Here is a 57,671-nt window from a genome sequence, read left to right on the forward strand (position 1 = left end):
ACTGTAAAAGTTGTCGTTTGGTCACTCAGTTCATCGAATAAATCTTTTTGTCTATTCTCAACGAGTGCCCACACAGATTGCATAGGTCAAATTGTTAAAGAGCGTGTTGACTGAGTGGTTGGCATTTCGTGACTTGCGTCTCGTTGCCCCGTCAACAGGAAGCGCAGTATAGAGATCTCAGTTTTTCCCGCAACCCCTAAACATAAAAAAAATGCGCCTTGCTACTCGTTTGTTCACAAAACAAACAAAAGTAGACAAAAGGCGCTTTTTTAGTCAGCAAGAACGGAAAGTGGCTGGTCTTCACCCGTTCTTATTTTCAATCACTCTTAGTGCGAATGCTGTTTTTCTTCCGCGCGTTCTTTAGCTCGGCAGTAACGTACAGAGCCCCACGCCATCAGCAGGAGTACAAAAGGTATCGCACCGGCTGTCCATTGTGCCCACGTATAATAGGCAAGTGTCTCTATGATGATGACATGGCCAAGGATCAATAAAGCCGCGCAGATTATCGCGACGACCATCATACTCAATTCTGATTTCATCCTTTTCCCCCTCAATGTTGTGTACGTGTTGAGTTTATCGAGGGAGACGCACGGTAGATTAGTACAGATAGTTCAGTATTCGGCTGTGACAGTTGAGTGCACAGATAAAGCTGAGATCGAGCTCGCAATCTGTGTGAGCCCCTCCAAGCTCTGACTATCATTGACCCCTTCGGCATTTTGCCTTCCCACAATCGAGACGTTCAGTCGAAAGCAGTGATTAAAGCGTCCGTCACTGGCAAATAGTGCACCCGGTGCGATTGTCACGCCATAAGGCCTGAGTGCTTGAAAGAGGTCGCGCGTATCGATGCCCTTATCGAGCATGATCCACAAAAAATAGCCGCCTGTAGGCTGACTCATCACCGTAGAGGGAGGTAAAAGTGCTTTTAGCCTTGTACGTATCACCTCATGGCGGGAAGACAATGTTTCGCGTAATCGCCGTAGGTGCGAGTCATACCCACCTTGCTTTAAATAATCGGCAATCGCCAATTGGTTAGGTGCGCCGACTGCCAAACTCGATACAGACTGGCGCTTCTCTATTTGCATCGCATAACAGCCTGCCGCTATCCAGCCAACCCGAAAACCCGGTGCGAGTTGTTTCGAAAACGAGCCACAGTGCAGCACACTACCCTGCGTATCGTAGGCTTTAAGCGGCATCGGCCTTGCCTCTGAGAAAAACAGCTCGCCATAGACATCATCCTCTATCAATGGCACTTGATACGCAGCGAGTATGCTGACCACATCTGGCCTGCGATGCGCTGGTATCGACGCGCCCGTGGGGTTATGGAAGTTGCTCATCAACCAACACGCACTGATCGAGTGGGACGCTAAGGCATGCTCCAGTGCATGGATATCGACCCCTGTTTCAGGATCAACCGCGACGGGAACGGCTTTAAGCTGTAAACGTTCGAGTGTCTGCAGCACCCCGTAGAACGCGGGGGCTTCAATAATCACCTTATCTCCTGGCTTCGTCACTGCCGCTAAAGACAGACTCAATGCCTCTATTGCCCCATTAGTAATAATGATTTCATCAATACTGACTTTAATTCCTTGGCGGAGATAACGCTGTGCAATCTGTCGACGTAGGCCGATATCGCCCGGCGGTAAAATCGTGAAGTGATCGGGATGAGAGGATTGACGCAGCACTCGCGCCATCGCGCGGCCAAGCGCTTGCATGGGAAATAACTGAGGATCAGGAAAAGCTGAACCAAATGGGTAGTACGCGCCTTTATGGCTAGCACTGATCACATCAAGCACATCCTGGTGGGTGTCGAGCCACTGAGATTGCGCTTGTGGTCGTGCCAATGCATCCACCGCGAGCTTGTTATAATGAGGCCGCACAAAAAAGCCAGAGCGCGGACGCGCCTCAACCCAACCATCGGCTTCTAATTGCTCATAAGCTCTCATTACCGTCATTGGGCTAACGTGTTGAAGCCGACTCATCTCCCTCACCGAAGGGATCCGATCACCGACTTGCCAAACACGCTGCTGAATTTGTGTTTCGATCCAGCTGGCAATGTCTCGATAACGCATTTGCACACTGCTACTCCCTGTTATTGCCCAGACGGTGATCATACCTTGGCAAGTAACAATTGGCGGGATGGAATGTAGCGGAGTGTGACCTGATCAGCGCTAATCCTTACCCACAACGAAAAAAGCCCCAGTCTTTTGACTGGGGCTTTTTTGGGATTTGGTGCCGAGAGAGGGACTTGAACCCTCACACCCGTTAAGGCGGCGGATTTTGAATCCGCTGCGTCTACCAATTCCGCCATCTCGGCAAGTGGGGGCAATTATACGTACCGACCTTTGGAGTGCAAGTAATAAAAATAAAAATCCGTTCGTTCGCACTATTTTTAACCAATTCAAGCCATTCAGCCACATTGGTGCTGAATTTGTCACCAAAAGACATCGCAAAACCGAGGTATAAGCTTACTCACTGTCTGCCGGTCTATGCTAGGCTAGCACCGAATTGAGTACTGGGGTGTGAACAATCAAATGCAAACTTCTTCTATCGCTTGCCCAACCGCAGGCTTTTTCCGGCGTTTAGCCGCTTGGCTTTATGATCTCCTCGTCGTGGCGGCTTTGCTCATGCTCGCCGGAGGGGGAATGATGGCAATACTCGCCCTAGCACAAGTGCTAGGCATGTCGATTGCCCCTTACCAAGACATCAGTGATTTCTTAACCCATCACCCGATAGTCAATCCACTTTATACTGCGTATCTGGCCTGTGTCATCGGTGGTTTTTATGGCTACTTTTGGTGTAAAGCCGGACAAACGCTGGGCATGCGCGCGTGGCGGCTTAGGTTACAAAATACCGATGGCAGCAACATTCGTCCCACTCAAGCCATTATTCGTTTGGCCACTGCCTGCTTTGGCCTCGGGAATCTGGTTGTTCTTTTCGACATTAATAACCGTGCATTTCAAGACCACTTCGCCGAATGCGACATGATTGTGCTTCCCAAGCCCACTAAGAACAAAAAAGACTAATCACCTCTCTCGACTGGGCACCTGCTGCGTGCCCTCTCCTACCTATCGACTCACCGTTATAAATTGATATAAGACAATAAATGGGTTGATTTCTACCTATTCATCAATCCGTTATTTTTTAGGTTTTATTCATCACACGTAAAGCGACTGATTGACTAAATAATCAAAGCTCGCACATAAACTCATCATTAACTCAGCTTTCAGCACCGTAGAGGAAGCGAGCCCAACATCATTTAATCAATAAAAACCCAAGCCACACAAAAAGAGAAAATAATAACTACGCATAAATAACAACACCACATTCAGTTTTATGGAGTTCACCTTTTTGGTGCTCCATTAACCACCTCTTCTTTTGTGAGATATCACTAAGAAGTGAAAAGGGAACCACTTTTACAATGAATGTAAAGCCATGTACCACGGCATAAAAATAATAAATAACGTGAAATTAACGGAATTACCTCAATACGTGTAGCGCACTATAGATGCTAATAAGAGGTATGAGGAGAAAGTATGAGTACTCACAGTGTTCCCGAAAAAAAAGGCTGGTTCTCGAACTTAAAGTTCCCGTCCGCCTATACCATTCTATTCATTCTTATCGCCGTCGTCGCCGCCCTGAGCTGGGTGGTGCCCGCCGGTCAGTATGAACGAGAGTATAATGAAGAGCTCGGTCGAGACGTTCCTATCTCAGGGACTTACGAACAGGTTGACAGTAACCCTCAAGGCATTGTCGATGTCCTGCTGGCTCCCATTGACGGTTTTTATAACCACCAAACGTATGAAGCGGCCGCCATTGATGTCTCGCTGTTCATTCTGATCATTGGTGGCTTTTTAGGGTTGGTCACCAAAACAGGTGCCATTGATGCGGGGATTGAACGCGTCACCAAGCGTCTAGAGGGACGCGAAGAGTGGATGATCCCCATTTTGATGGGCTTATTTGCCGCCGGGGGCACCATTTATGGCATGGCGGAAGAGTCCTTGCCTTTTTATACGCTACTTGTGCCTGTGATGATGGCTGCACGCTTTGACCCTGTAGTCGCAGCGGCGACGGTACTGCTTGGGGCAGGGATAGGTACGTTAGGCTCAACCATCAACCCGTTCGCCACTGTGATTGCAGCCAATGCCGCAGGGATCCCTTTCACTGATGGTATCCTCCTGCGTCTTGCGATCTTAGTCATTGGCTGGCTTATTTGTGTTGTCTATGTCATGCGCTATGCGCGCAAAGTACAAGCCGATCAGAGCCAATCGATCGTTTATGACCAGTATGAAAGTAATAAAAAACACTTCCTGGGCGAGCACGACGACAACCAAAGCCTTGATTTTACGGCCACACGCAAAGTGATACTGACTATCTTTGCCGGTGCCTTTGCCGTGATGATATATGGTGTTTCATCTCTTGATTGGTGGATGGCAGAGATCTCAGCCGTCTTCCTGGGGGCTGCCATCATCATTGGCCTGATTGCACGCATGAGCGAAGAGGAAATCACCACCAGCTTCATTGATGGGGCGAGAGACCTACTCGGTGTGGCGCTAATCATCGGCATTGCCCGCGGGATCGTGGTGATTATGGATAAAGGCATGATTACCGACACCATCCTTAATAGTGCCGAGAGTTTAGTCAGTGGTTTGTCGTCTTTCGTCTTTATTAACGTGATGTATTGGCTGGAAGTGTTACTGTCATTCTTGGTGCCTTCTTCATCTGGCTTGGCAGTGCTCACCATGCCAATTATGGCGCCATTGGCCGACTTTGCGAACGTTGGGCGAGAATTGGTAGTAACGGCCTATCAATCGGCTTCGGGGCTCGTCAATCTCGTTACACCTACCTCCGGCGTGGTGATGGGTGGCTTGGCCATTGCCCGCGTGCCTTATGCGAAATGGATAAAATGGGTCGCGCCGTTGCTTGGCATTCTTACCATTATGATCATGGCCATGCTTAGCCTTGGCGTCATGTTATAACATCAGACATCAACTAAGCGTAGAGCGCATTGCTATCAAGCAGTGCGCTTTTTTATTTCTCTCACGTCCCCTGCTATAACAGCACACTTCCCTACCCCGTTCACACCTCTATTACATTATTAACACAAAGCGATTTAATACCGATCGTCATCACAAATAGAAACAAAAATCGCTCGGCATTTGTTAAATATAAATACCACTAAAGATAATCATTCATTTAATGCGCATAAGGTGAAATAAAAATAAAACATAAAAGGCATAAAAAATACACATACCCTGCTAAAAACCTAGCACCATAAAAATAATATCGTTAAGCACGCAATAAAAGTGACTAAGTATTAAAAACCATTTTTTAATGCCGCCATAAATACCATTAACACAGAGTAAAAACCACGAAATAGAGGCAATGATTTCAATGTGATCTAACTTCAAGTTCAACCGGCTCACGGCGTTAGAATAAATCTGTACCCAATAAAAAATCTGCACTTTTTATTTCCCTTCCGATAAAAAGCCAAGCAGAGATATACGGAGAAAGAAAGATGAACAACTTCTATGTCGGCTCTGAAATTGGTCAATTACGCACCGTGATGTTGCACCGCCCCGAGCGTGCTTTAACCCACCTCACCCCCTCGAACTGTCATGACTTACTTTTCGACGATGTTCTGTCAGTTGAACGTGCGGGTGAAGAGCATGACAAATTCGCTCAAACACTGCGCGATCAGGGCGTTGAGGTGCTATTGCTGCAAAACCTGCTTGCCGAGACGCTGGATGTACCCGAAGCCAAAGCCTGGCTAATGAACCTTAAGATCTCGGACTATACCTTTGGTCCGTCATTTGCGAACGATATTCGCTGCTATCTCAATGATCTCCCTCACCACGAGCTCGCATCAATGTTCTTAGGAGGGCTGGCGTACTCCGAGCTACCGATTACCACGACCTCCATGTTACAAGCGATGCATGCCCCATCGGACTTTATCATTGACCCCCTGCCTAACCACTTATTCACACGTGATACCTCGTGCTGGTTATATGGTGGTGTGTCGATTAACCCCATGGCCAAACCGGCGCGTAAGCGTGAAACAAACCACTTGCGTGCGATCTACAAATGGCATCCTCGCTTTGCGAACGGCGACTTTATTACCTACTTTGGTGCACAAAACATCGACTACGACAATGCCACCATTGAAGGCGGCGATGTCACTGTCCTAGGGAAAGGCGTGGTATTGATTGGCATGTCTGAACGCACCACGCCACAAGGGGTGGAAAACCTCGCGTCCAGCCTGTTCAAACATGGACAAGCCAAGCAAGTAATTGCCATGGAGCTGCCAAAACATCGCTCTTGCATGCACCTAGATACCGTGATGACCCATATGCGTGAAGATACTTTCTCGGTGTACCCCGAAGTGATTCGCAAAGACATCAAATGCTGGAGTCTGACCGGTGACCGTAGCGGCCATCTCAATGTACGCGAAGAAGATTACTTCCTCACCGCCATCGAAAAAGCCCTCGATGTCGGCCCACTGAACCTGATCACTACCGGCGGCGATAGCTTCGAAGCGGAACGTGAACAGTGGAATGACGCCAACAATGTCTTGACCGTGCGCCCAGGTGTCGTCGTCGGCTACGAGCGTAACACTTATACCAATGAGAAATACGACAAAGCTGGGATCACTGTTCTATCCATTCCGGGTGATGAGCTGGGTCGCGGCCGCGGTGGCGCACGCTGCATGAGCTGCCCGATTCATCGTGATGGCATTTAATCCCCGAGCGGGCTGGGCACCTGGCTCAGCCCCCACCGACTGTAGAGAGTAAGACTATGAAAAAACCCACTGTCGTCGTGGCACTCGGAGGCAACGCCCTGCTTCGTCGAGGCGAACCTTTAGAAGCCGACATTCAACGTGCCAATATCGCCAAAGCGGCCAAAACCATTGCGGCTATCGGCGAACAATACAACGTGGTGCTCGTCCACGGTAATGGCCCTCAAGTTGGTTTACTGGCCCTGCAGGGGCTCGAATACAAATCCGTGACACCTTATCCTTTGGACGTGCTAGGTTCAGAAACCCAAGGCATGATTGGCTATATGCTGATGCAAGAGTTGCATAACTTAGCGCCAGACCAACACGTGTCTTGCATGCTGACCCAGATGACGGTCGATCCTAACGATCCTGCGTTTGCGAATCCCACCAAGCCAATAGGCCCGGTATATGACCAACAAGAGGCCGCCCAATTGGCCGAAAAGTATGGCTGGGATATTAAACCGGACGGCCAATATTATCGCCGTGTTGTGCCCAGCCCACAACCTACTGGGATTGTCGAAGACGACGCTATCGCGAGCCTCATCGACCAAGGGCACTTAGTGATTTGTACGGGAGGGGGCGGTATCCCTGTGATCCAAGAAGGGACCCAGCTAAAAGGCATCGAGGCTGTCATTGATAAAGACATGTCTGCCGCCTTCCTCGCCCGTCAAATCAATGCCGATGCGCTGCTTATTTTGACCGATGCCGAAGCGGTTTACCTCGATTATGGTGAGCCAAGTCAACGCGCACTTGCCGACACAACGCCCGATGATCTCAGCCAATATACCTTCGATGCTGGCTCTATGGGGCCAAAAATCGATGCCTCCTGCGAGTTTATTCGCCAAGGCGGCAAGCTAGTAGGTATTGGCGCCCTCGAAGATGGCCTTGCTATCTTGGCAGGCCAAGCTGGCACACGTATTCGTCCACACTCAGTCAATAACAACAATATTTCTCACGGCCAGCCTACCCCTGCACAGGCCTGAGACCAATAACAAAGAGGATTGCCCACTATGGCTTTTAATCTACGCAACCGTAACTTCCTAAAATTACTGGACTTCACTCCTCGTGAGATCCAACACTTTATCGATATGGCCATTGAGCTGAAAAAAGCGAAATACAATGGCTACGAAACGCCCCGTCTAAAAGGCAAAAATATCGCCCTTATCTTTGAAAAAGCGTCAACACGCACCCGCTGTGCCTTTGAAACCGCTGTTTTTGATCAAGGCGGCCAAGTGAGCTACATCGGCCCAACGGGGTCACAAATTGGCCATAAGGAGTCGATGAAGGACACCGCACGCGTATTGGGTCGGATGTATGACGGCATTGAATACCGCGGCTTTGGCCAAGACATTGTGGAAGAGCTGGGTGAGTTCGCAGGGGTACCTGTCTGGAATGGATTAACCACAGAGTTCCACCCCACCCAAATTTTAGCGGACTTGATGACCATGCTCGAGCATGGACGCGGCAAGCAACTGCACGAAATGCGCTTTGCTTACCTAGGCGATGCCCGAAACAACATGGGGAACTCTCTGATGGTGGGTGCCGCTAAAATGGGGATGGACATCCGCTTAGTGGCTCCGAAAGCATTCTGGCCAGAAGAAGAGCTAGTCGCACAGTGTCGTGCTATCGCCGAAAAAACCGGCGCACGCATTACGCTGACCGAAGAGGTACAAGAAGGCGTGAAAGATTGTGACTTCTTGTATACCGACGTCTGGGTGTCGATGGGTGAGTCTAAAGAAGCGTGGGATGAACGCGTTGCGCTCATGAAGCCCTATCAAGTCAATATGGATGTCGTGAAAGCCACTGGCAACCCGCACGTGAAATTCATGCACTGTCTTCCTGCCTTCCACAATAACGAAACCACAGTGGGGGCAGAAATCGAAGAAAAGTATGGGTTAAAAGGCCTAGAAGTCACAGAAGATGTGTTTGAGTCAGACTGCTCAATTGTGTTTGATGAAGCAGAAAACCGTCTCCACACCATCAAAGCGGTGATGGTCGCCACCCTTGGCGATTAACGCCACCTGAGCGAGGGCGCCGAGTGGCGCCCTACTTCTCAATATTGACACCACCCAGTGACACCCATCAAAGTTTCATTTAAAAGCAACTGATAGCATATGCGATTGAATCACGCATTATTAGCTTTATGCGCTGATATTGACGTGAAATGCCGTTTATTATAAGGGGTTGCCCGTGGTTAATGATGCAATTCTATCGGTAAAAACGACCACTCCGGAGGACGATATCCTCTCTGCGTGTCGACACCTGCTGCAAACGCAAAGCTTTACCACCCAAGATGCCGTTCGCCAGCAATTGGTTCAACTCGGCTATCTTGATGTCAGCCAGTCGACCGTTTCACGCCTATTATCCAAGCTCGGGGTCGCCAAAGTACCCAATGCGCATGGACAAAAAGTCTACGCACTCAGCGGAGATATGGAGCCTGTCTACGCGGTGTCTTCTGTCGGCTCACAAATCGATGACATCACCTGTAGCCAAGCCATGGTGGTAGTGAAAACCCACCCAGGCGGCGCACAGTTGATCGCTCGCTTACTCGACTTGCACCGACATCCTTTGATCTTAGGAACGGTAGGCGGGAACGATACTGTCCTGGTCGCACCACGCCAGCTCAATGAGCTTGCCGCCTGCGAGCAAGTGGTTCGAGACCGCCTTGCCCCTGAGTAAACGGCTTTACGTGGCAAGCTAACCGTTGCAGACTATAGGTGTCGCTTTTTATAACAAAGGAACAGACAATGACCCAAGTACTGCAAACCGAGCAGGCGCCAGAAGCTATCGGTCCGTATTCGCAAGGCGTTGACCTTGGCAACATGGTGCTGACCTCAGGCCAAATCCCCGTCAACCCAGTGACTGGCCAGATCTCTCCTGAAATCACCGCACAAACACGTCAGTCTCTCGACAACGTCAAAGCGGTGGTAGAAGCTGCTGGGCTTAAAGTGAATGATATTGTTAAGCTCACCGTGTTTGTCAAAAACATGGAAGACTTTGCGGATGTCAACAAAGTGTATGGTGCGTTCTTTGATGAACACGGTGTGGAAAACTACCCTGCTCGTTCATGCGTTGAGGTCGCACGCCTGCCCAAAGACGTTGATATCGAAATTGAAGCGATTGCGGTACGCCAAGCCTAATTGGTAAGCGACGGCAACGAAAAGCTATTTCAGCGAAACGCTACTTCCAGCGAAAAGCTAATTCCAGCGAAGAGCTAATGCAAAAGCGGCGCCTCCAGGCGCCGCTTTTTTATGTCGTGATGGCATAGCGCACACTTATCAACCGCGCGCCATCACATCGATACGTGATAAAACGTCAGCAAACCAAGCGGTGAAGCGCTCGGGGGCGTCCACCATCGCCTGCTTGACTTCATCTTCAGACCACCAGCGGCAGTCTGCTACCTCATCTGGGTTAGGGATCATGTCGACATGGTTGACTTCACAGGCGATGACTTGATCTAATTCATGCTCTATCAACCCGTTATCCAGCTCGGCACGGTATTCAAACCAAGGTCCCATGGTAAAATCAAGCGGGCGCGCTATCCCTAACTCTTCATACAGGCGCCGTTTTGCCGCCGCCGCAACCGGCTCATCTTGTTTGGGGTGCGAGCAGCATGTATTGGTCCACAATCCACCACTATGATACTTATCGAACGCGCGACGCTGTAGCAAGTACTCACGCTCACCCAGCTCATTGCAACGAAACAACATCACTGAGAAGGCCATGTGCAGCCATCCTTGCTGATGGGCCTCCAACTTTTCAGCGATCCCTTGAGGTTCACCGCTCGGTGAGACCAAAACCACATGGTGGCGCTGGGTTGAAGTCATAAACCTATCCTCAATTAGCGAACGCCTTGATTGCGCTCCGCCACTTCTGCATCAAGTTGTTCGAGCTTGCTTTTCATCACCTGGTGGCAATGCTTCGCGAGGTCACGGACATTGTCTTTATCGTAGCCTGTTGACGAAATTGGCGCCATCACTTCAACAATCACATGGCCGTTGTTCCAGCGGTTCGCTTTTAGGTGGTGCGTGGAGCTACATACAATGGGAATCAAGGGGACGTTCGCACCGATCGCCGCATGAAATGCGCCGGTTTTAAAGGGCAATAATCCGCGCCCGCGTGAACGTGTTCCTTCGGGAAATAACCATACGCTCAATTGTTTGGCTCGGATTTTCTCTGTGACCTGCGCAATGGTTCCCATGGCTTTACTGCGATTGGCACGATCAATCAATACATTGCCCGTGAGCCAATAGAGCTGACCAAAAATGGGGATCCATAACAGGCTTTTCTTACCCACGGTGACCGCGCCAGGCATCAACGCATTCGATAAGGTTACCATATCCCAATTGCTTTGGTGGTTGGCGATACACACGCTAGCGCCAGGCTCACGAGGTGCCCCTTCTGCGAAGCGCAGTTCAAGGCTAATCCCGAACAAACCAGAGAGGCGTCCAAACCACTTACTGATATGGTAGCAATTACGAGGGTTGCGAGGGCTTAACAAGCAATACAAACCACCAAAAACAAACAGCAAAACAGCGACAATCAATAAAGCCAGCAGTCGCACGACAAAAATCATTTCTCTCTCCAAAGAGCAGGCGTGAAAGGCGAGTCAGTATACCGATTCAGCGCAAAAATGCACCCACACCGCCCCTGGGTTCAGGGGCGGTAGCGACTTAGTGTTCGGGCAGGATTTCGATTTGATCGACGCGCTGGAGACCTCGCGGCAGCATACTGCCTCGTCGACCTCGCTCGCCACGATAATGAGTGAGATCATCCGGTTTTAAGGTCAGTTTGCGCTTCCCAGCGTGCAAGGTCACCCCGGCATTGGCTGGCACCACATACAGTTGGCTTAACACCTCTTCACGTGACTTGGCGCGTGCGCCAGGAATATTAATGATCTTATTCCCTTTCCCTTTACTCAGTTGCGGAAGCTCATGGACCGGGAACACCAACATGCGGCCTTCATTGGAAATCGCGACAATCAAATCGCTTTCCAAATCACCCACCTGGCGCGGTGGCATCACTTCGGCTTGATCTGGAACCGTCAATAAGGCTTTACCGCTGCGGTTTTTGGAGAGCATATCCGCTTGCTTGCACACAAAACCATAACCGGCGTCCGAGGCCACCAAGGTGAGCTGCCCCTCATCAGCCATTAATACATGACGAATAGACGAGCCTGGGGTGATATTAATTCGCCCGGTAATCGGCTCACCTTGGCTGCGCGCGGATGGCAAGGTGTGCGACTCTATGGCATAGCTGCGACCATCAGACCCCAGGAAAACCGCGGGTTGGTTACTTTTGCCCGGTGCCGCGTCGAGGAACTTGTCGCCTGCTTTGTAATTAAGGCCAGTGGCATCCACATCATGCCCTTTGGCATGGCGGATCCACCCTTTATCTGAGAGCACCACAGTGATGGGTTCGCTGGGGACCAAATCACGCTCAGTTAACGCTTTGGCCTCCGCTCGCTCAACCAGCGGGGAACGGCGGTCGTCCCCGTATTTTTCCGCATCCGCGAGGATTTCTTTTTTGATTAAGGTGTTTAAGCGACGATCTGAGCCGAGCAGCTTCTCTAGCTTATCGCGCTCTTTGCTCAATTCATCTTGCTCACCACGGATCTTGATTTCCTCAAGCTTGGCTAACTGGCGTAATTTGATCTCCAGGATCGCTTCTGCCTGTTTCTCGCTCAAACCAAAACGTGCAATCAGCTCGGCTTTAGGCTCATCCTCACTGCGGATGATCTCAATCACCTCGTCAATGTTTAGGTAAGCGGCCAGTAAGCCTTCTAGAATATGCAGGCGGGCGAGGACTTTTTCTAACCGGTGCTCAAGGCGGCGTCTCACCGTCTGGCGGCGGAACGTTAACCACTCAGATAAAATGCCATGTAACCCCTTAACTTGTGGGCGTCCATCCAGGCCAATCATATTAAGGTTAACGCGGTAGTTCTTCTCTAGATCGGTCGAGGCGAACAAGTGATCCATCAGTTGATCACAATCGACACGGTTAGAGCGCGGCACAATCACAATCCGAGTGGGGTTTTCATGATCCGACTCATCACGGAGATCGTCTACCATCGGCAGCTTTTTCGCCCGCATTTGATTGGCGATTTGCTCTAGCAGCTTAGCGCCCGATACTTGATGAGGCAGCGCAGTAATCACAATTTCATTGCTTTCTTTATGCCAAAGCGCGCGCATTTTGATAGAGCCCCGTCCGCTAGCATAGAGCTTTTTCAAATCTGACTTCGGCGTGATCACTTCCGCTTCGGTAGGGTAGTCAGGTCCCTGTACATGCTCCAGTACACCGTCTAAGTCCAAGCTCGGCTTATCGATCATTGCGGCCAAGGCGTTGGCAAGCTCACGCGCATTGTGTGGCGGAATATCCGTTGCCATCCCTACCGCAATACCGGTGATCCCATTGAGGAGAATATGCGGTAAGCGTGCCGGCAGGGTTTTAGGCTCTTTCATGGTGCCATCAAAATTAGGCCCCCATTCAACCGTCCCTTGCCCGAGTTCTTGCAGCAACACTTCAGAGAAACGCGATAAGCGTGATTCCGTGTAACGCATCGCCGCAAACGATTTAGGATCGTCAGGCGCGCCCCAGTTACCCTGACCATCCACCAGCGGATAACGATAGGAAAACGGCTGAGCCATCAATACCATGGCCTCGTAACACGCCGAGTCGCCATGAGGATGGTATTTACCCAGTACATCCCCGACAGTACGCGCCGATTTTTTATATTTTGCCGTGGCGGATAGCCCCAGCTCTGACATCGCGTAAATGATCCGGCGCTGCACTGGCTTTAAGCCATCGCCGATAAACGGCAGTGCGCGATCCATGATGACGTACATCGAGTAATTGAGGTATGCGTCCTCAGTGAACTGGCGCAGAGCAAGTTGCTCTACCCCATCATAAGTCACCTCTGTCATGCGAATAAGATCCCGTTATAGTGATTTAGATATCGATAAGCTCGGCCATATCGCCTTTTTGCTGCAGCCAATGGCGGCGATCCTCTGCCCGTTTTTTACCCAGCAGCATATCCATCAGTTGCTGCGTCTGCTCATCATCATCAATAGTGAGCTGAACCAGGCGACGAGTATTGGGATCCATGGTGGTTTCACGCAGCTGTAACGGGTTCATTTCCCCCAAACCTTTAAAGCGTTGCACATTGATTTTGCCGCGTTTATTGCTCAAACGCTCAAGGATCCCTGCTTTTTCATCTTCATCCAAGGCATAAAAGACCTCCTTGCCACAATCGATGCGGTAAAGTGGCGGCATTGCCACATACACATGACCAGCCTGAACCAAGGCTCTAAAGTGTTGCATAAAGAGTGCACATAGCAAGGTCGCAATATGTAAGCCATCGGAGTCCGCATCGGCGAGGATGCAGATTTTATCGTAACGAAGATTCCCCAAGTCCCCAGAATCAGGATCAATGCCCAGCGCCACAGAGATATCATGCACTTCTTGGGAGGCCAATACTTGGTCTGCGGAGACTTCCCATGTATTGAGGATCTTGCCTCGAAGCGGCATCACCGCTTGAAATTCGCGATCCCGAGCCTGCTTAGCTGAGCCACCTGCCGAGTCCCCCTCGACCAAAAATAGCTCGGTACGACTTGAATCTTGCATCGCACAGTCAGTGAGTTTGCCGGGTAGCGCTGGGCCTGATGCCACTTTCTTACGCACCACCTTTTTCGCGGCACGCATGCGGCGATGGGCACTGGCAATACACACTTCCGCCAAACGCTCAGCAAGGTGTGGGCGCTCGTTCAGCCACAGGCTAAAGGCATCTTTGACCACCCCAGACACAAACGCCGCACATTGGCGAGAGGACAAGCGCTCTTTGGTTTGCCCCGCAAACTGTGGGTCTTGAATCTTAACCGACAGCACGTACGCACAGCGCTCCCAAATATCATCGGCGGTCAGCTTTACGCCGCGAGGGAGAAGGTTACGGAACTCACAGAATTCGCGCATCGCTTCCAGCATCCCTTGGCGCAAGCCATTTACATGCGTGCCACCTTGTGCCGTTGGGATCAGGTTGACATAGCTTTCTGTCGTTAGCTCGCCCCCTTCTGGCAACCAAATAACCGCCCAATCCGCGGCTTCAGTCTGGCCACTGAATTCGCCGATAAAAGGTGTTTCCGGCAGAACTTCATAACCTTTGACACTGTCAGCGAGGTAGTCTTTCAACCCATCCTGGTAACACCAGGATGTGGCCTCATCGGTGTTTTTATCAGTGAGATTGACCGTCAGTCCCGGGCACAGGACTGCCTTGGCTTTTAAGATGGTTTTAAGACGGGCCAGTGAAAACTTGTCAGAATCAAAAAATTGGCCATCTGGCCAAAAGTGAACACGCGTGCCACGGTTGCGACGACCACAGGTGCCCGTTACGGTTAAATCTTGTACTTTGTCGCCGTTTTCAAAGGCAATATCATACACTTGACCATCGCGCTTAACGGTAATCTCTACCCGATGAGACAGCGCATTCACTACGGAGATACCCACCCCGTGTAAACCACCGCTAAATTGGTAGCTTTTGTTGGAGAACTTACCGCCCGCATGCAGTTTGCATAGAATCAGCTCAACCCCAGAGACGCCCTCTTCGGGGTGAATATCAACCGGCATACCACGACCATCATCAATCACTTCCAGTGATTGGTCGGCATGGAGAATCACATCAATCTTGCTGGCATGGCCGGCTAACGCTTCATCGACACTGTTATCGATGACTTCCTGCCCAAGATGGTTAGGGCGACTGGTATCTGTGTACATACCGGGGCGTCGGCGCACGGGCTCGAGCCCATTGAGGACTTCTATCGATCCTGCGTTATAGTTTTGTTCTGTCATAATCGATTGGCTTAATAAATGTGATGACATGGTCAGCAAGGGGGATCCGCTTGTCAAGCGCGGCGCCAGATTGCCACAAGTTTCTGTGAGCTGCTATCCGTCTGCTGTGACGTAGCGGCTAAGATAGCACGAGCTTGCGTCTGTGTGCCTCTGTTTCAATGCCTCTAGCCTGATGGCGCGCTAGATACCAAGAAATTGGAGAATATCCCCACAGTAACGTTCAAAGCCGACAAAGCTATGATCGCCTCCCGGCTCAACCGTTTGTTGACTGGCACTGAATTTTGCCACTGCTTGGCGATAGTCCAGCACTTCATCACCTTCCTGTTGCAATAACCAAAATTGCTCAGGATGAGATAAGACCGGCACATCAATCTCACGCAAGGCGTTGATATCGGCAGCCTCGAGGGTGTAGCGTTCTTGGGTGTAAGGATTAACCTGTTCCCCAATATAATCTTGCAAGAGTTCGTAAGGGCGAACCGCGGGGTTAACCAGTACAGCGGGCAGTTGATAACGCTCACTCAGCCAGGTGGCTAAAAAGCCTCCTAAAGAACTTCCCACCAAACCCAACTGATGGGTTTCGCTAAAGCGCGTGATCAGTTCATTCAGTAACTGCACGGTGGGCTCAGGGTGACTGGGCAGTTGTGGCACCAACACCTCAATATCAGGACGATGCTGGGCGCAATAGTCTTGCATCTGTCTCGCCTTTAACGATTGCGGCGAGCTGTTGAAGCCATGAAGATAAAGCAACGCTGATGGCATGATTAATATCCGCTGGAGTCGAAGTCTGGCCGAAAGTGCTGACCGGTTACACGCGCCACTTGCGTTTCTACGCGCCCGTCGGCATACAGCTCAAGCCAGCGCCAACCTGGATTTTGGTTATCGAGCGCAAAGTCGTGTGAGTCTGGCATAAACTGGATACAGGTGGAGGGCGCCGCCATCACACGCGCACCTTGATAACGCACATCCAAGGCCTGATGAATATGCCCACACACCACAATTTTCGCTTGAGGATGACGCGCCATCACTTGCCAGAATGCCTCTCGGTTTGCCAATTTATGCTGATCCAACCAAGTGCTTCCTGCATCCAACGGATGATGGTGCAGCAACACCAATGCATGGCGCTCAGGATGCGCGCTTAAGTGTGTATCCAAAAGGTTCAGTTGCGCTTGTGATAATTCGCCGTGCGGTACACCAGCCACCTGACTGTCGAGCAGCACCATTTGCCAATGCTCCCCCAACAGAACTTGCGAGCAAGAACGAAGGGTATTTGACTGTAATACCGCGCTCATTTCTGGCTGATAATCATGATTACCCGGTAGCCAAAAGCAAGGCTGTGACCACCGGGCGATACCGTCGACAAAACGGCGATACGATAAAGCGGAGTGATCTTGAGACAGATCCCCCGTGGCAATAATGGCGTCGAAAGTCGGGTCAGTGGCACTGATGGCATCCAGCACCGCATGGTAGCTGCGAAGCGTATTAATACCCAGCAAGCTACCCTGCTCACTCGCGAACAGGTGTGTGTCGGTGATTTGCAAAAGACGAATACAATCGCCGTCGGCGTTATCTATCTGGCAAGACTGCAACGTTGAAAATACCTTTGCTGGTTTAGTTTAACGATGATTTATACATAGGATCAGACGCCACCACGCCACGGCGTAGGCAGTGGCCAAGCCAATCCGATAAAAATGCATTAACCTGATGTTTTTCGTCGCGCTGATGCATGCGCGGATTCGGGTAATCATAACGTGGTTTTAAGCGTGAAATCTGCTGCGTGGTACACACTTCCGCGACCCGTGCATCGTGATACAAGCGCACTGTCAGGTTAGCACGTAAGTAATCCGGCGCGGCGCCTGGGCTCAACTGAGCAATATCCAGTAAGGTGGTATAGCGGGTTGACTCACGCACGACCAAAGCATATTCCTGCCCTTGGATATCGTATCGACACACCTGTCCCACCTCGTCACGCTTGGGCATCAAACGGACAAGTTTGGCGTAGTTGGTTTCATACAAGCGCATCATCGCTGGTAAGTCGACACGATATTCTGTTTTCACACACACCTACTGTCTATTTACTGTTTTGTTCATTATAGCTTTGACGCAAGCGACTGGCATTGAGTTCCAACCATTGCAACGCAATGATTGAGGCGGCGTTTTCAATCTCACCATCAACCACCTTTTGATAGGCGTGTTGGCGAGATAATCGATGCACCAAAATGTCTTCATTTTCACTGTCGAGGCCGTGCACGCCTTCCGCTTCCGAGGCATCAACAATTGCGACAAACACATCCAACTGTTCAGAACAGCCACCAGAGCTGGATAAATAACGGGTAACACGCTCCATTTGATGCAGTAATAGCCCCGCTTCTTCCCGCGCTTCACGGTGGGCAACCTGCTCGGGGGATTGGTCTTTGTCTATCATCCCAGCCACAATTTCGAGTTGCCATGGTGTCGCGCCTGCTGCCATCGCCCCCACGCGGATTTGCTCAAGCATCACCACTTCATCACGTACGGGATCATAGGGTAAAACAGCCACCGCATGGCCACGTTCAAACAACTCCCGCACCACAGAGCCACTCCAGCCGCCTTCAAACAAGCGATGACGAAACTGATAGCGCTGAATGGAAAAGAAACCTTGATAAAGCGAAGAAATATCCTCGATCACAATATCGTCGCGATCGAATTGTCCAGGCGGATAGTCTGACATGCGGGCTCCTTATCCTCGATGACACGAGCTGACGAATTGAAATGCTGAGTCACGCCTATACCCACTGGCCTGTGCCGAGCGGCAACGCGCGTCTTTCTAGCAAACCATAAACTTAACTTTTTTGATAAAAGTTACAACTATTTTTCAGTCCCATTTGCAAATTGGATAGTTTACACTCAATGTCCTAACAAATTGTCAGTTTCACGCAAGCATAATTGCGGTAAGCTAGTGACCGTCTATTTATCTAATCGCACAGATTCAGGGATTCCATCTATGAAAAAATTGCTCCCTTTGGCGTTAAGCTTGGCACTCGGCAGCGTAAGCAGTGCAGCCCTTGCCGATGATCTCGCCCAAATTTATCAACAAGCGAAGCAAAGCGATCCCACTCTTAATCAAGCGGCCGCCGAGCGCGACGCAGCGTTTTCTGCTGTGGATGCCACTCGTGGCACCTTGCTACCACAAATAGCATTAAATGCGGGATACGCCATTACCCGCAATGACAGCGACGATCAGCGTGACGTCGACACCACCAGCGCCGATATCAGCTTAAGCCAACAGATTTTCAAACGTGATAGCTGGGTCAACCTGGATATCAGTGAAATGCAGGCGCGCCAGCTAGATGCGACCTATGCGGCGCAGCAGCAAGGATTAATGCTGCGCGTGGCACAAGCCTATTTTGACGTCTTGCGCGCCATGGACAAGCTTGAGTTTATTCAGGCAGAAAAAGCGGCCGTGGGCCGTCAGCTTGAGCAAACCAAGCAACGTTTTGAAGTGGGCCTTTCGGCGATTACCGATGTGCATGACGCCCAAGCGCAATACGATGCCGTACTGGCCGATGAAATTTTGGCCGAAAATGCGCTCACCAACAGCTATGAGGGCTTGCGTGAGATCACCGGCCAAGCCCCACATGACTTGCGTGTGCTCGACACTGACCGCTTTAGTGCCAGTAACCCGCAGCAGCAACCGGCAGCACTGGTCAAAGTCGCCGAAGAGAAAAATCTCGAGTTACTCGCCAACCGCATTGCCCGTGATACCGCCAAAGAGCAGATTAAGCTGGCCAAAACCGGTCACCTGCCCACGCTGACCTTCAGCGCACAATACGGGATGACGGATAGCGATAATCAGCATACTCCCGGCTCGGTTGATTACAACGAAGGCACTGCCAGCCTCGATTTTAGCTTGCCACTGTTCACCGGCGGCAGCACCTCGGCGAATGTGGAAAAGGCGCAGCATGAGTATGTGGCCGCGTCACAAAGCCTGGAAGCCAAATATCGCAGCACGGTAAAAGATGTGCGCGCTTTCTATAACGACATCAATGCCTCAATTGGTGCGCTGCGTGCCTATGAGCAAACCGTGGTCTCTGCACGCTCAGCGCTAGAAGCCACTGAAGCAGGTTTTGAAGTGGGTACTCGTACCATTGTCGATGTGTTGGATGCTACGCGTCGCCTTTACGATGCCAACCGCAACCTCTCCAATGCGCGCTACGACTATATTCTAAGCCGTTTACGTTTACACCAAGCCATGGGCACCTTGTCTGAGCAAGACTTGCTCGATATTAACCAAGGGCTGGTTAAGCAAGAGTGATTCACGCTTGAGGCTTTAGTATGCAAAAAGGTGCCGACGGGCACCTTTTTTATTGTCATGAGTTGAAAGGGCAAGGCGCTATTGACCACGCCGAATCGACTCAATGATTTCTGTGGTAGAGCAGCCATCTTCAAAATTAAGCACTTTGACCTCTCCTCCGTTGGCGAGCACCGCCTCGGCACCAGCAATCTCGTTGACCTGATAATCACCGCCTTTAACGAGCAAATCGGGCAAGACTTCGCCAATCAGGCGCGCAGGCGTTTCTTCTCCAAAAGGAACCACCCAATCGACCGCGCCCAGCCCTGCCAGCACCGCCATCCGTCGATCGGTTGGATTGACCGGACGGCCAGGCCCTTTCAGCGCTTGGACTGATGCATCCGTGTTGACGGCAACAATCAGGCGATCGCCCAGTTTGGCGGCTTCATTGAGGTACGCCACATGGCCTGCGTGCAAAATATCAAAGCAGCCATTGGTCATCACCACTTTCTCACCTCGCCCTTGGGCGACGTGCACCGCATCAATCAGCTGCGCTTCGGTTGTTACGCCAAAACCAGACTCGTGCGAGCCGTGTACCGCTTCGGTCAGCTCGATAGTAGAGAGGGTTGAGGTACCCAACTTACCCACTACCACGCCGGCCGCAGCGTTAGCCAGCGCACAGGCTTGCTCTATCGGTTTGCCCGCGGCCAATGATGCCGCCAATACCGATATCACGGTATCCCCCGCCCCTGTGACGTCGTACACTTCTTTGGCAAGCGTTGGCAAGTTCAGCGGCGCGGCATCAGGGCGCAGCAATGTCATCCCATGTTCACTGCGGGTGACCAGCAACGCACCAAGCTCGTATTGCTTGATCAACGCCAGGCCTTTTTCTTCCAAGCTTTGATCGTCCGTCACTGTGCCTGCCACCGCTTCAAACTCTGCCATATTTGGCGTCAGTAAGCTCGCCCCTCGATATCGCTCAAAATCCGTGCCTTTAGGGTCAACCAAGGTGGTGACACCCGCTTGTTTGGCGGCCTGAATCAATGTTTGCACCTCGGCTAATGCCCCTTTGGCATAGTCCGATAAGATCATCGCCTGCGCCTTGGGCAGTGCCGCCTCGACTTTAGCCAGCATGGGTGCCACATCCACACCCGCAAAACCCTCTTCAAAATCCAGACGAATCAACTGCTGGTTACGGCTCATTACCCGAAGCTTAGTAATAGTGGGATGCGAGTCTAGCGCCACAAAATCACAGTTAACATTTAGCGAGTCGAGGGTTTGTGTGAGCGCATCAGCCTGTTCATCCTTCCCGGTCAGACCAATCAGCTGGGTATGCCCACCTAAGGCTGCGATATTCATCGCCACGTTCGCGGCGCCACCTGGGCGCTCTTCCGTTTGATTGATCTTCACTACAGGCACGGGCGCTTCTGGAGAAATGCGTCCCGTCGGTCCATACCAATAGCGATCGAGCATCACATCGCCGACGACCAGAACATTGGCTTGGCTATAATCAGGAAGGCTGAGTTTCATCTGGATCTCCGAATACTGTCGTTACCGAGCGATAGTAGCATAGCCATAGGCTAAATGGGGGGCTCACAGGCGTATGCTGCGCACAATCTCAACACTCACCGCACACACTCGCGCAGGACAGCGCCAAGAATTTACTCTACAATAGCGCGGGCCTCACGGCTCTTTCTGGTTTGGTTTTCATGAGTCATTAACGCTATGAGCGATTTTTCAGCCCCCACTTTTCGCATTGGGTTTCTTCACCCTCGCTATCTTCATACCTGGCTCGGCGTCGGGTTAATGTATCTGGCTAGCTGGCTGCCTTATCGCGTCCAATTTTATATGGGCCGCAGCTTGGGTCACTTGATGCATACACTGATGAAACGCCGCGTTAAAATTGCCGATCGTAACCTAGCGCTGTGCTTTCCAGAGATGACGCCCGCTAACCGCGCTGCGATGGTGAAAGAAAATTTTGCCAACGCCGGCCTTGCCTTGTTCGAGACTGGTATGGCGTGGTTTTGGCCCAAATGGCGAATCAACAAGCATGTCACCATTGAGGGGCTAGACACCCTGCTTGAGCTTGAACAACAAGGCAAAGGGGTGCTTTTAATTGCCGTGCACTCTCTAAATTTAGAGATTGGCGCGCGCGGCTTAAGCGAACAAACGCCTGGCGTGGGGGTGTATCGCCCCAATACCAACCCTGTGTATGACTGGTTTCAGTTCCGCGGCCGGATGAAGCGCAATATTGGCGTCGATCGCAAAGACGTTAAGTCGATGATCCATTACCTCAAAGAGGGTCATCGAATGTGGTATGCACCCGATCACGATTATGGTCGCCGCCGCTCCACATTCGCACCACTGTTTGCGGTCAAACAAGCTTGTACCACCACAGGTACCAGTTTGCTGACCCATGCCGGCCACGCCACCGTGGTACCATTTTCTGTGGTGAGGGAAAGACGGCTTGGCCAATACCGCGTTAAAATCGACCCACCGATAACGGATTTCCCTAAAGAAGCGCATGCCGCAGCGGTGATCACTAACCAAGCGGTTGAACGACTGATCCTACGCGCCCCAGAGCAATATATGTGGTTGCATCGGCGCTTTAAAACCCGCCCAGAGGGTGAGCCTTCCTTATACGAGGGAATCTAGCTCCAAATAGGCCGCCAATCGCGGCCTCATTATTGCGCCTTACGCTGCTAGTCTGCTTGCCCATCAAACCACTGTTGCCAGGCTTGCTGCACGATTTCGCGCTCATCGATAAAGGCATCAGCCTCCACCTGCCCACTTTCACCAGCTAGGTGGCTACGGTGGAGCGCATTGCGCATCCGGGTATAGGCCGACTTTAATCCCGCCGCCTGCGTCAGTGGCATCACTCCCAGCTCTCCGGCTTGCTCAAAAATACGCGCGTTATCGCTATATCGGGTAAGCGCCGGTTGACTGGCACTGTTGCCGAGCACTAAGTATTGCGCCAAGAACTCGATATCAGTGATCCCACCGGCGTCTTGTTTGATGGAGAAGGTATCTTTTTGTCCTGTCGCTTTATGCTGACGCATTTTTTCACGCATGCCACTGACTTGCTCTCGCAGCGTATCGATGTCTCGTGGCGTGGTGAGAATGCGATGACGGACCTGGGTAAAGCCGGACTCTAGCTTAGGATCACCATATATCATGCGTGCACGCACCAGTGCCTGGTGCTCCCATGTCCACGCTTCTTTTTGTTGGTAATCGGCGTAAGCTTCGAGCGTGCTCACCAGCATCCCGGAGGTGCCGGAAGGACGAAGGCGCGTGTCAATGTCATAGAGCACCCCAGAGGGAGTACGCGTAGAGAAAAGATGGACGATACGCTGAGCAAGACGTAGATAAAACTGCCGACCATCAATCACTTTACGACCGTCAGTCTCAATATCCGCGGGGCAGTCATGGAGAAAAACCACATCGAGGTCAGAATTATAACCCAGCTCCCATCCGCCTAACTTGCCGTAACCAATCACCGCAAAACCTCGGCCCTCGCGCTCGCCCAAGTGTGTCGGTTGGCCATATTTTTCCACCATTTGGTGCCACGCCTGATTGACCACCGCCTCCACAATCGCTTCAGCCAAGTAAGTCAAATGATCACTGACGCGCATCACAGGTAGCACACCAGCGATATCCGCCGCGGCAATTTTTAATAACTGAACTTGCTTAAACTGACGCACCGCCTCCATTTGTTGCTCCATATCCTCAACGGGGATACGAGCAAGATAATCGCGTAATTCGCTGCGATAGGCATCCGGCGCCAAGGGTTGGTACAAATGGGTTAAATCGAGCAGCTCATCCAGTAGCAAAGGGTAGCGCGCCAACTTTTCTGCCACCATCGGGCTGGCCGTACAAAGTCGTAACAGCTGATCAATCGCCCCGGGGTGCTCATCCAACAGCTCTAAGTAGGTGGTGCGCGTCGAGATATTGAGTAACAGGTGGGTGATATGTGGCAGCACCTGCTGTGGTTGCGGTAACGTCAGTAGCTTACTTAACATGACGGGCATCAAACGGTTTAGCACCTCACGTCCTCGAGGGCCCACAGTGCGCTTCGCCAGCTCTTGTTTAAACGCTAATAACTGCTCAGCAATATTGGTGTCCGGTAAATCTAAGCCTGCTAAGATCAAGTGGGCGTTTTCTACATCGCGCGCCATCGCCCATAGATCGTGATACTCAGTATCGACGTCCGTGTCTGTTTCTTGCTCATCTTCGCCAATCAAGCCGGAAAACACCTGATTAACCGCTTGCATATGCTGGGTGATGTCGGCCTGTAAGCGCGTCCAGTCATTGACCCCCATGGCGTGACAAAGCCGCTCACGATCAAGGTCGTTATCGGGCAGGGTCTGCGTTTGGTTGTCATCAATGGCTTGTAGGAGGTTTTCAACTCGACGCAAATAGCAATACGCAGCCTTTAATTGGCTTACCTCAGCGGTAGGCAATAATTCCAGTTCCGCAATCGCATCTAAGGTGTCGAGCAAGCCACGTTGGCGCAAACTGGGCTCTCGGCCGCCACGAATAAGCTGAAACGACTGAGCAATAAATTCAATCTCACGAATCCCCCCCGCACCAAGCTTAATATTATCCGTTAAGCCACGCCGACGTACCTCTCGTTGGATTAACTGTTTCATCCGCCGCAACGCTTGAATGGCACTAAAATCGATGTAACGACGGAAGACAAACGGGCGTAGCATCTGCCGTAACGTTTGATAGCAGTCATACTGCTCTTTCCCCATGACGCGCGCTTTCACCATCGCATAGCGCTCCCAATCACGCCCTTGTTCTTGGTAGTAATCTTCGAGTGCGGAAAAGCTCATCACTAAAGGGCCACTATCCCCAAAGGGACGAAGACGCATATCAACCCGATAACAAAAACCGTCCACCGTGGGTTGATCAAGCGCTTTGATCAAGCGCTGCCCTAGCCGGGTAAAGAACTGGGCATTGGCGATGCTTTTTCTCGCGCCCTGGGTTTCTCCCGCCTCAGGGTAAGTAAAGATCAGGTCGATGTCTGAAGAGAAGTTGAGCTCGCCACCACCAAGTTTGCCCATGCCCAAAATCAGCATCGGCTGCGGCTCCCCCTCGGGGCTCATGGGTGTGCCCCAGTCGTGACAGCCGCGCTGATAGAGCCATTGATAAGCTGATAATATTTGCGCTTCCGCAAGGGCTGATAGATGCTGTAAACCTTGCTCAACCGGCCATTGATTTTGGATTTCCTGCCACGCAATCCATACGAGCTCACGCTGGCGGTGCTGACGGAGTTGACGGTGAAACTCGCTCTCATCCGTCACCGCTTCCAACGCCTGACTCAACTCAGCTTGGTATGTCTGCTCACGCGAGGCTTGCTGGCGATGCTGATACAGCCAGTCGAGAAGTCCAGAGGTTTGGGTTAATGCCTTGGCGACAAACTCGCTACACGCTAAAGCCTGCTCGAGTTGCTCACGCGCCGTGCCTTGCCACTGCGGCACGGCCTCAGGGGCAATTTCATTTAATCGTATCCAGTGCTGATGCAAGCAAGCGGCAAGAGAGTCAGAGAGTACCATGGGCAGTCCTTTTGCTATCGTCCTGTATCGACACTAACAAAAACGGCTCACCGATGCAGCGAGCCGTTGTTGATTACGGATAAAACCTCAAACGTGGTTAGACTTTAAAGGCCTCAATTTTATCTTTGAGTGATTGTGCACTTTGTTCAACCATCTCTGCCGTTTCATGCAGCTCAGACGCCACTGTCACCGATGCCTGGACCAAATCTTTAACATTGGTGAGGTTTTGGTTCATCTCACCGGCTACTGACGCTTGTTGTTCCGCCGATGAGGCGATTTGGAAGTTCATGTCATTAAGCGATTGGATTTGCGTGACGATTTGCTCAAGCTCTCCGCCAGCCTGGCTCACTGACTCGACGCCTGTCTTGGCCTCGGAAACACTGCGATCCATCAAGCCCACCGCTTTTTGCGCACTTTGCTGCAACTGGGTGATCATATCTTGAATTTCCACCGTGGCTTCTTGGGTGTGTTGCGCCAGCTTGCGTACTTCATCCGCCACCACCGCAAAACCACGCCCCGTATCGCCCGCGCGTGCGGCTTCTATCGCGGCATTGAGTGCCAGTAGATTGGTTTGCTCTGAAATTCCTTGAATAGTGACCACGACAGTACCGATTTTCTCCACCTGGGCATCGACCTGCCCCACGACCTGGGATGACTCGCTGATGTCATTGGACAGCTCATTGATGGTTTTGATGGTACTGCTCACGTGCTCTTGGCCACTGTTCGCCTGTTGGCTAGAGGTTTCGGTCGCTTTGGCCGCCTCTCGAGTATGCTCAGCGACGGTTTGCACGGTCGCACTCATCTCACTCATCGCCGAGGCAAGCTGATCCATCTCAGAGAATTGCTCTTGCGATGACTCTTTGGTTTCCGACATGCTGATCGTCATAATCTCAGCCAGAGAAGAAAGATCATCCGACGCTTGGCGCTGCGCGTTAATCACATCCACCAATTGCTGACGCGATCTTTCCAGCTCACGCGCTAAATCACCAAACTCGTCCCGGCTATTCATCTCAATCGGTTCACTGAGATCACGGTTGGCGAGCGCCCGAATTCTATCGGTAAGATAATTAATTTGCCGCAGCATAATATTGGAGCCGCCCAGCAAAATAACCATGAAAGAGACAATCATCAGCGCGGTTTGCCACGCGACCTGAATCATATAATCTTGGTAATACGCCTGCGCCTCAGACGTCGGTTGTGATGCCACGAGCCACCAATCGCTGCCGCCTACGGGCACGGCATAGCCATGACGGCCACCGTCATAAACGGTATAGCTAAACGCGCCTGACTGATTGAGAAACAAGTCAGCGACATCGGTTCCGGTGCTTTCATCCGGCACGCGCAACGCGTCAAACTGGCGCATTGAAGGGTGAGACCAGACTTGGCGAGTGGTGCCATTGACCAAATATAAATACGCCCCTTCGCTGAATTCGGCGTTCATGGTATCCACCGCCTCTCGCATCAAGCGTTCCCCATCAGGCTGATCGATGAGGGCACCTGTCATTGCCGCGCTGGATCGCGCTAATTCTTGGGTCTGATTCAGGGTGAACTCAATCACGGACTGGCGAAACGTGTTCGCATCCCACATCTGCTTACCGACCAGAATAATGGTACTAAAGACCATGAGAATCACGAGTTTTGGGATCAAGCGCAGATTGGTAACGGGTTTTTCCCACGCATAAAAGTTATGYTTAGCCATAATCCTGAAAGCTCCATGTCCGTTATTAAGCCAACTGACTGCCAAACGGGCGATTATTAATACTGAGTGATGTTATATCGGCAAACGTCACCCTCACTGAATCCTTGTTTACCGTATTTGTGAAATTTGCCCATAAACAATGCCCATAATGATAAGTTAATCAAATTATCATCACGCACCTTGCCTGTTTATAACGTAAAAAAGTGCCAAATATATTGATCCTAGAGGCGGTTTTATCGAATCTGCTCAGACATTGAAACTGGATACTCAAGCAAGGTAACCGCATAAAGGCACACATAAAAAAAGCAACCTCCAGGCTGCTTTTTATCACTCTCGTTCGCTTACTCTTGCCAATAAGGAGTAAGACGCAATCCCGTTTGACGGCTTTGCGTCATCGCATGAAACAGTGACTCTTCTTTACGTGCCAACCACTTCTCTGCTTGTTTTTTATCCTCTTCATCGTCAATCTCGACCACTCGCTCACGCACCGGCTCGAGCAAGCGCAGCTCTTCAATGCCTTGCAACATATCGAGCCAAGGCAGGCGAAAGGCTTTACGCCGACTTTTGTCATACAAAGAGGCCAAGCAAGTGCCTAGCAACAAATTGCGTTGCAAGCGAGGGTATTGGTCAAAGTAGTCGTGCCGCGTCAGTGGTTTAGTTTCATCAAATGCATCAAGCAACTCGTGCCAAGACTCTGGCAGTGCTTTGTCGGCCAAACGTTGAATCGGTTGGGCAAGCTTATCCGCCGCTTTATCATCTAAAAACGGTTGCCAACCTTTCGAGAGGATCCAGCGACTTAAATCGAGCAGTAAATTGCAATACCGCGATGTATGTAGCAGCGCGACAATGTCCTCTCGTTCAGGCAACCTCGCTTGTTCGACCTTCAAGCTTTTCACCAAGGTTTTTCGCGCGTTTAATTTACGCAGATATTGGCCTTTGTCTTCACACAGCCGGGCATTCGTCCGAGCATCATCGAGCCACGCCAGTTCACCCTCAAACCATTGCAGCTCTTGACGGAGTAAACTGCTTGCTCGGCGCGGCACCACACTGCCGAATAAGACAAACGCCTGTCGGATCAACAAGACGGCATAGCGAATTTCTTGTAACGCCTCAAGGGACTCACGCTCAATGTAGATTTGCTCGTGATAATGCCAGTGATTCAACGCATGCTCGAGGATCCGAATCAGGGCTTTTTCTTGGCTATCATCAGCGCCGAGTTTAACGATGGATAAGGCTTTAACCGGATCACCCTGATAGCCGGTTGCCAGGCGGTAGCCACGCGCCGCCTTGCTCAAATTTCCGAGGCGTAGGCCACCTTCATCCGCCAGGCTGCGTGCCAGCGAGAACAAGGCATCGGTTTGTCCGGAAATCAGCTCCAGCTCCACCTCAGAAATCACATCCTTGTCGCCGGCTTCGGTAGAGACCTCGCCTTGATCGCTCGCCAATTCGATTTGGCTACCGTCATCCGTTGCTAACAGCCATTGCTGACGCACAAAATCGGTGGAAAACAACGGCTGGAGAGCTTGGCTCAGTGCATCAACATCCAGATCATCGGGCCATGCATCGACTGGGATCAAAGAAAGATCAGGTTCAGGTCCGTTAAGCTCGGCGTTGTATTCTGGGCGCTGATGCAGCCCAGCCACGACCCGACCTGCCGTTTTGAGGGTTTGAATGTACACACCATCAAAACGACGTACCCGCAAACCGATATCGTGTTTACGTAGGGTAAAATCTGGCGTATCGAAGTAGATGTTTCCCAGCTCACGCTGGCTTTGCTGTAGCTGTTTTACACTGACAATTTTATCGCGAATGCGATGAGAAAAGTCAGAAGAGACAAAAAATTTGAGCTCTATCTCAGTGTCCATACGGTTACCTATAGCCAATTGCCTGACAAGGATATGAACAATTGATCCTGTCGGCAAGCGCTATCACTACTAGGCTTGATCACGCGCACTGAGGCAGAGATCACAAAAGCTATTTCTTTAGCCTATGTTCTGCGCTACCATCGCCGCTCCGATATACCATCGTTGAACTTTTCGCCTCTCTTTTTTGCCCTCTGGGCTCGAGGCAACCAGGTAGATTACGGCTATGCCAGTCAATACAATTGTTGGGCTATTTGCAAAAAGCCCTATTAAACCACTGCAGCGTCACGTAAATCGTGTAAACGATTGTTGTGAGTTACTGATCCCCTTCTTTCATGCTTGCGAGCAACAAGATTGGGATAAGGCAAATCAACTCCGTCAGCAAATCTCAGATATTGAGAAAGATGCTGATACCCTAAAGCGCAATATCCGGCTTAAGTTACCACGAGGTCTCTTTATGCCCGTCGATCGCACGGACATGCTCGAGCTCCTCACCCAGCAAGACAAGCTGGCAAACTTAGCCAAAGATATTGCCGGCCGCGTGATAGGCCGTCAGCTTCGTATGCCCCCCTCAATGAATGATGCCTTTATCGCCTATGTGCAGCGATGCTTAGATGCTGCCGCGCAAGCACGCCGCGTGATCAACGAGCTTGAAGAGCTACTTGAGACTGGCTTTAAAGGGCGCGAAGTCACCTTAGTCGCCGAAATGATTCATCAGTTGGATGTGATTGAAGACGATACCGATTCTATGCAAATCCAACTTCGCCAAGCATTAATGGCCGTTGAGCAGGAGTACAATCCTGTTGACGTCATGTTCTTGTACAAAATCCTCGAGTGGGTCGGTGAAATTGCTGACCAGGCGCAACGTGTGGGTGCGCGCTTAGAGGTCATGCTTTCCCGTTCCTAACCGAGTGATGTAACAACAAGGTATTACAATGGAAATCCTGATGAATCACGGGACCATACTGATCATGGTCGCCGCGGCTTTTGGTTTTTTAATGGCGATTGGTATTGGTGCCAATGACGTCGCGAACGCGATGGGCACGTCTGTGGGCTCAAAAGCACTCACCGTGAAGCAAGCCATTATTGTGGCGATGATTTTTGAATTCGCCGGCGCGTATTTAGCCGGTGGTGAGGTCACAGACACCATTCGCAAAGGTGTGATTGACACCAGTTTTTATGCTGACCAACCGTTGGAATTAGTCTTTGGCATGATGTCCGCGCTACTGGCGGCTGGCTCTTGGCTATTACTTGCCTCATTCATGGGTTGGCCCGTCTCCACCACCCACTCTATCATTGGTGCGATTATTGGCTTTGCCTGCCTATCGGTTGGCGCAGATGCAGTCGATTGGCATACGGTGCAAGGCATCGTTGGCAGTTGGATTATCACCCCTTTTATCTCTGGCTTGTTCGCTTACTTTATATTCTTAAGTGCACAACGACTGATTTTTGATACCGACCGCCCTGTCCTTAATGCCAAACGTTTCGTGCCGCTTTATATGTTTCTCACCGCGTTTATTATCGCGATGGTCACCATCAAAAAAGGTCTCAAACATGTTGGCCTCCACCTCACGACCTTAGAGTCCGTGAGCGCCTCCATCGTGCTCTCTGCCATGGTGATGTTTTTTGGTGTTTATTACATTTCTAGAAAGTATCGCGGCGATGAAAATCAAGGGTTTCAGGGGGTTGAGCGGATATTTAGCCTATTGATGGTGGTCACCGCCTGTGCGATGGCCTTCGCACATGGTTCGAATGACGTGGCCAATGCCATTGGTCCGCTATCGGCCATTGTGGCCACGGTACAAAACCTCGGTGCTGTAGCGGAAAAAGCACAAATCGCCTGGTGGATTTTACCGATGGGTGGCGCGGGGATTGTACTCGGCCTTGCCACCATGGGACACAGAGTCATGGCGACCGTGGGCTCGGGCATTACTGAGCTTACCCCAAGTCGTGGTTTTGCCGCGCAACTGGCGACCGCAAGTACGGTTGTGCTCGCCTCAGGCACTGGCCTCCCTATTTCAACCACACAAACCTTAGTCGGCGGCGTTTTGGGCGTTGGCTTTGCCCGCGGTATTGCCGCACTCAACTTGGGTGTGGTGCGTAATATTGTTGCCTCATGGCTAATCACCTTACCCGCGGGGGCCTTGTTGGCTGTGATCTTTTACCAAGTGATGACCTCGCTATTTGCGTAACAAGCGCCGGTGATGTCAAATCACAGTCAAAAAAAGGGGGGCATGGCTCCCCTTTCTTTTACGCCTATGGCACTATGCCCAGCAAAGCCGATGTGTCCCACACTGAAATTATGCAAAGGACCCCAGACGTGAAACACCTGTATTCTGCTCTCGTATTGCTGTTCGTTCTCGTTGCCGCGCCTCGAGCGATGGCAGAAAACTATATTTCTGATGATTTGTTCACTTATATGCACTCAGGCCCGGGCACACAATATCGTATTATCGGCAGTGTCGATGCGGGTGATAAAGTCACTGTGCTAAAACGCAATCGCGATGAGGGCTATACCCAAGTAGTTGATAGCCGTGGCCGTAAAGGCTGGGTAAAAAGTGACTACGTGACCACACAACCTGGCTTAAAAGAACGCGTGCCGGCGCTAGAATCAGCGCTGAAAAAGGTAAAGTCCGCGCTGGCCAGTGCAAAAGATGATGCTAAAGCACAACAAAAAGGCTTGGCTGAATCCCTTAAACAGCGCAACGCGCAGATTGAGAAGCTGGAAGCACACAGCAGCGAACTCAATAAAAAACTGATTGATGCGCAAAGCGAAATCCGTGCTTTACGCGCCAAAATAGATACCCAAAAAGATGATCTTCTGATGCGTTGGTTCACCTACGGTGGCATGGTAGCCGGCGGTGGCTTACTGTTTGGCTTGGTGCTGCCACATCTTATCCCACGTAAAAAACGTCGCCGCGACGGCTGGGCATAATCGTGAATGAAAGGCTGCATTGGCAGCCTTTTTTATTGCGATCCTGATAGCGGCCTTTTAAGCACACGGTGGGCGTGCTGCTAGGCTCTATGTATACTTAAACCCATTCGCGACACAAACGTGATTGTGTCTTCTCTTTGTCATTAAGGAGTTTGGTGTGGAACATTATCTTGTCGGCGGTGCTGTACGTGATGCGCTATTAGGCTTGCCGGTCACAGATAAAGACTGGGTAGTGGTCGGTGCCACCGTCAAACAAATGCAAGCAGCCGGCTACCAGCAAGTCGGCCAAGATTTCCCCGTCTTTTTACACCCCACCACACACGAAGAACACGCCCTCGCCCGCACTGAACGAAAATCAGGCCAGGGCTACACCGGGTTTATTTGCGACTTCTCGCCAGATATCTCACTGGAAGCGGACCTTCAACGCCGCGATCTCACCATCAACGCCATCGCCCAAGATGAAGAGGGCAGCTTGATTGACCCGTATGGCGGTCAGCAAGATTTACACAACCGCATTCTACGCCATGTCTCGCCCGCCTTTAGCGAAGACCCATTACGGGTACTGCGCGTGGCACGGTTTGCCGCCCGTTTTGCGCCACTCGGCTTTACCATTGCCGATGATACCTTAGCGCTGATGAAAACGATGGTCGCCAAGGGCGAGCTCGCCCACCTCACCCCTGAGCGGGTTTGGCGCGAGTGGGAAAAAGCGCTCGGCAGTGATTGTCCCGATGTGTTTCTTGCTGTGCTGCGCGATTGTGGTGCCCTTGCCGTGGTGCTTCCTGAAATCGACGCCCTGTACGGCGTGCCGAATCCGGCCAACTGGCACCCTGAAATCGATACCGGCATCCACACGGAAATGGTCAGCCGTTATGCCGCCTCATTGACCGACGACAAAGCCATCCGCTTTGCCGCACAAGTCCATGATCTCGGTAAGGCCCTCACCCCAGCCTCTATTTTGCCCGGCCATCGCGGCCACGGCGATCGCGGGCTGCCCGTGATTAAAGAGCTGTGCGAGCGACTACGTATCCCCAACGCTTATCGGGATTTGGCCTTGGTGGTCAGTGCGCACCACTCCAAAATTCATAAGTGCGATCAACTCAGCCCTGAGCATTGGGTAGCGCTGTTTAATCAGATCGATGCGTGGCGCAAACCCGAGCGGGTCGAGCAATTGGCCTTGGCGTGTTTGGCCGATGTGCGTGGCCGCAAGGGACGTGAAAATTATTACTATCCACAAGCCGACGCCTTACGCGAGCGCTTTGCTTGCGCGCAACAGGTAGAGGTTAAGCCAATTGTCGACGCCGGCTTTAAAGGGGCGGCGATTCGTGATGAGCTGTATCGCCAGCGTATTCAAGCGGTGGCCGCGTGTCCGGCGCCACCACGCCCAGAAGCGGTGAGTCCCTCGCGTTAACGGAATTCACGTGCAGCAACCGACAAGGTAGTGAGCGTTGGAGTCAGGTCAATTAACTTACCGGCAATCACATGCACCACCTCGCCTTGCCGCTCGACAATGCCATGCACTTTCAACACCTTGGCTTGCATAAAAGCACGGGATTGCGCCCGTGTCGTCCCCGCCCAAACCACCACATTGATATTGCCCGTATCGTCTTCCAAGGTAACAAAGGTTACGCCACTGGCGGTGCCGGGGGACTGCTTGCCCGTCACCACACCCGCTACCGCCACCCAGCTTTGTGGCGCACACTGTGATAACTCAACACCACGGGTAAAACGCCCCAATGTGCCGGCTTGCGCCATCAAACGAATGGGATGATCAGTGAGCGACAGCCCCATGGCCGCGTAATCTTCAATCACGTTCTGCCATTGGGAAGGCGAGTGAGGCAACGCAACCTCATCGTCACTGGCGGCCAGTAGCGGCAGTTGCCGCTGCTGATCCATCAGTGCCCAGCGCGCCTGATAGCGATTGCCAGCCAGCGTCGCCAATGCACCGCTACTGGCTAGGGCTTGATAGGCATCGCGGTCAAGATGAATCTCTTGCAGTGCCGATAAACACGCAAACCCCGTCTCTGGGCGATGGGCCAGCAATCGGTCTATTGCCGCCGCACTCAACCCTTTGACTAATCGCAATCCTAGCCGCACGCCCCACTGATCGCCGATCTTTTCTAAACAATGATCCGCCCCCGAGTGTTGCACACAAACCGGCCACACAGGCACTTGGTGGCGCGTGGCGTCTTGCATCAATTGTGACGGTGAGTAAAACCCCATCGGCTGGCTATTGAGCAAGCCGGTATAAAACGCGGCGGGATAATAATGCTTTAGCCACGCTGATACATAGGCCAAAACCGCAAACGAAGCCGAGTGGCTCTCTGGAAAGCCATAATCACCAAACCCACAGATTTGCCGGTAAAGCTGCTCAGCAAAGTCGGCGCGATAGCCTCGCGCGGTCATCCCAGCAATCAATTTGTCGCGAAACGGCGCCAATCCGCCCTTTTTCTTCCAAGCGGCCATCGCGCGACGCAGCTGATCCGCTTCCCCACCGGAAAAACCGGCCGCCACCATCGCCAATTTGATCACCTGCTCTTGAAAGATGGGCACCCCGAGCGTACGCGCTAGCACTTGCTCAACCGCTTTGGACGGGTAGCTCACTGCTTCTTTCCCGTCGCGTCGCTGTAAATACGGATGCACCATGTCGCCTTGAATCGGCCCCGGGCGGACAATGGCAATTTGGATTACCAAATCATAATAACAAGCCGGTTTGAGCCGCGGCAGCATACTCATTTGTGCTCGCGACTCAATTTGAAACACTCCCACGGTATCGGCTTTCTGAATACGCGCAAATACCGCCGGATCGTCGCCTTGTTGGGTGATCGCCGCCAAACTCAAGCGAGGGCCACCGGTTTGGGCAATCAAATCAAAGGTACGTCGAATCGCAGTGAGCATACCCAGCGCCAGTACGTCGACTTTCATCAGATGCAGCGTTTCCAGATCGTCTTTATCCCACTGGATCACCGTCCGCTCTGCCATCGCCGCATTTTCCACCGGCACCAACTCATACAAAGGCCCATCCGCAATCACAAAGCCGCCGACATGCTGAGAAAGGTGGCGCGGAAAACCGATCAATGTCTGGGTCAGCGACAGCCATTGTTGGCTTTTCGCGCTTTTAGGATCGAGGCCCAACTGCTGAAGTTGCTGCGCCCAAGGCTGGGTTTTATCGCGCCGATTGAGGTTTTGAATAAAAAAATCAATCTGACTGGCGGGGATCGCTAACGCTTTGCCCACATCGCGTAATGCACTTTTCAGCCGATAACGGATCACGGTTGCCGCTAACGCGGTCCGCTCTCGGCCATATTTTTGATACAAATGCTGGATCACTTCTTCACGGCGCTGGTGCTCAAAGTCCACATCAATATCCGGCGGCTCGTCGCGCTCTTTGCTAATAAAGCGCTCAAACAGCACATCGACTTTGCATGGATCTACCGCGGTGATCCCTAAGCAATAGCACACCACCGAGTTCGCCGCCGAGCCGCGCCCTTGGTACAAGATCCCTCGCGATTGAGCAAAGCGCACCAGATCGTAAATGGTCAAAAAGTAATACGGGTAATCGAGCGCCTCGATAAGCGCCAGCTCTTTTTCAATGATGGCTCCCACGTTACGAGGCACGCCCTTAGGGAAGCGCTGCTGTGCGCCTTGCTTGACCGCCTCACGCAGATAGGCCATCGCAGACTCGCCAGTCGGCACCACTTCTTTGGGGTAACTGTATTTAAGGCTCGCCAAGGAAAACTGACACTGAGCGGCAATGTTGGCACTTTCCGCCAGCCACTCAGGGGGAAATAAAGAGCGTAGTTTAGACAGCGGGCGTAAGGCGCGCTCTGCATTGGGTAATAACGTCCTTCCCAATTCAGCGACAGGCTGGCGATGCCGAATCGCTGTTAAGGTATGATGTAACGCCAGCCGCTCAGGGTGATGCATCAACACATCACCACACGCGGTCACGCGAAGCTCATACTGGCTTGCCAGCATGCGACAGTGTGCCAGATACGGATGGTCGTTATCCGCTAGATCGCGCCGCACGGCCAGATACAAGCGCTCGCCATGATAACGTAACAGCCATTTTGCCCAGTGATGATCACTCTCCGCGCCACTGGGTAGCCATAGCACCAAGCCATGACGCACCGACATCAAGTCCCACTCGCTCAGCTGGTAGTCGCCTTTGTGACTGCGCCGCCGCGCATTGGTGATAATCCGACACAACTCTTGGTAAGCCGCTTGGGTAGGACACAATAGAACAACATCTAACGCCTGCAGGCGAAAGCGACTGCCAATGATCAGCGAAAGCTGCGGATAATCACGCTGGGCTTGATACGCACGCACCACCCCTGCGACCGAGCATTCATCGGTGATCGCAAGCGCTTGATAGCCCAATGCTGCCGCTTGCGCTACCAGCTCTTCCGGGTGTGAGGCGCCTTCGAGAAAGGAGAAATTACTGCAACATACCAGCTCGGCATACGTACTCATCGCTTCACCGTCTAACTAAACCAGCCGTGTAAAAACCAAGTTTGCTCTGGCGTGCGAAACACCCACAGCCATTGTTGCTGGGCGTTTTGGGCAATAAAGTAATCGCGCTGGATAGGCGCGCCTTCCCACCAGCCCGTGACAATCCGCTCCGGCCCTTCACGTAAGGTGACCTTACCAATCAGTGGCGTGGGTTGCGGCAACAATAAGCTTGGACGTGGGCGCGTGGGTGCCGAGGCCGTCGGCGTGGCGCGATGGTGATGAGGAACATGTTGGCTGGCCGACTCGGGACGGTGATGATCCACATACGCTAACCGCATGACCGCCTCCTCTCCTAGTCGGGCTGCCAGTGTCGCGACCAACTCATCACGGTTTTGCTCGCCTTGCTGCGCGCTAAAGAGATCGGTTTGTCCAGGCTGATGGCAATCAATTTGCGTGGCGCGCACACTCACTGCCGTCACTGGCTGGCTCACTTGCCATGACGTCAGCCGTAAACGCACCAATGCCATCCAGCGCTCGACGTCTTTCTCGCCATGCGCGGCCATCACCGGCAAGGTTTCTTCACATCCATCACGCAAGCTAAAGCCCAACGTTAGCGCGGGGGTGCAGGCACTACGCTGCTCAAGAAAGCGGCACAGTGCCGAGACGAGATTCTCGATAATGGGCAATAAATGGGCTTGCTCACTAAGCTCAAATAATAAAACCCGTTGCTGAAAAAATTGCAGCGGTGGCTGAAAATAACGCAGCGTCGTCGGCTTATCGCCACTCACTTCAGCAAGATAATCCACCACAGAGCGCGGAAAACGTCGCGTCAGCGAAGCGGTGGGCAAGGCGATAAGCTCACCTAACTGAGAGAGGCCCAGACGCGTAAACTGGGTTTTCACCGTCTCCGGTAAAGGGGCTGCGGTCAACGGCAGTTGCTGCAAAGCCGCCTGTAAGTGCTCAGGATCGGTACTGACCTTGCCCGCGTGGCCATACGCCATCAGCTCGGCGGCTCGCGGCGTTTCGCCCACCCCAGCTTGATAACGAATACCACTTTCCACCAGCGTTTGAGTCACCGCCTGCCATAGTGGGGGAAACCCTTGATATAAGGCCAACATCGGTGACACGTGTAGCCATAAACCTTTAGGGGGATTGAGGCTGATTTCTGCGACCAGCGGATAAAGCTGTGCGGCAAGCTGCTCAAGCGCGGACTGCTCTTTCACCGCGCAATAAGGGTAGACCGCGAGCTGATGACAAATAAGCGCCGCTGCCCCTAATCCCATGCCGGTATTCAAACCGTGCGTGCTAGCCGCCACAGAAAGCTGCACTAAACGGCCTTCTTGCTCGCTGACCAGCCCCACTGCTTGCACCGATGACGGCGCATAAAGGCTATCTAACAACAAGCTTGGGCAATGCAGATACAGCCACAATGACATCACGCTTGCTCCCGCTGTTGCCGTGAAGGAAAGGCAAGCAAATTCTCTGCATTACTCGGCCTGGTCACCAACGCGGGCCATTGCGTGCGCCAATCGAGGGTAAACGGGGCCGGTGGCCATTGGCCGCGACAATAGCGCACCGTGACCGTTACGCCACATGCGGAAGGCGCCAGCGCCACGCTTAAATCAACCGGTAATGTCAATGAGTACGTCTGCTGGCGGCGCAACAGTACCACCGCACATTGGCCATGTTCGGCCGCCAGTTTTAGGCGCTTCACTTGCCCAACCGTGAGCGAAGATGGCCATAACAACACCGCCTGACACGCACCACTGCGCGCAGCTTGCTCGGCGGCCCACAGCGCATCTTGATCGCTTTTGGGGGACACCAACAAGGTGTTGTCTGTGGAGTAGCCTTGCTGATGTAGCATCGCTGCGTTGAGTCCAACCGGTGGACGAATCCACACCACCTGCTGGCCGCTCGCGTGATACAACGCCGGTAACACCAGCCGCAACTCACCGACGCCATAGTCACTGATGATATCCGTCACACCTGGAGACGGAAGCCCGCCAAGGCGCTGATCAAAGGCAGTGTAACCGGTCGCTTTTTTATCGGGTAATTCCGCCATTAACGGCCGCTGACTGGCGCGCCATAGGCCGTGTTGTTGGACTAATTGGTCGAGTGTTTTCATCATTAAAATACCTGTATATATATACAGTATATTTAATGATAAAAACGCTGCAAGGAAAGAAAACAAAAAAGCAGAAAAGAGGAGGATGGTGCATCAAAGAGAAAAAGACATGCGTGACACCGCAGCAGCTTCGGGACGGATGGCGCGCAATCATTAGCCATTGCGGCTAGGGAATAAGTAGGTGCTTTCCCCAGCGTAAAGTATTACCCACTTTACCCGACAGTAAACGGTATTATATTTCGACGATGGGGGTATTAACGGATTGCGAAGAAGCGAGCATCACTTGGTTGCGGCCACGGTCTTTCGCGCGATACATGAGAAGATCAGCGGCATGGATCAACGCATCTAGCTCTAGCTGCTTTATCTCCTCCACCACATCACTGGAAACAATGGCACCAATGCTCACAGTGACACGAATATCGGCGCCGCCAAATTCAAACACCGTGTCCGCAATATCGCAGCGAATGTGGTTAGCCATTTCAATTAAGGCATCTAAATCTTGGGTCGGGCATAAGATGCAAAACTCTTCTCCGCCTAAACGCGCAGCGGCCCCTTTTTTAACACATCGCTTTAAATAGCTCGCCAGATGTACCAGCACCTTATCGCCTTGCATATGTCCATAGGTATCATTGACCTGCTTGAAATGGTCAAGGTCAATCAAAATTAATCCTACTTCCTGCTGGCGGCTCAGCTTGGGTTTTAAGCGGGTAAAGTAGGTTTCGAGCCCACGGCGATTTAATAACTGCGTCAAAGGATCGGTGTTAGCAAACTCTCGCAAACGTGCATTCGCTCGGCGTAATGCGACCGTGCGTTTATACACCATGCGTTTCAGAATAAAGATATAGGTCACCGCGCCTAACAGCACCGACAACACGATACTGGGAATAAGCCAAGCCGGGTAAGCCTCGACGCGCTCGGTATTGATCCACTTTTGCTTGATGCGTAACAGCTCTTCCGCCGGTATGTTACTCATTCCCTCGCGAACTTGCGCGAGCAAGGCTTGGTTGCCTTTGGGCACCGCCGCATAAATCGGGCGTGTGTAAAGGATTTGCTCTGCGACAAACGTCAATGGCTTATCAAAGGTGAGCATATAAAAAWTAGCGACTTGGCTATCCGCCACTAGCGCATCAATCTCACCACTGAAAGCGGCGTCAAATAACCGCTCATTATTGTCGTAAGTCTGTTGTTCAACGTCCGGATAATGCTCGGTGAGATAGCTTGACTCATAACTGCCTGCAACAACACCGACTGCCTTACCGCCGACAAGCGTATCTGTTTTGGTGCCGCGCGCTTCATTGCGGATGTATAACGAACCATCAATATTAAAAATAGGCGCAACAAAATCGAGGTAGTCCTCGCGTTCGGTGGACTTCAATAACCCCGCATGAACACGGTTACCGCCTTCTTTCATATAAGCGAGCGTGTCGGCCCAATCGAGTAACACAAATTGTACGGGCTCATGATTATATTGGCCGTAGGCTTGCCAGAAGTCGACCAACAAGCCTTTTGGTTGGCCATCATCAGACAAGTAGCTGTAAGGCTTCCAGACCGAAGGATGAGTGGCGACTAAAATGTCTTTTTCTTCTGACAGATAGGCGTCGTCAGCCCATGCAAACGTACTCACATACGTGCAGGCCAGGAGCAGCATCCCTGTCAAAAGTCGAAAAGTGCGCGCAAACATTATTAGACAGTCCATTCAAAGAGTCTTGATGGTAGATAAATTCTAAGGGAACGCAAAAGACTTAATAAAAAAGCATGATCCAGTTCAAATTGGAAGCTAGATCACATCAGAAAGCATGCAAATGGCCACTGATGGCCGATAAAAGCAGCAAAAAGGAATACGTCGTATGGTAAAGGTGGAAACATCAACAGAAAGCGTAATCATGATAAAAATATCTTGATTCACCAGTGTGCTGTCATCGGGTTGTAATGATTTAAATCGTCAGCTGTGGTAAATTTACGCGCCCCAAAGGAAGGGAAGACTCATGAGACAGAGCACTATTGAGTGCTTTATTGTCAATGAAGCCTTTATTGCCCGTGATCAACACAGATCACCGCAGACAATCTATACTCACGATCGATAAACAGTGACGTCACCACAGCAACCCTGGCTGCGGTAACGTCATTGCAAAATGCAAAAAATTCGCTTTCACAGCCACTTAAGTAGTAAAAGTGCGTGGTAAAATTACACTTTTCGGTGTGTTGTGAGAAAGCATCAGGCTTATGTTTCAATTTTTGACCGGAGAAATGTGTCGATGAAAAAGACCAAAATCGTATGTACGATTGGCCCAAAAACCGAATCTGAAGAGATGCTTACTCAGCTTGTTGAAGCTGGCATGAATGTCATGCGCCTTAACTTCTCACATGGTGATTACCAAGAGCATGGTACGCGTATCGCCAACTTGCGTAATGTGATGAAGCAAACCGGCAAACAAGCCGCTATCTTGCTGGATACCAAAGGTCCTGAGATCCGTACGGTAAAACTGGAAGGTGGCGACGATGTGCTACTGGAAGCCGGTCAAACCTTTACATTCACTACAGATACCTCTGTTGTGGGCAATAAAGAACGCGTCGCCGTGACCTACGCTGGTCTGCCGCAAGATTTAAAAGCGGGTGATACAGTACTGGTTGATGATGGTCTACTTGAGATGGAAGTACTAGAAACGACTGAAAAAGAAGTGGTTTGTAAAGTACTCAACAACGGTGAGCTCGGCGAAAACAAAGGCGTTAACCTGCCAGGCGTTTCTGTCAGCTTGCCTGCGCTGGCTGAAAAAGATAAATCGGATCTGAAATTTGGTTGCGAGCAAGGCGTTGATTTTGTTGCTGCCTCATTTATTCGTAAGAAAGAAGACGTAGAAGAAATCCGCGAGCTATTGGCGCAAAACGGCGGTAGCGACATCAAGATCATCTCTAAAATTGAGAACCAAGAAGGTGTCGACAACTTTGACGCTATCTTGGAAGCATCTGACGGCATCATGGTTGCTCGTGGTGACCTCGGTGTAGAGATCCCCGTTGAAGAAGTGATCTTCGCGCAGAAGATGATGATCGAAAAATGTAACCGTGCACGCAAGATGGTTATCACGGCGACACAAATGCTAGATTCGATGATCAAAAACCCACGCCCAACCCGCGCAGAAGCAGGTGACGTGGCCAACGCCATCATGGACGGCACCGATGCGGTGATGCTGTCAGGTGAATCGGCAAAAGGGAAGTATCCATTAGAAGCGGTGAGCATTATGGCACAAATCTGTGAGCGCACAGACCGTCAAATGTCTCCAGCCTTAGGCTCTCGCCTTGATAGCGACCGCCTACGTATCACCGAAGCGGTCTGTAAAGGCGCGGTCGATACCTCTCAAAAGCTCAGTGCCCCGTTGATTGTCGTTGCGACTGAAGCAGGTAAGTCAGCGCGCTCAGTGCGTAAGTACTTCCCAACCGCGAACATTGTTGCGGTCACCACTAACCCGAAAACAGCCGCCCACTTGTGTCTGACCAAAGGGGTGACACCTGTGATGATCGAAAGCATCGATAGCACCGATGAGTTCTACCGTCGTGGTAAAACCATCGCGCTAGAGTCAGGCTTAGCGAACAAAGGCGATATCGTGGTCATGGTCTCAGGCGCACTCGTGCCGTCTGGTACCACCAACACCACCTCTGTGCACGTTCTGTAATAAGACGTTTACTGCAGACCTAAGCGGTTTTTACAAACCATCACGCCCCGACTCGTTCGGGGCGTTTTTTTATCACCCGTTCAGTGGCATGATAAAAGAAGGCACAGCAGGAAGCGCAATGAAACCAACCAAAGCACAAGAAGCCATGGCGCATATTTGGGCAGCAGTATTAACCCGCCAGCTCACATTAACACCGAATGCGCACGGCAATTATTCACTCACCGTCGCCACCTTATGCGAGCAACTTGGTTTAACCACAGCAACGGCACGTGATGGCTTGCATTTACTCGCCATGGCGGGACGCATCAGCTACCAACCCCAACTCGGATACCAGTTAATGCCCTTAAGTCAGACAGACTGGCAACCTCTCGCGTCTGGCATACAGGCAATGGTTGGCGCTTTCATGGATAGGCTGCCGCCTCGGTTGGATGAGCCGACCTCATTGACCCTACTGGGTTTACTGCACAGCCTACAGAATCTGCCAGCCAAGGATTATCGTGACGTCGCGGCCGTGGCGCACTGGCATCAGCAGCTTCATTACACGCYCTTTGCCGGGATCAACCCGTATCTCGCAGACGCAATACAGCCGCTTGTCGCCCAGCATTTACGCTACCTCACTCATCCTGATATCGGCTTTGAATTTGCAACCAGTTGGCAGCGCTTAATGCCAGTGTTGCGCGGGCTTGTCTCTGCGCGACCACAAGCCCACAGCCGCGCTTATCAACACTATTGGCTGGGACTAAATACTGTGGTCGGAGACAGGATCGGCACCTTTACCAGTGGACAATTTCTTTGAAGTGGGTTTTTATCAATACCGCTAACGGTACCAAATAGATGGCACTAAACTTGACGGCCATCACCGCCAAGGTCAGGGTGGTAACGCGTACTAGGCACTTATTGATTGTTTGTAGTAATGGGTGACTCATCATCATTTCAGTCTAAAGCGGGAAGTCTGTTCAAAAATCAGGCAATAGTTTACAAATTAATCAATAAATCGCAAGCGCCAATCACGCCTGTTATCATCACCCCCCAACAGGCGGCGACTAAGCTGCTGATTTAGTGTGACTGCAGAGAGCAAGATGACAAAAGCATTGACCATTTTGGATATCGCCCGCTTAGCCGGGGTGGGAAAATCAACCGTATCTCGTGTGCTAAACGATGATCCACGGGTCAAAGACAGCACACGCGAGAAAGTACAAGCCGTGATCGATCAGCATGGCTTTATGCCCTCTAAATCCGCACGTGCGATGCGTGCACAACGCAGTGGCGTCGTGGGGGTGATCGTGGCGAAACTCAGCTCCAATTCAGAAAACACTGCACTGACTGGCCTGCTCAATACCTTGTATGCCAAGGGGTATGACGCTGCCATTATGGAGAGCCAGTTCTCACAACAAAAAGCACAAGCTCACCTCGATGTGCTGAAACGCCGTAATGTCGACGGTATTATCTTTTTTGGTTTTTCTGGCTGTGATCTCAACGCGCTAGCGCCATTCGCCCCTAACTGTGTTGTGCTAGCCGTCGATAGTGATCAATACGTTAGCGTCAGCTATGACAACCAAGGCGCGGTCGCACAAGTGATGGATCACTTTTATCATCAAGGGTGTCGACATATTGCTTTCTTAGGGATTGATGAGCGAGATGAAACCACAGGCCTCGCCCGCTCTGGTGCCTATCAGCGTTTTTGCCAAACCCACCAGATCTCACCACGACTACACCGCTGCGAGATGAGCTTACATGCCGCCTACAACGCCACAGATAGCCTCATCAATACACAGACCGATGCCATTGTTTGTGCGTCCGATACCCTCGCTCTGGGGGTCGCGAAACGCCTACAAACACTTGGGCGAGAAGACGTCGCTATTGGCGGCATTGGCAATCACGACATGCTACGCTTTATGTTTCCACGCGCCGTCAGTGTGGAGCTAGGTTACCACCAAGCAGGGCAACATGCGGCCGACTTGCTACTCAAGCAGCTGGATGACGACGATCCCGTGGTTAGCCACTGGACACAACCTTGCCACCTGGTGACACCCTAACCTTCAACCAACACCAAAAATCAGGCAGTTACAAATTTCTGTGTGATGGTTTTCAAACAATGGGAACGATTCCACTGATAATTGGATTAGTACGATCCATAATCAGTGGGAACGTTACCAATGAATACCCTACAGCAATACAGGATTGCTTATGAGCCAGATAGATAAAAAAGCCATTGACCAATTGGTCACGCATATTGGCGGCAAAGACAACATCGCCACCGTTAGCCACTGCCTAACCCGTTTACGATTCGTGCTAAACGATCCGGAAAAAGCGGACGTGGCTGCGATTGAAGCGCTCCCCATGGTCAAAGGCTGCTTTACCAGCGCCGGTCAATTTCAGGTGGTGATCGGCACCAATGTCGACCAAGTGTACGCCCTACTAGAGGAACAAACCGGGGTGGAAGGCCAGTCAAAAGACGAGGCCAAACAAGCCGCGCGCCAAAATATGAGCCTGACTGAGCGTGCCATCTCACACCTCGCGGAAATTTTTGTTCCCCTTTTACCCGCGATTATCACCGGTGGTCTAATCCTCGGCTTCCGTAATGTGATCGGCGATATCCGCATGTTCGATGGCAAAACCCTGACCGAAATCAGTGAGTTTTGGGCCACCGCTCACGGCTTCTTATGGCTGCTTGGCGAAGCCATCTTCCACTTCCTGCCTGTCGGCGTATGTTGGGCGACGGTGAGAAAAATGGGCGGCACACCCATTTTGGGTATCGTGCTAGGTATTACCCTAGTATCGCCACAGTTGATGAACGCTTACCTTATCGGTAAAGAGATGCCCGAAGTGTGGGACTTTGGCTGGTTCTCAATTGAAAAAGTCGGCTACCAAGCACAGGTGATCCCAGCCATGTTTGCGGGGATGGCACTGGCATTTATTGAAACCCAGTTAAAACGTATTATTCCAGATTACCTTTACCTTGTGGTGGTGCCGTTTGTCGCGCTGCTCACCTCAGTGGTACTGGCGCACACCCTTATCGGTCCCTTTGGGCGTGAAATCGGCAACGGCGTCGCCTTCTTGGCTCGCACGGCGATGACCGGTGATTTCGCCTTTATCGGCGCAGCGCTATTTGGCTTCCTCTATGCACCTTTGGTGATTACCGGTGTTCACCACACCACCAACGCGGTGGACTTGCAGCTGATGCAGGAAATGGGCGGCACGCCTATTTGGCCGCTGATTGCCCTGTCCAACATTGCTCAAGCCTCGGCGGTGGTTGGCATTATTTGGGTCAGCAAGAAAGAAAACGAACGTGAAATCTCTGTGCCCGCGGCGATTTCCGCCTACCTTGGCGTGACAGAGCCGGCCATGTACGGGATTAACCTTCGTTACAAATTCCCAATGCTGTGCGCGATGGTTGGCTCAGCGCTGGCCGCCATTGTGTGTGGTCTTTCCGGTGTGATGGCCAACGGTATTGGTGTCGGGGGCCTACCAGGCATCTTATCTATCCAGCCACAATTCTGGGGTGTTTACGCAGTCGCGATGTTAATCGCCATCTTGGTGCCAATCGCACTCACCGCCTTTATGTATCGCCGCCAGGCCAGCAAAGGCAAATTGGCGGTCGTCTAATTCCCATTCCGTCCGCGGGGAGTACGCTCCCCGCTTTTTTAGCGTTAAGAGAGACATTATGCACGCACATCCCTGGTGGAAAACGGCCACCATCTATCAGATTTACCCGAAAAGCTTCCGTGATACCACACAAACAGGGACAGGTGATCTGCCGGGCATTATCGAAAAACTGGACTATTTTTCGACCTTGGGCATCGATGCATTATGGCTAACCCCCATTTATGTATCACCACAAGTCGATAACGGCTACGACATTGCCGATTATTATGCGATTGACCCCAGCCTAGGCACCATGGACGACTTCGACACCCTGCTCGCCGAGGCGCATAAGCGCGATATCCGCATCATCATGGATATTGTGATTAACCACACCTCGACCGAGCACCCCTGGTTCCAATCAGCGCTGACTGGTAAAGACAGTCCCTATCGCGATTACTACATCTGGAAAGATCCGGTTAACGGCGGTGTTCCTAACAACTGGCAATCAAAATTTGGTGGTAGCGCGTGGCAATGGCACGAACCCACCGGCCAGTATTACCTCCACCTATTTGCCACCGAACAGGCCGATCTTAACTGGGAAAATCCTGAGGTGCGGGCAGCCGTCAAAGACGTAATGGCCTTTTGGGCCGAGAAAGGCGTGGATGGCTTTCGCCTCGATGTGATCAATTTGATCTCCAAAGATCAGTCCTTTCCCAACGATCATCAAGGCGATGGTCGCCGTTTTTATACCGATGGTCCCCGCGTCCACGAGTACTTGCAAGAGATCAGCCGGGATATTTTTCAGCATTACGGCAGCGTCACCGTGGGCGAGATGTCTTCAACCACTCTGGAGCACTGTCAGCAATACTCCGCGCCGGATGGCAAAGAGCTCTCCATGGTGTTTAACTTCCACCACTTAAAAGTCGATTATCCGGGCGGCGAGAAGTGGCGACTGGCGCCGTTTGACTTCTTGGCCCTAAAACAGCTTTTCCGCACTTGGCAACACGGCCTGCATAATCAAGGTTGGGGCGCACTGTTTTGGTGTAACCACGACCAGCCGCGTGTGGTCAGCCGCTTTGGTGATGACCGCCACTATCGGGTCGCGTCAGCTAAAATGCTTGCCACTGCGATTCATATGCAGCAAGGCACGCCTTACGTGTATCAAGGGGAAGAAATTGGCATGACTAACCCTGGCTATCAGCGTATCGATGACTATCAAGACGTTGAGAGTCGCAACATGCACCGTCTGCTGTGCGACCAAGGCATGCCAGAAGGGGAAGTGCTGGCCATTCTGGCGGCACGCTCGCGCGATAATTCACGCACGCCTATGCAGTGGGACAGTTCAGCAAACGCCGGTTTTACCACAGGTACACCGTGGCTAACGCCTGCGCCTAACTATGTTGACGTCAATGTCGACACCGCACTGGCGGATAAAGACTCGGTGTTCTATCACTACAAAAAGCTGATTTCCCTGCGTAAAACCTTACCCGTGATCCGTGAAGGCGATTATCAGGACTTGTTGCCTGACCACCCACAACTGCTCGCCTATCGTCGCGACAATGGCGATAGCCAACTGGTGGTGGTGTGTAATTTTTATGGCGAACGGGTCACGGCGACCTTGCCTCTCGCCCCGGCCCCGAACGCAGACTTGGTGAGCCATAATTACCCAGAAGCCAAGCCCTTAATGCCAGAAATGCAACTGGCACCCTATGAATCCTTGGTGTATTTGATTCATCCCGCTTAACCGACACAAAAATGGCACGCCTTGGCGTGCCATTTTTCTTTCAACGGCCAGTGGCTTTGGTTACTGACGCAACGCTCGCTCGCCGCGTGCGATGCCAACCACACCGCTGCGTGCCACCTCAATGATCTCGGTAATCTCACCGACCGCGCGAATAAAGGCATCTAACTTGTCACTGTCACCCGTCAACTGCACGGTGTAGAGCGAGTGCGTCACATCCACAATCTGACCGCGGAAAATATCGGCGGTGCGTTTTACCTCCGCGCGGGCAAAGCCGCTGGCTTTCACCTTCACCAACGCCAGCTCGCGCTCAATATGATCGCTTTCAGTCACATTGCTTACTTTCAGCACATCAATCAGCTTGTGCAGGTGCTTTTCGATTTGCTCGCGGTCCGCGTCACTCACCACCGAGGTGGTGATATTCAAGCGCGATAAGGTTGCGTCATCCGTCGGTGACACCGTGAGTGATTCAATGTTGTAGCCACGCTGAGAGAATAAGCCCACCACGCGCGACAAGGCACCTGGTTCGTTTTCCATTAAAACCGATACAATACTGCGCATTAGGTTCTCTCCGTTTTGCTCAACCACATTTCATTCATCGCCCCACCGCGTACCTGCATCGGATAAACGTGCTCGGTTTCATCAACATTGATATCGACAAAGACCAAGCGATCTTTCATCGCTAAGGCTGCCTCTAAGCCCGCTTCCAGCTCGGACGGGTGATTAATGCGCATCCCCACATGACCATAGGCCTCAGTGATCGCAGCAAAGTCCGGCACCGAGTCCATATAAGAGTGCGAATGGCGGCCTTGGTAAATCATGTCCTGCCATTGTTTGACCATTCCGAGGAAACGGTTGTTGAGGTTGACGATCACGACCGGAATGTCGTATTGCAATGCCGTCGACAGCTCCTGAATGTTCATTTGAATACTGCCATCACCGGTGACACACACCACCTGCGCGTCCGGTAGCGCAAACTTCACCCCCATGGCGGCGGGTAGCCCAAAGCCCATGGTGCCCAAGCCGCCGGAGTTAATCCAACGACGTGGTTTATCAAACGGATAATAGAGTGCCGCAAACATTTGATGCTGCCCGACGTCTGAGGTCACATACGCCTCGCCATGGGTGAGGCGATACAAGGTTTCAATCACTTGCTGGGGTTTAATCCGCTCAGGATCAGCGACATATTGCAAACATTGGCGCTCACGCCAAATCTGAATATTGTGCCACCAGGTGCTGATCGCATCGCTGTCGTTATTGCCACCTTGCTCCACCAGCAATTTGAGCATGCTATTTAATACCGCATCCGCCGAGCCGACGATGGGAATATCTGCGGCCACGGTTTTAGAAATGCTGGAAGGATCCACATCAATGTGCATGATGGTGGCATCGGGACAGTATTTTTCTAGATTGTTGGTGGTACGATCGTCAAAACGAACACCAATACCAAAAATCAGATCGGCTTGGTGCATCGCCATGTTCGCTTCGTAGGTGCCATGCATACCCAGCATACCCAGCGCGTGATCATGGGTGCCGGGAAACGCCCCCAGGCCCATCAATGTGCTAACGACGGGGATGTTTAGACTTTCTGACAACTGGCGAATTTGCTCGCCGCAGTCGGCCATGATGGCCCCACCACCGACGTATAGCACCGGCTTTTTCGCTGCCAGTAGCGCTTTTAAGCCACGTTTGATCTGACCTTTGTGCCCTGACGTGGTCGGGTTGTAAGAGCGCATACGCACACTATCAGGGTACTGATACGGATGCTTTTGCGCCGGATTCAGCATGTCTTTGGGGATATCCACCACCACAGGGCCGGGACGTCCTGTCGCGGCAAGATAAAAAGCTTTTTTTACAATATTGGGAATATCTTCGGCGCGCTGGACTAAAAAGCTGTGTTTGACCACCGGGCGGGAGATCCCCACCATGTCACACTCTTGGAAGGCATCATTACCAATCAGGCCGCTCATGACTTGGCCAGAAAACACCACCATGGGGATCGAGTCCATATACGCGGTGGCAATGCCGGTAATGGCATTGGTTGCCCCTGGGCCTGACGTGACCAGAACCACGCCCACTTCCCCCGTGGCACGCGCATAACCATCGGCCATGTGTACCGCGGCTTGTTCGTGGCGCACCAACACATGGTCGATATCACTTTTTTCGTGTAATGCGTCGTAAATATCCAGTACCGACCCGCCTGGATAGCCAAAAATATGTTTTACGCCTTGATCGATCATGGAGCGCACGATCATCTCGGCACCGGATAACATTTCCACTCTACGCCTCCCTGTTTGCATAGTTAGGACTTACTTTTAGCCTAATCCTGCCCCTTACTCTTGGATGTACTGGTGGTCACTCACCACGCGGACATCTGAACCAAATACTGGCGGTAAGGCGGCGTTAGATTGTCACTTGGCCTGCTTCGGATGAAGCTGCAATCAATGTAACGTTTTATTTGCAAAACTGTCTATTAGCTAATCAGTATTTACATTTTTAATCTAAATGTTGAGTTAATGTTGCTGGTTTACGCTGACCACGGGGGAGGAAATTGGAAACATCCACTATAAAATCGACACTTTGCCAGATTTGCTATTCAGGCGTGGGGAGGAAAAAGGGGGAAAAGGCATACAAATAACGAAAACAAAGGAAGATTCTCAGCCATGAGAAACCTTCCCCCGCTTTGATGCACCAGGACTAACGTTGATACATGGTGTCAATGTGATGTTGGTAACGTGAAAGGATCACTTTGCGGCGCAGTTTCATGGTCGGCGTGAGCTCGCCACTGTGCATGCAAAAGCCCTGTGGCAACAAGGTAAAGCGTTTGACTTGCTCAAATTTGGCCAATTCATGTTGTAAGCTCTGCAAACGCTTTTCAAACAAGGCCACGACATCGGCGTGTTTTAGCAGCTCTTTGCGATTTTGATATTCGATATTGGCCGCCCGCGCCCACTCTTCTAAGGCATCGAAGCAAGGTACAATCAAGGCCGATACAAAATGACGCGCCTCGGCCACCACCGCAATCTGATCGATAAAATGATCGCGCACCAAAGCGCCTTCCACCCGCTGTGGTGCGATGTACTTACCGCCTGAGGTTTTCATCAACTCTTTGATTCGGTCAGTGATAAATACGTTGCCCTTGGCATCAAGATACCCCGCATCGCCGGTTTTCAAAAAGCCATCCTCGGTAAAGGTGGCGGCAGTCGCATCAGGCTGATTAAAGTAACCCCGCATTACCATCGGCCCACGGACTTGAATTTCATCGTCCGTCCCAATTCGCACTTCTGCCCCTGGCATCGGATGGCCAATCGATTGGGGATCAAAGCGGGTATCGTCCCAGCAAGAGACCGTGGCGGTGGTTTCGGTCATGCCATAACCGAGCTTGACGTTAATGCCTATCGCGTGGAAAAACGCGCCGATTTCGGGGTCAAGACGCGCCCCACCGCATGGCATCAAACGCATCTTGCCACCTAGTAGCGCACGTAACTTACTGAGCACCAGCTTGTCGGCCAACGCCAATTGCCATTGCTGACACCAAGACGGAGACTGGCCGGTGCGTAATTGCGCAGCATGACGCTCACCTTGGCGCAGTGCCCATCGGAATAAATGGGGTTTGATCCCTGTGGCCCGACTGAGTTTGTCGTGGATAGCGCCATGGATTTTTTCATAAAAACGCGGTACCGCACACATTACCGTCGGTTTGACCTCGGCCAATGCATCACGCACCTGAAGCGGGTTGGAGAGATAGCAATTGACCGCCCCGCGGTGAAGGACGTAATAGCTCCATGCGCGCTCAAACACATGAGAAAGCGGCAAAAAGGCCAAAGAGACATCATCGGGGCTTAGTGCCAATACTTGATCGTGCACATCCAACTGCGCCGCCACATTGGCATAATCCAGCATCACGCCTTTCGGATCGCCCGTAGTACCGGAGGTATAAATCAAGGTGGTCAGATCGTCCATGCATCGTCCGTCAATGCGCGCGTCTAACTCGGCTTGATAGCCGCGATCGTCTTGCAATAGCCAGCTGGCCCAATCCCACACCTTGGGATGCGCGGGAACCGCCGTCTCTTGACTTAGGGCAACCACCCCTTTGACGTTGGGGCAGTGTTCAAGGGCAGCAACCGCGCTCTCCAGTTGTTCGTCACCGGCAAAAATCCACTGCACGTCTGCATCATTGATAATGTGTGCGGCTTGCTGGGCGGTGCTAGTTGCGTAAATCGGCACAGGTACGGCGCGAATTTGCAACGCGGCATAGTCCAACATTGCCCATTTTTCGCTGTTCGGCGCAAAAATGGCGACGGTTTGCTGCACCTGACAGCCAGCGTTGAGTAAGCAGCGTGACAGCTGATCGATGCGTTCGCCTAGCTGGCGCCAACTAATGCTTATCCATTGCGTGTCTTGTTGGAAGCGGATTGCTTCGCGTTCATTTTGGGCGGCAATCTGATCGCGAATGCGCGTGACGATATGGTTTTGGGTGTTCACGGAGTCTCTCTTGGCTCGCCGTTTGGCGAACACATGTACGCTCAATAATGACAGCGAGTTTACCGAGCGCACCATCAAACTCAAGAGAAATTGAGTGAATGCTCTAGCAAAAATGTAAAAACGTGATTCAGCCTTGTGGAAGCAGCTTATCGGCGCGCGCCGCACATCGCACTACCGAATCAAGCGTTGCAACCTGAGTGGGTGTGGATCCATGCGCATTGATGAGCGATTAAAGTCCAAAATCGACTCCTCAACCGTTTCTGGATAGTCAACCTGAGCCCATAGATGGTGAAACAGGCTACGTGTCTGACTTAACTCTCCTTTTACCAGCCACTCCGCCAATGCTTGAGCAACATCTGGGTACCCAATCGCGCCCACCGCCGGTGCCTGCAGCCATTCACGTACCGCGCTCGCATTCAAGCTATCCATACTGTGTGCTAGCCCAAGCTGAGAAAGTGTTGCGACATTACTCAACTGTTCAAACTGACCAGACAATGGCTTTAAAAGGAGCTTTTTCCCTAAACTTAATGCCTCCGATGGAAGCTCAAATCCCCCATTTGCGATCACGCCCTGGCACTGATGCAGCGCCGTGTGAAAGCTTTCTTTGCCTAAGGGCATTAGCGTAAGGTTTTCACGTTGGTAGGGGGCATTAACCTCGGGGTGAAAGCAGATAAAAGGCTGGCTAAAGCGCAACAGCAGCTCACTGACTGCAGATAAAGATTCAAAGGGGAGATACACCAGCACCGCCCTCTCCGAAGTGGACGATGCCACCGCTTTATCCACCGGAGTGGTATCAATAATTGGGGGTAAAATCGGTTGGTTAAAGTGATACCAATGCAAGCCAATGGCATAGTCGGTTGGCGCAAAATAACGCATGATAATGCGATTGATCAGCGTTTCCCCATGTTTGGGCACCGCGTGAGAAAACGCCGCTTGGTGGCTGATGGCCACCGATGGCACCCCTTGCCGGCGCGCCGCCCACGCACTGATGGGTTCAAAATCAGAGATGACCTTATCGTAGCCTGATACATCAAGCTGGCGAATATCACGTCGTAGCTGTGTAAAACGATTGTGTCGCGCGGTGGCTAACATATCAATTTTGCCATCACGACTGACAAAGCTCATGCCGGTAAACGTGCGATAGTCACCAAATGGCGCCATATCAAAATAACGCTCGGCTGGCCGCCCAGAAAAAACAAAATCGACCTCGACATCATATCCGGCCAAGGCACGAGCCATGGCGCGGGCTCGCGATATATGCCCGTTACCGGTTCCCTGAACACCGTATAAAAGCTTCATTAAATACCTGTTATTCCGTAAAGATCGAAAGTGATACTGTGTGCCAACGTCGCGCACAGCAGCCCTAACCCAGCGCCAACCACGATATCGCTCACAAAGTGCACGCCCAGTAACACGCGCGAAATACCGATTAGGCTGGCCCAGATGAACACCAAAAGGGTTAACGAAGGAAAAAAGGTGCTCAGCAATGAGGCCATGAGAAAAGCCGCGGCCGTGTGGCCTGATGGCATACTGTAAAGATCGGAAGGCGTGATAAAGGCAGGTAACTGCGAAGGACGTGCGCGCCGAAAGCTGCGTTTAAGTACCCAATAGATCGGGAGTTCGATGGCAAAAGCCGTCAATCCTGTGAGCAAAAACCAGAGCCCGACCGCCTCATGAAGCCACCATGCAGTAAAGCCAATCACCAGATAGAGTGGCCCGTCACCTGAACGGGAAACGGCACGGGCTATTTTCGCTGTGCCAGCGCTAAAGCGGTGAGATAAACACAGTGTCGACACCGTGTGGTCGAAGCGTTGAATCGCGGTAAAGCTTCTCATCCTGCCTCCCAATGCGGCGAGCTGATGGTTAAACTCTAGTCAGCCGGTATGACAGGTCGGTGACGTTATTGGGTCATCTCGATGAATTTACGTCGCCGCTTGAGCTCAGGCACGTTGGGACAAGTAAAAATAATGAAGACTGGACAAAGCCGCGCCAGAGCACAGTACAAAAATCTAACTTTTAGTTTTAAAACCAGTTTAATTAACCAGTTTTTTACCATTATATTGCGCAGAAAACGGGTTTTGTTTTTTTCAGATTGACGCTTTCCCCATCGCTCTGTTATTTCTGGTAACAGAATATTTACTGACGGACATCAGCATGACACTGTTTCACCTACGCCTCATCCTCCTCCTTATCGTGACCCAGTCGCGCGGGTAGGTTTTGGGCAGAAAACAGTGAATGCCAAATCTCAAAAACCCGCGCCAGACGCGGGTTTTTTTGTATCTAACGTCGCCAAAATAATATCAAGCGCCAATTAAAGAGCCCTTCAAGGCGGCCAAGCAAACACAACAGGGAGTCACCCATGAGCGAGAACAGCCAAGTCATTCTGTTTGATACCACCTTACGCGACGGCGAGCAGGCGCTGTCAGCAAGTTTAACCGTCAAAGAGAAATTGCAGATCGCCCAAGCCTTGGACCGCTTGAAGATAGACATTATTGAAGCCGGTTTTCCGGTCTCCTCACCGGGCGATTTTGAATCCGTGCGCACCATTGCCGAGCACATGCAACATGCACGTGTCTGTGCCTTGTCTCGCGCGGTTCCTAAAGACATAGATGTGGCCGCCGAATCCCTCAAAGCCGCTGACGCCTTTCGTATCCACACTTTTTTGTCCACCTCAACCATCCATGTCAAAGATAAGCTTCGCCGCAGCTACGATGACGTGGTCGAGATGGGGGTACGCGCCGTTAAGCATGCACGCCAATACACGGACGATGTGGAGTTTTCCTGCGAAGATGCCGGGCGCACCCCAATAGATAACTTGTGCCGTATGGTCGAAGCGGCGATTGATGCCGGTGCGACCACCGTCAATATCCCAGATACGGTGGGTTACACAGTGCCGAGTGAATTCGGCGATATCATTGCGACCTTGTTTAACCGCGTACCGAATATCGACAAAGCCGTGATCTCTGTCCATTGTCATGATGACTTAGGGATGTCGGTGGCCAACTCTATTGCCGCGGTTCAAGCCGGCGCTCGCCAAGTGGAAGGCACTATCAATGGCATCGGTGAACGTGCGGGGAACTGCGCGCTGGAAGAGATTGCGATGATCTTGAAAACCCGCGCTGACTTGTTAGGCGTAGAAACAGGATTGAACCACACCGAAATTGCCCGCACCAGCAAGTTAGTTAGTCAGCTTTGCAACATGCCAATCCAACCCAATAAAGCCGTGGTCGGTGCCAATGCCTTTAGCCACTCCTCCGGCATCCACCAAGATGGCATGCTGAAAAACAAAAACACCTACGAAATCATGACCCCAGAGTCGATTGGTTTGGGCAAAAAGGCGCTTAATCTGACCAGCCGTTCCGGCCGTGCCGCAGTGAAAAGCCACATGGATAACCTTGGCTACGACCAACAAGATTACGATTTAGACACCTTGTATCAATCTTTCTTGCAGCTGGCAGATCGTAAAGGTCAGGTGTTCGATTATGACTTAGAAGCCTTGATGTTCTTCAACAACCTCAAAGAAGAGGACGACTTCTACAAGCTGAACTATTTAGGCGTGCAATCCGGCAGCCTAATGGCGACCACCAGCATCAAGTTGCAATGTGGCGACGAAGAGAAACGCGAGGCGGCGATTGGTAACGGCCCCGTCGATGCCCTTTATCAGTGCATCTACCGCATTACCGGCTATGACATTGAACTGGATAAATTCGATCTGACCGCCAAAGGGGAAGGAGAAGATGGTCTCGGCCAAGCCGACATCATTGCTAACTACAAGGGCCGTAAATATCACGGCACCGGGGTGTCGACCGACATTATCGAAGCCTCAGGTGAAGCGCTACTGCATGTGATCAATGCCATTTATCGCGCCGACAAAATCGCCCAGATTAAGGAACAATCCCACTTAAAACAGGAGACAGTATAACCATGGCCAGCGCACATCAGATTGCTATTTTGCCCGGTGACGGTATCGGCCCCGAAGTCATGACGCAAGCCGAGAAGGTGCTTGATGCGGTTAGCGAGCGATTCTCACTCACTTTGGAACGTCACCACTATCCTGTGGGCGGTGCCGCGATTGATGCCCATGGCTCGCCGCTGCCCGCACAAACCTTGGCTGGGTGTGAAAAAGCCGATGCAATTTTATTTGGTTCAGTGGGCGGCCCAAAGTGGGAGCATTTACCGCCAACCGAGCAACCGGAGCGCGGTGCCTTGCTGCCATTGCGCAAACACTTTGGGCTGTTCTGTAACTTGCGTCCGGCACAAATCCACACTGGTCTCGAAGGCTTTTGCCCGCTGCGCGCCGACATTGCCGACAAAGGCTTTAACATCGTGGTGGTGCGAGAGCTAACCGGTGGGATTTACTTTGGTGAGCCCAAAGGACGTGAAGGTGAAGGCCGCGAGGAAAAAGCGTTTGATACGGAAGTTTATCATCGCTATGAAATTGAGCGTATCGCCCGCATTGCCTTCCAATCGGCTCAGTTGCGTAATAAGCAAGTGTGCTCAATCGATAAAGCCAATGTGTTGCAAAGCTCAATGCTATGGCGTGAAGTGGTGGAAGAGGTGGCCAAAGACTATCCGGATGTCCACTTGAGCCATATGTATATCGACAACGCCACCATGCAGCTGATTAAAGACCCGTCGCAATTTGATGTGATGCTGTGCTCGAATATTTTCGGTGACATCATCTCCGATGAGTGCGCAATGATCACCGGCTCAATGGGCATGCTGCCATCTGCGAGCTTGAACGCGAGTAAATTTGGTTTGTATGAGCCCGCCGGCGGCTCTGCGCCCGATATTGCGGGTAAAAATATCGCCAATCCAGTGGCGCAAATTCTCTCCGCCGCGCTAATGTTACGCTACTCGTTAGGCGAAGAAGACGCGGCCTGTGCGATTGAGCATGCGGTCAGCCAAGCACTGGCGGCCGGTGAGCTGACCGCTGATCTGGCGGGCAACCATCCTGCCCTCAGTACCGAACAAATGGGCGATCGTATCGCCGCCTATATCCGCCAAGGCGCAGAATAATTACCCGTAAGGATACGAGCTATGTCGAATGCAAACACCCAGCAAGGCGCCAAGACCTTGTACGAAAAAATTCATCAAGCCCATATTGTCACCGAGCAGCCCGGCGAAGCGCCGCTGCTGTATATCGACCGCCATTTGGTGCACGAAGTGACCTCACCACAAGCCTTTGATGGCCTGCGGGAAAAAGGGCGTCCGGTACGCCAAGTGAGTAAAACCTTCGCCACCATGGATCACAATGTCTCCACCGAAACCAAAGACATTAACGCGTCAGGAGAAATGGCGCGTATCCAAATGGAAACACTGGCCAAAAACTGCGAAGAGTTCGGTGTCACCCTGTATGACTTGAATCACCCTTACCAAGGCATTGTGCATGTGATGGGCCCCGAGCTTGGTATTACCCTGCCCGGCACCACCATCGTCTGTGGTGACTCCCACACCGCAACCCACGGCGCTTTTGGTGCACTGGCCTTTGGCATTGGTACCTCAGAAGTCGAGCACGTGCTGGCCACCCAAACGCTCAAGCAATCCCGCGCCCGCACGATGAAAATTGAAGTCACGGGCAAAACCGCCCCCGGGATCACTGCCAAAGATATTGTCCTAGCCATTATTGGCAAGGTCGGTCATGCCGGCGGCACCGGGCATGTGGTGGAGTTTTGCGGGGACGC

General features: G+C 51.8%; 44 protein-coding genes and 1 tRNA gene (1 of these 45 running past the window's edge). 21 read left to right on the top strand and 24 right to left on the bottom strand.

The window, feature by feature from the left end; all coding sequences use genetic code 11:
* Positions 1-326 precede the first annotated feature (326 nt).
* The 3 genes from BZG23_RS05235 to BZG23_RS05245 form a co-directional block, all read right to left on the bottom strand.
* A complete protein-coding gene (locus BZG23_RS05235; RefSeq protein ID WP_046074225.1) occupies positions 327-539 on the bottom strand; it encodes a hypothetical protein in 213 nt (70 codons plus the stop codon).
* Positions 540-611: 72 nt separating this feature from the next.
* On the bottom strand, positions 612-2,069 hold the full coding sequence (locus tag BZG23_RS05240; protein ID WP_227486529.1) for an aminotransferase-like domain-containing protein: 1,458 nt from the start codon (positions 2,067-2,069) through the stop codon (positions 612-614).
* A 158-nt stretch (positions 2,070-2,227) separates the two neighbouring features.
* Positions 2,228-2,314: transfer RNA gene (locus tag BZG23_RS05245), tRNA-Leu, on the bottom strand.
* Positions 2,315-2,531: 217 nt separating this feature from the next.
* Between BZG23_RS05245 and BZG23_RS05250 the strand changes: the two genes are divergently transcribed.
* From BZG23_RS05250 to BZG23_RS05285, 7 genes are all read left to right on the top strand, one after another.
* Positions 2,532-3,023, top strand: a complete 492-nt coding sequence (locus tag BZG23_RS05250; protein WP_077578849.1) for an RDD family protein — start codon at positions 2,532-2,534, stop codon at positions 3,021-3,023.
* 510 nt (positions 3,024-3,533) lie between these two features.
* On the top strand, positions 3,534-4,976 hold the full coding sequence (locus BZG23_RS05255; protein WP_046074226.1) for a YfcC family protein: 1,443 nt from the start codon (positions 3,534-3,536) through the stop codon (positions 4,974-4,976).
* A gap of 539 nt (positions 4,977-5,515) precedes the next feature.
* The gene (gene arcA / locus BZG23_RS05265) at positions 5,516-6,736 is read left to right on the top strand and encodes an arginine deiminase (RefSeq protein ID WP_046074228.1); all 1,221 of its coding nucleotides are present in this window, start codon (positions 5,516-5,518) and stop codon (positions 6,734-6,736) included.
* A 56-nt stretch (positions 6,737-6,792) separates the two neighbouring features.
* Entirely contained in the window at positions 6,793-7,755 is a 963-nt protein-coding gene (gene arcC / locus BZG23_RS05270) for a carbamate kinase (protein ID WP_077606366.1), read from the top strand.
* A gap of 27 nt (positions 7,756-7,782) precedes the next feature.
* The gene (argF, locus tag BZG23_RS05275; RefSeq protein WP_046074230.1) at positions 7,783-8,787 is read left to right on the top strand and encodes an ornithine carbamoyltransferase; all 1,005 of its coding nucleotides are present in this window, start codon (positions 7,783-7,785) and stop codon (positions 8,785-8,787) included.
* 175 nt (positions 8,788-8,962) lie between these two features.
* Positions 8,963-9,451 carry an arginine repressor gene (locus BZG23_RS05280; protein ID WP_077578772.1) on the top strand — a complete coding sequence of 163 codons (489 nt, stop codon included), beginning with the start codon at positions 8,963-8,965 and terminating at the stop codon, positions 9,449-9,451.
* Positions 9,452-9,519: 68 nt separating this feature from the next.
* A complete protein-coding gene (locus BZG23_RS05285) occupies positions 9,520-9,912 on the top strand; it encodes a RidA family protein (protein ID WP_046074232.1) in 393 nt (130 codons plus the stop codon).
* Between the two features lie 138 nt (positions 9,913-10,050).
* On the opposite strand, the gene idi is transcribed toward BZG23_RS05285, so the two are convergent.
* The 8 genes from idi to nudF all read right to left on the bottom strand — a co-directional run bounded on the left by idi (position 10,051) and on the right by nudF (position 18,320).
* Positions 10,051-10,599 carry an isopentenyl-diphosphate Delta-isomerase gene (idi, locus tag BZG23_RS05290; protein WP_077578773.1) on the bottom strand — a complete coding sequence of 183 codons (549 nt, stop codon included), beginning with the start codon at positions 10,597-10,599 and terminating at the stop codon, positions 10,051-10,053.
* A 14-nt stretch (positions 10,600-10,613) separates the two neighbouring features.
* A complete protein-coding gene (locus BZG23_RS05295; RefSeq protein ID WP_046074234.1) occupies positions 10,614-11,348 on the bottom strand; it encodes a 1-acylglycerol-3-phosphate O-acyltransferase in 735 nt (244 codons plus the stop codon).
* 97 nt (positions 11,349-11,445) lie between these two features.
* Positions 11,446-13,695: a DNA topoisomerase IV subunit A gene (gene parC, locus BZG23_RS05300; RefSeq protein WP_077606367.1), complete on the bottom strand. Its 2,250-nt coding sequence runs from the start codon at positions 13,693-13,695 to the stop codon at positions 11,446-11,448.
* Between the two features lie 25 nt (positions 13,696-13,720).
* Positions 13,721-15,613: a DNA topoisomerase IV subunit B gene (parE, locus tag BZG23_RS05305; protein WP_077606425.1), complete on the bottom strand. Its 1,893-nt coding sequence runs from the start codon at positions 15,611-15,613 to the stop codon at positions 13,721-13,723.
* A gap of 180 nt (positions 15,614-15,793) precedes the next feature.
* The gene (gene yqiA, locus BZG23_RS05310; RefSeq protein ID WP_077606368.1) at positions 15,794-16,372 is read right to left on the bottom strand and encodes an esterase YqiA; all 579 of its coding nucleotides are present in this window, start codon (positions 16,370-16,372) and stop codon (positions 15,794-15,796) included.
* Between the two features lie 2 nt (positions 16,373-16,374).
* On the bottom strand, positions 16,375-17,199 hold the full coding sequence (gene cpdA, locus BZG23_RS05315; RefSeq protein WP_077578776.1) for a 3',5'-cyclic-AMP phosphodiesterase: 825 nt from the start codon (positions 17,197-17,199) through the stop codon (positions 16,375-16,377).
* Between the two features lie 22 nt (positions 17,200-17,221).
* Positions 17,222-17,668 carry a DUF1249 family protein gene (locus BZG23_RS05320; RefSeq protein WP_077459426.1) on the bottom strand — a complete coding sequence of 149 codons (447 nt, stop codon included), beginning with the start codon at positions 17,666-17,668 and terminating at the stop codon, positions 17,222-17,224.
* 13 nt (positions 17,669-17,681) lie between these two features.
* Positions 17,682-18,320, bottom strand: coding sequence for an ADP-ribose diphosphatase (gene nudF / locus BZG23_RS05325; protein WP_046074238.1), 639 nt, complete (start codon positions 18,318-18,320; stop codon positions 17,682-17,684).
* Positions 18,321-18,593: 273 nt separating this feature from the next.
* On the opposite strand from nudF, the gene tolC reads away from it, so the two are divergent.
* Positions 18,594-19,904: an outer membrane channel protein TolC gene (tolC, locus tag BZG23_RS05330; RefSeq protein ID WP_077578777.1), complete on the top strand. Its 1,311-nt coding sequence runs from the start codon at positions 18,594-18,596 to the stop codon at positions 19,902-19,904.
* A 78-nt stretch (positions 19,905-19,982) separates the two neighbouring features.
* On the opposite strand, the gene hldE is transcribed toward tolC, so the two are convergent.
* Positions 19,983-21,410: a bifunctional D-glycero-beta-D-manno-heptose-7-phosphate kinase/D-glycero-beta-D-manno-heptose 1-phosphate adenylyltransferase HldE gene (gene hldE, locus BZG23_RS05335; protein WP_046074240.1), complete on the bottom strand. Its 1,428-nt coding sequence runs from the start codon at positions 21,408-21,410 to the stop codon at positions 19,983-19,985.
* Between the two features lie 195 nt (positions 21,411-21,605).
* Here hldE and lpxL point away from each other — a divergent pair, with 195 nt between their 5' ends.
* The gene (gene lpxL, locus BZG23_RS05340; protein ID WP_046074241.1) at positions 21,606-22,535 is read left to right on the top strand and encodes an LpxL/LpxP family Kdo(2)-lipid IV(A) lauroyl/palmitoleoyl acyltransferase; all 930 of its coding nucleotides are present in this window, start codon (positions 21,606-21,608) and stop codon (positions 22,533-22,535) included.
* Positions 22,536-22,582: 47 nt separating this feature from the next.
* Here lpxL and glnE read toward each other — a convergent pair whose 3' ends face one another.
* The 3 genes from glnE to BZG23_RS05355 form a co-directional block, all read right to left on the bottom strand.
* Positions 22,583-25,438 (bottom strand): bifunctional [glutamate--ammonia ligase]-adenylyl-L-tyrosine phosphorylase/[glutamate--ammonia-ligase] adenylyltransferase, encoded by a 2,856-nt coding sequence (gene glnE / locus BZG23_RS05345; RefSeq protein ID WP_077606369.1) that lies wholly within the window; start codon positions 25,436-25,438, stop codon positions 22,583-22,585.
* A gap of 97 nt (positions 25,439-25,535) precedes the next feature.
* Complete coding sequence (locus tag BZG23_RS05350) at positions 25,536-27,137, bottom strand: methyl-accepting chemotaxis protein (protein WP_046074243.1); 1,602 nt, start codon at positions 27,135-27,137, stop codon at positions 25,536-25,538.
* A 341-nt stretch (positions 27,138-27,478) separates the two neighbouring features.
* Positions 27,479-29,002, bottom strand: coding sequence for a CYTH and CHAD domain-containing protein (locus tag BZG23_RS05355; RefSeq protein ID WP_046074244.1), 1,524 nt, complete (start codon positions 29,000-29,002; stop codon positions 27,479-27,481).
* 223 nt (positions 29,003-29,225) lie between these two features.
* Between BZG23_RS05355 and BZG23_RS05360 the strand changes: the two genes are divergently transcribed.
* From BZG23_RS05360 to BZG23_RS05375, 4 genes are all read left to right on the top strand, one after another.
* Positions 29,226-29,906 carry a TIGR00153 family protein gene (locus BZG23_RS05360; protein ID WP_046074245.1) on the top strand — a complete coding sequence of 227 codons (681 nt, stop codon included), beginning with the start codon at positions 29,226-29,228 and terminating at the stop codon, positions 29,904-29,906.
* A 28-nt stretch (positions 29,907-29,934) separates the two neighbouring features.
* A complete protein-coding gene (locus BZG23_RS05365) occupies positions 29,935-31,191 on the top strand; it encodes an inorganic phosphate transporter (protein ID WP_046074246.1) in 1,257 nt (418 codons plus the stop codon).
* 110 nt (positions 31,192-31,301) lie between these two features.
* Positions 31,302-31,934 (top strand): TIGR04211 family SH3 domain-containing protein, encoded by a 633-nt coding sequence (locus tag BZG23_RS05370; RefSeq protein WP_198532114.1) that lies wholly within the window; start codon positions 31,302-31,304, stop codon positions 31,932-31,934.
* Between the two features lie 157 nt (positions 31,935-32,091).
* On the top strand, positions 32,092-33,342 hold the full coding sequence (locus BZG23_RS05375; RefSeq protein ID WP_046074247.1) for a multifunctional CCA addition/repair protein: 1,251 nt from the start codon (positions 32,092-32,094) through the stop codon (positions 33,340-33,342).
* Here BZG23_RS05375 and BZG23_RS05380 read toward each other — a convergent pair.
* From BZG23_RS05380 to BZG23_RS05395, 4 genes are all read right to left on the bottom strand, one after another.
* Positions 33,339-36,404 (bottom strand): error-prone DNA polymerase, encoded by a 3,066-nt coding sequence (locus tag BZG23_RS05380; protein WP_046074248.1) that lies wholly within the window; start codon positions 36,402-36,404, stop codon positions 33,339-33,341. The two genes, BZG23_RS05375 and BZG23_RS05380, sit on opposite strands and share 4 nt — an antisense overlap.
* 11 nt (positions 36,405-36,415) lie before the next feature.
* Positions 36,416-37,819, bottom strand: coding sequence for a Y-family DNA polymerase (locus BZG23_RS05385; RefSeq protein ID WP_046074249.1), 1,404 nt, complete (start codon positions 37,817-37,819; stop codon positions 36,416-36,418).
* The gene (gene imuA, locus BZG23_RS05390) at positions 37,819-38,511 is read right to left on the bottom strand and encodes a translesion DNA synthesis-associated protein ImuA (RefSeq protein WP_046074250.1); all 693 of its coding nucleotides are present in this window, start codon (positions 38,509-38,511) and stop codon (positions 37,819-37,821) included. The genes BZG23_RS05385 and imuA overlap by 1 nt, the downstream gene beginning before the upstream one ends.
* Positions 38,512-38,740: 229 nt before the next feature.
* Positions 38,741-40,132: a transporter substrate-binding domain-containing diguanylate cyclase gene (locus tag BZG23_RS05395; RefSeq protein WP_198532115.1), complete on the bottom strand. Its 1,392-nt coding sequence runs from the start codon at positions 40,130-40,132 to the stop codon at positions 38,741-38,743.
* A 631-nt stretch (positions 40,133-40,763) separates the two neighbouring features.
* On the opposite strand from BZG23_RS05395, the gene pykF reads away from it, so the two are divergent.
* The 5 genes from pykF to treC all read left to right on the top strand — a co-directional run bounded on the left by pykF (position 40,764) and on the right by treC (position 47,505).
* Positions 40,764-42,176 (top strand): pyruvate kinase PykF, encoded by a 1,413-nt coding sequence (pykF, locus tag BZG23_RS05400; RefSeq protein ID WP_077578786.1) that lies wholly within the window; start codon positions 40,764-40,766, stop codon positions 42,174-42,176.
* Positions 42,177-42,294: 118 nt separating this feature from the next.
* Positions 42,295-42,972 carry a hypothetical protein gene (locus BZG23_RS05405; RefSeq protein ID WP_077606372.1) on the top strand — a complete coding sequence of 226 codons (678 nt, stop codon included), beginning with the start codon at positions 42,295-42,297 and terminating at the stop codon, positions 42,970-42,972.
* Between the two features lie 283 nt (positions 42,973-43,255).
* Positions 43,256-44,212 (top strand): trehalose operon repressor TreR, encoded by a 957-nt coding sequence (gene treR / locus BZG23_RS05410; RefSeq protein ID WP_077606373.1) that lies wholly within the window; start codon positions 43,256-43,258, stop codon positions 44,210-44,212.
* A 151-nt stretch (positions 44,213-44,363) separates the two neighbouring features.
* Entirely contained in the window at positions 44,364-45,782 is a 1,419-nt protein-coding gene (gene treB, locus BZG23_RS05415; RefSeq protein ID WP_046074254.1) for a PTS trehalose transporter subunit IIBC, read from the top strand.
* Between the two features lie 58 nt (positions 45,783-45,840).
* Positions 45,841-47,505, top strand: coding sequence for an alpha,alpha-phosphotrehalase (treC, locus tag BZG23_RS05420; protein ID WP_077606374.1), 1,665 nt, complete (start codon positions 45,841-45,843; stop codon positions 47,503-47,505).
* Positions 47,506-47,565: 60 nt separating this feature from the next.
* Here the strand turns inward: treC and ilvN are convergent, their stop codons facing one another.
* The 5 genes from ilvN to BZG23_RS05445 all read right to left on the bottom strand — a co-directional run bounded on the left by ilvN (position 47,566) and on the right by BZG23_RS05445 (position 53,822).
* Positions 47,566-48,063, bottom strand: a complete 498-nt coding sequence (gene ilvN / locus BZG23_RS05425) for an acetolactate synthase small subunit (RefSeq protein WP_046074256.1) — start codon at positions 48,061-48,063, stop codon at positions 47,566-47,568.
* Positions 48,063-49,781, bottom strand: coding sequence for an acetolactate synthase 3 large subunit (locus tag BZG23_RS05430; protein ID WP_077606375.1), 1,719 nt, complete (start codon positions 49,779-49,781; stop codon positions 48,063-48,065). The genes ilvN and BZG23_RS05430 overlap by 1 nt, the downstream gene beginning before the upstream one ends.
* 418 nt (positions 49,782-50,199) lie before the next feature.
* Positions 50,200-51,987, bottom strand: a complete 1,788-nt coding sequence (locus tag BZG23_RS05435) for an AMP-dependent synthetase/ligase (RefSeq protein WP_241837185.1) — start codon at positions 51,985-51,987, stop codon at positions 50,200-50,202.
* Between the two features lie 171 nt (positions 51,988-52,158).
* Positions 52,159-53,286: an MJ1255/VC2487 family glycosyltransferase gene (locus BZG23_RS05440; RefSeq protein WP_077606377.1), complete on the bottom strand. Its 1,128-nt coding sequence runs from the start codon at positions 53,284-53,286 to the stop codon at positions 52,159-52,161.
* Complete coding sequence (locus BZG23_RS05445; protein ID WP_046074260.1) at positions 53,286-53,822, bottom strand: phosphatase PAP2 family protein; 537 nt, start codon at positions 53,820-53,822, stop codon at positions 53,286-53,288. Before BZG23_RS05445 ends, BZG23_RS05440 begins: the two co-directional genes overlap by 1 nt.
* Before the next feature lie 524 nt (positions 53,823-54,346).
* On the opposite strand from BZG23_RS05445, the gene leuA reads away from it, so the two are divergent.
* The 3 genes in view from leuA to leuC are tightly spaced (at most 21 nt apart) and all read left to right on the top strand, a layout consistent with a single transcriptional unit that may run on beyond the window.
* A complete protein-coding gene (gene leuA, locus BZG23_RS05450) occupies positions 54,347-55,909 on the top strand; it encodes a 2-isopropylmalate synthase (protein ID WP_046074261.1) in 1,563 nt (520 codons plus the stop codon).
* A gap of 2 nt (positions 55,910-55,911) precedes the next feature.
* On the top strand, positions 55,912-57,006 hold the full coding sequence (gene leuB, locus BZG23_RS05455) for a 3-isopropylmalate dehydrogenase (protein WP_046074262.1): 1,095 nt from the start codon (positions 55,912-55,914) through the stop codon (positions 57,004-57,006).
* 21 nt (positions 57,007-57,027) lie between these two features.
* Positions 57,028-57,671, top strand: partial view of a 3-isopropylmalate dehydratase large subunit gene (gene leuC, locus BZG23_RS05460; protein WP_077606378.1) — the start only. It continues 778 nt past the right edge of the window; the window shows 644 of its 1,422 coding nt (coding positions 1-644); the start codon lies at positions 57,028-57,030; its stop codon lies beyond the right edge, outside the window.

This window comes from Salinivibrio sp. ML290, assembly GCF_001995695.1.
Taxonomy (GTDB): Bacteria; Pseudomonadota; Gammaproteobacteria; order Enterobacterales; family Vibrionaceae; genus Salinivibrio; species Salinivibrio siamensis.

Coding starts and splice junctions, on each gene's coding strand:
- treR (WP_077606373.1), top strand. CDS start 43,256: ATGACAAAAGCATTGACCATTTTGGATATCGCCCGCTTAGCCGGGGTG.
- treC (WP_077606374.1), top strand. CDS start 45,841: ATGCACGCACATCCCTGGTGGAAAACGGCCACCATCTATCAGATTTAC.
- arcA (WP_046074228.1), top strand. CDS start 5,516: ATGAACAACTTCTATGTCGGCTCTGAAATTGGTCAATTACGCACCGTG.
- glnE (WP_077606369.1), bottom strand. CDS start 25,438: ATGGTACTCTCTGACTCTCTTGCCGCTTGCTTGCATCAGCACTGGATA.
- BZG23_RS05370 (WP_198532114.1), top strand. CDS start 31,302: ATGCAAAGGACCCCAGACGTGAAACACCTGTATTCTGCTCTCGTATTG.
- BZG23_RS05235 (WP_046074225.1), bottom strand. CDS start 539: ATGAAATCAGAATTGAGTATGATGGTCGTCGCGATAATCTGCGCGGCT.
- BZG23_RS05445 (WP_046074260.1), bottom strand. CDS start 53,822: ATGAGAAGCTTTACCGCGATTCAACGCTTCGACCACACGGTGTCGACA.
- BZG23_RS05365 (WP_046074246.1), top strand. CDS start 29,935: ATGGAAATCCTGATGAATCACGGGACCATACTGATCATGGTCGCCGCG.
- BZG23_RS05240 (WP_227486529.1), bottom strand. CDS start 2,069: ATGCGTTATCGAGACATTGCCAGCTGGATCGAAACACAAATTCAGCAG.
- leuB (WP_046074262.1), top strand. CDS start 55,912: ATGGCCAGCGCACATCAGATTGCTATTTTGCCCGGTGACGGTATCGGC.
- lpxL (WP_046074241.1), top strand. CDS start 21,606: ATGAGCGATTTTTCAGCCCCCACTTTTCGCATTGGGTTTCTTCACCCT.
- parC (WP_077606367.1), bottom strand. CDS start 13,695: ATGACAGAGGTGACTTATGATGGGGTAGAGCAACTTGCTCTGCGCCAG.
- hldE (WP_046074240.1), bottom strand. CDS start 21,410: ATGAAACTCAGCCTTCCTGATTATAGCCAAGCCAATGTTCTGGTCGTC.
- yqiA (WP_077606368.1), bottom strand. CDS start 16,372: ATGCCATCAGCGTTGCTTTATCTTCATGGCTTCAACAGCTCGCCGCAA.
- BZG23_RS05380 (WP_046074248.1), bottom strand. CDS start 36,404: ATGAGTACGTATGCCGAGCTGGTATGTTGCAGTAATTTCTCCTTTCTC.
- idi (WP_077578773.1), bottom strand. CDS start 10,599: ATGACTTCAACCCAGCGCCACCATGTGGTTTTGGTCTCACCGAGCGGT.
- argF (WP_046074230.1), top strand. CDS start 7,783: ATGGCTTTTAATCTACGCAACCGTAACTTCCTAAAATTACTGGACTTC.
- leuA (WP_046074261.1), top strand. CDS start 54,347: ATGAGCGAGAACAGCCAAGTCATTCTGTTTGATACCACCTTACGCGAC.
- BZG23_RS05440 (WP_077606377.1), bottom strand. CDS start 53,286: ATGAAGCTTTTATACGGTGTTCAGGGAACCGGTAACGGGCATATATCG.
- BZG23_RS05360 (WP_046074245.1), top strand. CDS start 29,226: ATGCCAGTCAATACAATTGTTGGGCTATTTGCAAAAAGCCCTATTAAA.
- imuA (WP_046074250.1), bottom strand. CDS start 38,511: ATGATGAAAACACTCGACCAATTAGTCCAACAACACGGCCTATGGCGC.
- pykF (WP_077578786.1), top strand. CDS start 40,764: ATGAAAAAGACCAAAATCGTATGTACGATTGGCCCAAAAACCGAATCT.
- BZG23_RS05355 (WP_046074244.1), bottom strand. CDS start 29,002: ATGGACACTGAGATAGAGCTCAAATTTTTTGTCTCTTCTGACTTTTCT.
- ilvN (WP_046074256.1), bottom strand. CDS start 48,063: ATGCGCAGTATTGTATCGGTTTTAATGGAAAACGAACCAGGTGCCTTG.
- parE (WP_077606425.1), bottom strand. CDS start 15,613: ATGACAGAACAAAACTATAACGCAGGATCGATAGAAGTCCTCAATGGG.
- BZG23_RS05295 (WP_046074234.1), bottom strand. CDS start 11,348: ATGATTTTTGTCGTGCGACTGCTGGCTTTATTGATTGTCGCTGTTTTG.
- BZG23_RS05285 (WP_046074232.1), top strand. CDS start 9,520: ATGACCCAAGTACTGCAAACCGAGCAGGCGCCAGAAGCTATCGGTCCG.
- BZG23_RS05255 (WP_046074226.1), top strand. CDS start 3,534: ATGAGTACTCACAGTGTTCCCGAAAAAAAAGGCTGGTTCTCGAACTTA.
- nudF (WP_046074238.1), bottom strand. CDS start 18,320: ATGTCAGACTATCCGCCTGGACAATTCGATCGCGACGATATTGTGATC.
- BZG23_RS05385 (WP_046074249.1), bottom strand. CDS start 37,819: ATGTCATTGTGGCTGTATCTGCATTGCCCAAGCTTGTTGTTAGATAGC.
- BZG23_RS05250 (WP_077578849.1), top strand. CDS start 2,532: ATGCAAACTTCTTCTATCGCTTGCCCAACCGCAGGCTTTTTCCGGCGT.
- arcC (WP_077606366.1), top strand. CDS start 6,793: ATGAAAAAACCCACTGTCGTCGTGGCACTCGGAGGCAACGCCCTGCTT.
- tolC (WP_077578777.1), top strand. CDS start 18,594: ATGAAAAAATTGCTCCCTTTGGCGTTAAGCTTGGCACTCGGCAGCGTA.
- treB (WP_046074254.1), top strand. CDS start 44,364: ATGAGCCAGATAGATAAAAAAGCCATTGACCAATTGGTCACGCATATT.